The following is a 55,127-nucleotide window of genomic DNA, read 5'->3' as shown; positions in this document are numbered from 1 at the left end:
GGCCATCGGCCGGCTTGTGGCCACCCTGCAGCTCCGGCGGCTGGCCTCGGGCCTCGTTGAGGTCAAGGGTGAGCTCGAGGGCGAGGTGGTGCAGACCTGCGTCGTGACGCTGGAGCCGGTCCCGGCTCAGATCCGCGAGAGCTTCCGCCTCACCTTCGGCGATGCGGAACCGGAACCGCTGCTCAGCGAAATCGACATCAGCTTCGACGATTCGGACCCGCCGGAGCCGATCGAGGACGGCAAGATCGATCTGGGCGCCCTGGTGGCCGAGCAGCTCTCCTTGGCGCTCGATCCCTATCCGCGCAAGGAGGGGGCGGCGATCCCTCAGGAATTTACCCCTAAGGAAGCCGACATAACCGATCTGGCCGAGGCGGCTGGCAAGCGTAAGCCGTTCCTGGGTCTCGATAAACTCAAGAAATAGCCGGCGCGGGCCGCAGCGGGCGGCAAACCGCCGGCTGCGGCAAGACGCTTGCTATCCCGCCGGATTTTGGATATCTACCCGCCCATTGGCGGCCTCCGAACAGCTCGGGCGTGCCGCCGCTATTTTTTTGTGAAGAGAGTGGATCATGGCAGTCCCCAAGAAGAAAACCAGCAAGTCGCGCCGTGACATGCGCCGCAGCCATCATGCGCTGACGGTGAGCGCGTCTGCTGAATGCCCGAATTGCGGCGAGCTGAAGCGCCCGCATCACGTTTGCGGCTCCTGCGGCCATTATGACGGCCGTGAGGTCGTGGCGCAGGGCACCGAGGCAGACGCAGCGTAACTCCAAACCCGCTGCTATGATGGCCGGGAAGGAGTGACGGGTGGGCACCAGCCTGGCTATATCTTTGGATGCGATGGGCGGCGACAACGCGCCTGACATGGTGGTCAGGGGTGCGGATATTGCGCGCCAGCGCTTTCCCAATGTCCATTTCCTGATGTTTGGCGACGAGGCCAGGCTCAAGCCGATGCTTGATGCGCTGCCGGAGCTCGCCAAGGTCAGCACCATCCGCCATACCGATTCCGTCGTCTCCATGGACGACAAGCCGAGCCAGGCGCTGCGCGCCGGCCGCCAGTCTTCCATGCGCCTTGCCATCGATGCCGTGCATAGCGGCGAAGCCGGGGCCTGCGTCTCGGCCGGCAATACCGGCGCGCTGATGGCGATGGCGAAGTTCGTCTTGAAAACCATGCCGGGCATCGACCGGCCGGCGATCGCCTCCTTCTTTCCGACCATGCGTTCGGAAAGCGTCATGCTCGATCTCGGCGCCAATGTGCAATGCGACGCCAACAACCTGGTGCAGTTCGCCGTCATGGGCAACGTCTTCGCGCGCCTGGTGCTGGGCGTGCAGCAGCCGAGCATGGGCATCCTCAATGTCGGCGCCGAGGAGCTTAAGGGCCACGATGCGGTGAAGGTCGCCGCGGCGATCCTGCGCGACGTGCCGCTGCCCGGCAAGTTCATCGGCTTCGTCGAGGGCGACGACATCGCCAAGGGCACCGTCGATGTCATCGTGACCGACGGCTTCACCGGCAACATCGCGCTTAAGACCATCGAAGGCACCGTGAAGCTCTACGGCCACTGGCTGAAGCAGACCTTCTCGGCCTCGCTCTGGTCCAAGATCGCCTATCTCTTCGCGCGGCCGGCCCTCAACGGCCTCCGGGCCCAGGTCGACCCCCGGCGCTATAACGGGGCGATTCTCATGGGCCTCAACGGTATTTGTGTCAAAAGCCATGGCGGGACCGATTCCTATGGTTTTGCCAACGCCATCGGGGTTGCGGTAAACATGGTGCAGAACGACGCCATGGAACGCATGAAGCAGGATTTCGCCCAGCTCATGGCGGTCCCGGGCGTGGAAGCCGTCGCCGCGGCACTCTGACGGCGAACTTCTTCACTTTATTCAAAGATTCCAATGGCCCGCAGATCCCTTCTTCTCTCCGCCGGCAGCTATCTCCCGAAGGAGATTCTGACCAATGTCGACCTCGCCAGCCGCGTCGACACCACGGATGAGTGGATTTCGCAGCGCACCGGCATCAAACAGCGCCACATCGCGGCGCCGGACGAGCTGACCTCCGACCTCGCCGTCCATGCGGCCGAGCAGGCGCTCCACCATGCGGGCCTGCGCGGGGCCGATATCGACATGCTGCTGGTCGCCACGACCACCCCGGACCACACCTTTCCGGCGACCGCCACCAAGGTGCAGCAGCGCATCGGCATGAAGGGCGGCTTTGCCATGGACGTGCAGGCCGTGTGCTCGGGCTTCGTCTTCGCGCTGGCGACCGCCGACAATTTCATCCGCTGCGGCCAGGCGCATCGCGCGCTGGTGATCGGTGCCGAGACCTTCTCGCGCATTCTCGACTGGAAGGACCGCAACACCTGCGTCCTCTTCGGCGATGGTGCCGGGGCCGTGGTGCTGGAAGCGGGCGAGGGCGAGGGCACAGCGAAGGATCGCGGTGTGCTGTGCACGCATCTCTTCTCGGACGGGACCTATTACGACAAGCTCTATGTCGATGGCGGACCGTCGACGACGCAGACCGCCGGCTTCGTCCACATGGAAGGCAAGGAAGTCTTCCGCCACGCCGTGGTCAATCTGGCGGCGGCGGTCGATGCGGCGATCGCCTCGGCCGGCATCACCGCCGACGATGTCGACTGGCTGGTGCCGCATCAGGCGAATCGGCGCATCATCGACAGCATGGGCCACAAGCTCAAACTGCCCCCCGAAAAAGTGGTCGTCACCATCGACCGCCATGCCAACACCTCGGCGGCCTCGATCCCGCTGGCGCTCGCCGAAGCGGTCAATGACGGGCGCATCCAGCGCGGCCAATTGGTCCTCATGGAAGCTATGGGTGGTGGCTTCACCTGGGGTTCGGCCCTGATTCGCTACTGAATCTTCGGTGATATTGCTGAACCAATCCCCACACATATGATTGCGGATCAATGACGCTCTCTAATTGACTGATTTCAGAGTAAACGATACGCTCATTCATCAAGAGCCGATTGAGAAAGGCAGGGGGAGATGAAGGGCAATACGATCACGCGCGCACATCTGGCCGAAGCCGTCTATCAAGAGGTGGGCCTGTCGCGTAACGAATCCGCCGAACTGGTCGACACCGTCCTCGACGAAGTCTCGCATGCGCTGGTGCGCGGCGAGAGCGTCAAGATCTCATCCTTCGGCAGCTTCCTCGTGCGCCTGAAGGGCGAGCGGGTCGGCCGCAATCCCAAGACCGGCGAAGAGGTTCCGATCAAGCCGCGGCGCGTGCTCGTCTTCCGCGCCTCGCATGTCTTGAAGGACCGGGTCAACAAGGGCGCTGAGCAGAAAGCATGAGCTCCTCGGCAGAACGGCTTCCCGCCGCCGAGAGTGGTGCGGGTCCAGACAAGCACGATCAGGCCGCAGCACAACGCCGCGCCAATGCGCGCCGGGTCGAGAAGGCCGCCGGCGCTTTCCGCACGATCAGCGAAGTGGCCGACGATCTCGAAGTGCCGCAGCATGTGCTGCGCTTCTGGGAAACCAAATTCCCCCAGATCAAGCCGATGAAGCGGGGCGGTGGCCGCCGCTATTACCGGCCCGAAGACGTCGATTTGCTGCGCGCCATCCGCGGCCTGCTCTATGACCAGGGCTATACTATCAAGGGCGTGCAGAAGCTGATCCGCGAAGGCGCCTTGCGCCTCGGCGCCGATCTGGCTGAAGTCGAGGCCCTGGGGCTCTCGCCCGAGGCGCTCGGCAACGGCCATGCCCAGACGGGCGTGGAATCCGGCCACCCGGCCGACGCCGCCGCCGACCCGACCTTGGCCGCCAAGATCGGCCAGGCCCAGGCCATGCTGGACCTGCCCCTTTTCAAGGCCGCCTCCCTCGACGAACGCCAGATCCGCGAAGTGAAGGCGATCACCAGCGAACTCGAAGACCTGCGCGACCGCCTCAAGAAGGTCCTGGGCTGACGCGCAGCCGCCGAGATCCAGACCCTCCAGGTCGACCATTGAAAAGCCCGGCCCCTGATTTATTTCTGGGCCGGGCTTTTCTGTTTTGGGGGGGCGCTGCCCGCCAAACCTGTCCGTCATGGTCCGCGTAGGCGGACCACCCACGAATTTGCCAACCAGCAACCGGGAAACGGCGAGAAACTCATGGGTGGTCCGCCTACGCGGACCATGACGATGCGGGAGTAATCCAGCCCCCGCCCCATTAACTATTCACCCCCAACCGCCTTCTTTGCATTGCGCGACCCGGTGGGGGCCGCTATATAAGCCTCGCCGTCGGCACCCCCTAGGGTCTTGAGGTCAGCCTCACCCCTCCGCCGTCTGGCCCGGGCCCCCGCATCTGCCGGGTGCGCCTGAAAGAGTGTCGGAGCGTGGCGCAGCCTGGTAGCGCACTAGACTGGGGGTCTAGGGGTCGCAGGTTCAAATCCTGTCGCTCCGACCAATCTTTTCAATGGGTTAGCAGAAAATCCTCTCCCGAAAAAAATGAACTTTCAGTTCAATTGAACTATAAGTGCTCAAACGACCCGCTGTAGTGCCCAGACGCTCGCTTGTGTCTGATCAGGCAATGCACTCGGAGCGACACAGCGCTTATTGGAAACTGGATAGGCGTCAACGGCGACACTGACCGCTGAGCACCGCTTCGCTCTCGGCTAACAAAAAAGAATCGCGCGCAGCTTGGATCTGGAAACTCAGAGCAGGTTTCGTTGGCCGTCTACGTTACGTATTTCGTTCCAGAACTGGATGGCCGTCGAATTGCGAGCTACGAACGCGAGCCAATAGAGGCGCTGGCCTTGTGTTCCTCGGACCAGTTCGATTCCTTCGGCGATCTGCATGCCGAGATCCTTTATCAAACTCTTCCAGTACCCGAGAAAGTTAGCTCGAAAGGTCGCTTGATGGGGGCTGGGGGAGACATGCTTTCTCCAATCAGGGGCAAAGCGATCGAGTTGCCGATTGTCTTCATTAGAGTACTCGACCGCATTCCTTTGAAGATCCATCAAGCTAATATGAATCAGCATGTCCATCCGTTTGAGGCTCGCCAATTGGCGAATGATGGAGAACGGGAGAGAATCCAAATCAAAAGGATCTAGATAGGCGAAATGAAGGCCGTGCGGGCTTAGTTGCTTTACAACATCTTCAACGACATGCTCCGCCTGTCCGACAAAATGGGTTACTGGCGCCCGCAACGCTCTAAGCCGGTTCGCACTCGTATTCGCATGACAATCGTCCGCATCTGACACAAGCACCCTTGTGAAGGGCGCACCACAATCTTCCGACTTCTTCCAACCTGCTACGCATCCGCCATCGATAAAATCAGACTGGCCTCTTATCTGGCATCTCCCCGGGCCGCTGAACAAGTCGATGAAAGTGGCTTCGCCAGAGTTACCGTCAAGCCACTTGCGGCGAACAAACCTACTTATGTCGATATACTTCGTAAGTCTTTCGTGCTTTTCCCGAGCCCATTCACCTACCATCGAGCATCGAAGGCCATCGGTCGGATCGATTACAAACTCCTGCTCTGCTGTCATGGCAATGGCTCGCTTAAGTTACTCGGCAACTTTGCGGTGGTGAGACAACTGTGACGGAATCTCATTCCACGTTTGCCCGTTCAGGAGTCTACCTGCGACGTGCTTCGGTGAGCGACGAAAACTAAACTCAGAAACTGTAACGGTGCGTCCAGCACTCTCTGCAACGCCTTCATTTACGGGAGCCCAGTTTCCCCACTGCTTGAAGAAGAATGGCGTGCGCGATAGCGAACATTGGTCCCTTAGCGATGTAACCCAAATAGGTAGCATGGGGCGTGCTCTCCTCCCGCTTTCGCCACCGGCTATTACCCAGTTAATCTTCTGCCTGCTGCTCTGATCGCCCAACCATTTCGCAACATCGAGTCGACCCAGCAATGGCTCGCATGAAATGAACCGCACAACAGCTGGATACGTGAGCAGAACTGGAATTCGCTTATCTGCCCACTTTTGGTTCTCCGCGCTGGTTCCAATCCATACATTGTGAGGCCACTTGTTCTGCCAAGGGACGGTTGCTCCAATTCGTTCGGGCCGCTTTGTCAGTAGCAGCCAATCTAGTTGTGGTGTTGCTTGAATAAGCGCCCACAACCTTTCTCGTTCAGGGCTTAGGTCAGCTCGCGCCTCAAAGACGTCCGCCATAGAGGCGCAGAACACTCGTCGCCTTTCGCCTGCCTGAGCTGCTTCACGGTTCCATCGGAGCGGCTCCTTCCAATGTGCATCGCTAAATCGGCGCCGGTCTGCTTTTGGCCCCCAGACATCGAGGGCGAAGCGCGAAGCCCATGCCTCTGCGTAGCAATTTTTACATGCAGGAGAAACGCGAACACAACCCCACCAAGGATTGAACGTGTGATGTGTCCATTCAATTGTCGAATTTGCGCCCATTGGGGAGCGAGCCTTTACCGTTAATTATCTATAATAACACGTTCACTAGACGTTCGCTCTAGTGCAAGTTGCCGCAGTATCACTTTCGTTACGCTATATGCATATGTACAATTAATTCGCTCGCATTGAACTAGAGACCCCTGGATGTCCGCAAAGCGCCTTTCATTGAGGAGCTCGCTGCATGGTCGGGCGAGACTTCCAAAAGTGGCAGTTGCCTCTTTAAGGGATTTTGCAAAGTATCGCGGAGGGTGAGGAGATACAGGAATCCAGGGGGCGCTAGTTCAATTGAACTAAGAGAATTTCGCTGGATTCGCGAAACCTAGCAAAACAGCTGATTTCGCTCTTCGCCTCATTCGCCAAAACGCCTCGGAAGACACTCTTAAGCCATTGTAATGGCGTTGCATGCCAGTTGCTGGGGGTCTAGGGGTCGCAGGTTCAAATCCTGTCGCTCCGACCATCACTTAGCTGAATTTTGGTGGTTCTAGAACGGTCCTCTATGACCGTTTTCGGGCGCCGAGGCGCGCCTATATTGCTGCAAAGCGTTAGCCGAGCTTAAGTTGATCTTCGTAAAACTGGATCAAGCGGTCCGCGCGTTCTATCCGCTGGCGATGCTCCTTTATCAGGTCCGCAGTGACGTCCTGCATTGGTTCGGTCCCTGCGCCTTCCCACATTGAGACGTCAGGTCGTTCGATATACTGCAGGAATCTCTGGGAGTGAGCCTTTTCTGACCGAAAAAGGTCCAAAGACTGCCGGATAGAGTCCGCGGAAATCTTCGCCATTCAAACCTCCCCAATCGCGACGCTAATCCTTGATGCCGACGTCCTGGCGCCGCGCTTCGATCAGCGCGTCGTACCTGTGCATTTGAATAGAGAGCAACGACCATGGCAGGCCAAGCGATAGAGCAAAGGCGAAACCGCCCAGTCCCAAAAACCCGTGTTCCAGCCACATTTTTAACGTCGGGCTGGTGTCCTTGATGACGATGGCAAATAGCGCGAGGGCGAGAGTCAAAAGGTAAACGACGAACAGGTATTTTTGCCGTGACAGTCGCGCGTGGAAGGCGTCACGGCGTGCTTCCAATCCCTGCCAAGCCATGCCGCTGAGATAACCCGGATCACCTAGAAGCGTGATAAGCGCAATTTGGAAGCCCGCTAGGATCGAAAAGATCGTGACGATGGTATTGATCGCGTCTTGATTACCGTGCACGAGAGGCTGGCCAAACACTGAAGCGGCCACACCGATACCCACGGCGACGGCGAATAGTGCCAATCTCATCCAAGCAATGTTCTTCACTGTTTGACCAGTCCTCCTTTTGTCAGGTCCGATATATACTGGCGCAGCGCTTGCCACGCTGCATCTCTTTGCACGGATTTGCCCTTTCGCGGAAGATTGCAACCTTTCTGCAGAGCGATTTCATCGCCTTTAATCTTGTTTTCCTTGCCCGTGATAATGATGAAATCGGAATCATCGCCCGCGAGCAAATCAAGAGCGAAGCTGTTTAGCTCTCTCGCTGCTAGCCCACCGCTCTTTCGGTTTAGTTTAACTTCGAGCGCAATGCTCAGGTCGGCCTCTTCCTGCATCGCGGCGTCGCTCTGGTCAGCCTTAACGAAGGCGCTTAAGGTACTTTTGATAGTCGAGACGATTTTCCCCTTTGGGCGCTTTCTATCGATGTGTGCGAGCGTCTGCTTGTGCAAAGACGCCCGAAACATGACAGACTTCACCCCTTCCTTCTGAATCAGCTTCGCCTTCTCAACATTCGCCACTGGCATCAAGAACACATCCGACGAGGCATTGGGTTGACCGCTCGCATTGAGCAACATGCGAAGGTAGGACTCAAGGGTGCCTTCGCGGCAGTTTGTGCAGCAAAGTGCGATATCGTTGTCCCTCACGATGGCAAACACTTCGCGGTCCATATATTCGGAGTCCTCGGGCGGCGGCGCGGTGTCGACCGACCCCTCTAAGGTACCGGCGGCGACATGTTTCACAACTGAAGCGGATTCGTTTCGAGTGTAGGTCACCACGTGGAGCACGACACCGCTCGGCTTATCCTTACGGGTGACCGTACCTTCAACCATATCACCATCAGCGAGCTTGAACGTCCGATCTTGAACGCTCTTGCGCGTGGTGACCGCCTTTATAAGGAGTTGCTCCAAGTTCTGCCCATCTTTGGTGGCAAAAGTTGCGCGACGATAAAGCAGTTGTTTCTGACGCGGCTTGTCCATCCATTCCCCCGATTCCGGTATCACACGATGCTAACAACGAATCGGGCTCGCCGTACAAGGGAAATCGATGTGCGCGGTTGCAATCTTAAGGCGTGGGTCGCGGATCTTCATCCTTCCGAATGCCCTAGTGAGGAGGGCTCGCATTCCCCTGTCAAAGGCATATTTGCGGTCGTGGGGAAGAATCGGGGTCAGAGTGAGATTTATCTGGTCGCAAAATCGCAGCCTGACCCCGTTTGTTTAAGAAAAGGGGCCCGCTCCGAGTAGCGCAGTTATTGCCGCGCCGGCACATAAATCTTCGCGTCGCCATAGAGGCGCTGGCGGTTCCATTCGTCGCGCGAACCGAGATATCTTTCCGTCGCGGCGAGGTCGATGCCGTTGCGGTCGTAGCAGACATTGCGGCCGCGCTCGCAGATGAGGCCTGGTGCCGGGGAAAAGCGGTTGGCCCCGAGATAGCCGGTCGTCTCGGCGCTGGGCTGGCCCCAGGGCGTTGCATAGCCATAGGGCGAGGGATTGCCATGGGCATAGGTGGCCAGATCGACGCCTTCGCCTGAGCTTATGGCGCGCAGTTGGACAGGTTTGGGCGGCGGCGTTGAGGTGCAGGCGGCGAGCGCCATCGAGGTCAGCGCAAGGCCGGCCAATAGAACGGCGCGGCGTTTCGGAACAGTTCGGGTGAGCGACCATCTGGGCATGGCATACCCCCGGGCGAATGTCTTCGCGGTACGGAGCTTACGCTTCCTAGTTCATTATCGCTCTCCGGGGCGGAAAGTTCCAGCTTGGCCGGGCGTGGCGCCGGCTCAGCCGGCCGCGCGCTTCTTCTCCTGGTGCCAGTCGAGGAAGCGCATGTCCATGGTCAGCACCGTGCCCAGCAATTCGTAGAAGCATTCGGCGGCGATCCCGCCGAGGTCGATGACGCTGTCGGCGAGTTCGTCGGCGATGCGCTCAAGGGCGCTGATGGTCTCGGCATGGTGCTTGGCGTGGGCGTCGCGCGCGGGGTAGGAGAGGAGGCCCAGATATTCCTCCTCGTGCCGGAAATGTCCGGCAAGCTCGTCCCTGAAATGCCTGAGATGGGTCAGCACCTCGCTGCTGTCGTGGCGCTCTTCAGCGCCGGCAATACGGTTGATGACCGTGACGAGGTCCTGATGCTCGGCATCCAGTTGGGTAACGCCTGTGAGCATGGATGGGGTAAGCGCGTACATGGCCGGGCCGCGATCCATTTCCTGCTTCTGCTCATTGAGGATTAGGGGGGCGAAGCAGGGGATGCAATCGGCGGTCAATTTTTTCGGGTTTTTTCGCTCAATGGTGCCGGTGCCTGGGGAAAATCGGGGCCAGAGGAAAATCCGCTTCTAATCATGTTCCTAATTTGTTCTTGACAAGAGTTTGGGAATTTGGTACTAAATGGGTTGCGCGCACATCACCTCAAGACGGTCACCCCGTTACCATCACTCCCGGCGCTCAGCCGGAATTGCTCGGTTGTCTTCGGCGCAAGCCCCGGTCGGGGCGCAGGCCGACCATATCGCCTCCCTTCCACCGGGGGCAGCCTGGGCCGGTGGCTGCAACCGGCCTCCCGGATCGGCTGGATGAGCGATCCCCCGCGAGTCCCGGGTCACAGGACGCTCCCCTCGGGCCGCAGATGGATAAGCAGCCCCCGCCGGACCCGATGCGGTGACCGGGTTCCCCTCCTGGGACGGCAGGCAGCCGCCCACGTCGCGGCCGACACGAAACGGCCGCTTGCTGCCCGAGCGATTCCTGGTGAGCGTCGCCCCGAACAGAAAGGAAGGCCTGACAAGAGAAGAGAGCCCGGAGAGAGAAGGGGATCATGTCAGTCAATTATCAGCTTCGTGTCAGGTTTCTAAGGCTAGCCTGCGCGCCTCAACAGACTCGAGGGAGGCACCCATGCACTTTTTGACATCGCGCAAGTCGCAGCTGCGACTGGCGGCGCTTGGCTTGATCCTGGCCGGCTGCGCCACCGGCCTCGGCGGCGACCGGGAGCACGCGATGGAGGAGATCGGCGGCGCGTTCAAGCCGCTCAACGCCATGGCGAAGGCCGGCACGTTCGATCAGGCCGAGGTGGCCGAGAACGCCAATCTCATCGCCAGCCAGCTGCAGCATTTCGGGACGCTCTTTCCCGACGGGTCCGAGAAGGCCGATGGCGCCGCCAATGCCAATATCTGGTCCGACCGCGCCGGTTTCGAGGCCGCGCGGACGAACGCGCTCTCTGCCGCAACGGAACTGGCGGCCGTCACCGATGCGGCGGCCTTCCCGGGGGCGGTGAAGAAGCTGGGCGATTCCTGCGGCGCCTGCCATTCCAAGTACCGCGCGGAATATTGATCCGCAAAGATGGTTAATTTCGATGGCGGGCGCGGCGCGCCGGCAATCAAGGTCTAGTCGCGTTTGCCCTGCCATCACCGTATCTACAGCGTGCTCTAACGGGTATTTCGATCAAATGTGCGGGAAAAGCCCAGTTCGCACATTTTGGTGTATCGAGCGGGAAGATTCGCCGGTTCATTTCCTGGACGGGAAGTGCGATAAATAACTCGGACAGAAACAGTTTAGGCGAATGCGGCCTTTAGGGGCTGGGCGGCTTGGCCTTCGCTGAAGCGAGAATTGAGATGATTGACGCTCCTGAGCACTTGCAACCGATTGTACCTAACACTGATGGCGACGCCGGCAACGGCGACGCCATCAGCCTTTCTCTTGCTGACTTGCTGCCCGACAGCGGCGGCGCCATCGTGATCGAAGGCGATGGTGGCGATCTCAGCATCCGAATCATGACCGATGAGGCGGTGGTCGATGCCGGTGTGGTCGAAACCCTGGTGACGGCGACGGGCGAAGACGTGTCCGGCCATGCCTTCTTCTCTTTCAGCAATGGCACCACGCTTTACGCGCCGCGCGAAATGGATCTGTTGATCGTCAACATCGACGTTTGACTGGCTGCTCTGCGCCGCAGATTTTCCCAGACGCTACATTGATTGATGAAGGGCCGGCGAGATTGATCGCCGGCCCTTTTCGCATCAGGCGCTAGAAGCTGCCGCCGCCATTGTCGTTTTCATGCTCGTGGTCATGCTCATGATCATTGTCGCGATCCTTGTTCTTGTCACGGTCCGGCGGCAGGCATGAATCGTCGTCCGGGTCAAAGCAACTGACCTTCCGTTTCCTCTGCGGCTTCTGCGGCTGGCTGGGCGCCGGCAGCGGCGTCATGTTGAGGGGCGGCGCCTTGCCGAGGTCGAAGCCGATTTCCGGGCCCGGAACCTCGGTCGCCGTCATCAGCGCCGCGAACCTGTCTTCTCCCCAGCGGCTGCTGTCGCCGAGGGGGGCTTGCGTCACGCTGATGCCGCGCTGGCTGGTGAGGGCGACGCCGCTGGCGCCGGAGACCTCGTTCTTGCGCACGCCGACCCGCCCGGAGACGACCATCACCTCGGTTTTCTCGGTGTCGGAGAGAATGCCCCATTGGGTCCCGCGCACGGCGGTGATGGCCTTCGGGGTGCGGATCTCGAAACGTGATTTCGGCGTGGCCTTCGCGGCTTCCGCCAGCAGGGCACCTTGCGAAAGATCGAGCGCCACATCACGGTCGGTCCCGATGCCGCCGCTGATGACCTGATCGATCGCCATCCTGGTGTCGGAGCCCAGATTGATGACCGAGCCGTCGATCAATTGCAGCCGCACGCGACCCGTGGCGTCGGTCGCCACCGTGTCGCCGGATTCAAGGGCTGCACCGAGCACCAGCGGTGCGGTGGCATCATCGCGCAGGAGCGTGGCCGAGCCACTGAGCTTCGTCACCTGGGCGACCGGATCGGCCCAGGCAAAAGCCGTGGAGGCCCACAGGGCGAAAACTCCCCAAGAGAGTCCGCGCAAGCTGAACATGTCCATGTCCCATCAGCAGTTGCAACAAAGGTAATGCTCGCTACCCAGCACGTCTATACGTGCCGGCCACCCAAATGGGTGCCTTGTAGCGGCGATCACACCTTTGTCGGGCCGATCGGCGGAATGTTCACTTGCCCGCTCACACTCCCGGGTGATGTGCGTGCGGGCCTTCCGGAATCAGGGTGGGCTCAGATGTCGAGGTTCTCAGATGTCGAGATTCTGGGCGAAGCGGGCGTTTTCCTGGATGAACTGGAAGCGCATTTCCGGCTTGCGGCCCATCAGGCGCTCCACGAGGTCGGCGGTCTCGCGCGCCTCTTCGCGTTCTTCCTCATTGTACTTGTGCGGGATGCGCACCTTGAGGAGCGAGCGATGGCGCGGGTCCATCGTGGTCTCCTTGAGCTGTGCCGCCGGCATTTCGCCAAGGCCCTTGAAGCGGCTGATCTCGACCTTGCCGCGGCCGGAGAACTCGCCCTTCAGCAGCGCGTCCTTATGCGCATCGTCGCGGGCATAGGCGACCTTGCCACCCTGCGCCAGGCGATAGAGCGGCGGCTGGGCGAGATAGAGATGGCCGTTCTCGATGAGCTGCGGCATTTCGCGGTAGAAGAAGGTCATCAGCAGCGACGCGATATGCGCGCCATCGACGTCGGCGTCCGTCATGATGACGACCTTCTCGTAGCGCAAACGCTCTTCGCTGTATTTGTCGCGGCTGCCGCAGCCCAGCGCCTGGATGAGATCGACCAGTTCCTGGTTGGCGGCGAGCTTGTCTGTGGTGGCGGAGGCGACGTTGAGGATCTTGCCGCGCAGCGGCAACACGGCCTGGGTCTCGCGGTTGCGCGCCTGCTTGGCCGAGCCGCCGGCGCTGTCGCCTTCGACCAGGAAAATCTCGGTGCCGGCCATCGCGTCCTTGGTGCAATCGGTGAGCTTGCCGGGCAGGCGCAACTTCCGGGTCGCGGTCTTGCGCGACAGTTCCTTGTCCTGCTTTTTGCGCAGGCGGTCCTCGGCCTTCTCGATGACGCGGTCGAGGAGGTCCTTGGCGCGACCGGGATCGTTCGACAGCCAGTGGTCGAAATGATCCTTGATCATGTTGTCGACCAGGCGCGTCGCTTCCGGCGAGGAGAGCTTTTCCTTGGTCTGGCCCTGGAATTGCGGATCGCGGATGAAGACCGACAGCAGCATCGCCGCATTGCCGCAGATATCGTCGGAGGTGACGAGGCTGGTCTTGCGGTTGCCGATCAGATCGCCATAGGCCTTCAGCGAGCGGGTGAGGCCGGTGCGCAGGCCGCTTTCATGCGTGCCGCCTTCGGGAGTCGGCACCGTGTTGCAATAGGAACTCATGAAGCCGTCCTCATCGACCGGCCAGGCGATCGCCCACTCCAGGCGCCCCTGTTCGTCGGTGAAGTCGGCCTGGCCCGCGAAGGGGGCGGCGGTGATGGTTTTGCGTGTGCCCAGCGTCATGCCGAGATAGTCGAGCAGGCCGCCCGGGAAATGGAGGACGGCCTGGGCCGGCGTCTCATCGCCTTCGTGAATGAGGGTGGGGTCGCAGTTCCAGCGGATCTCGACGCCGCGATAGAGATAGGCCTTCGAGCGGCACATGCGATAGAGGCGGCTCGGCTTGAAGTGGAGCTGCTTGCCGAAAATCTCCGGATCGGGATGGAAGCGGACCGAGGTGCCGCGGCGGTTGACGTTGCCCTGGTTGGTGAGTTTTGTGACCGGCTTGCCGCGCTTGTAGCTCTGCACCCAGAGCTGCTTGTCCTTGGCCACCTCGACGATGAGATCGTCGGAGAGCGCGTTCACCACCGAGCTGCCGACGCCATGGAGACCGCCGGAGGTCTGATAGACCTTGCCGGAGAATTTGCCGCCCGAATGGAGCGTCGTCAGAATGACTTCGAGCGCGGACTTGTCCTTGAACTTCGGATGCGGGTCGATCGGGATGCCGCGACCGTTGTCGCGCACGGTAACATAGCCGTCCTTGTCGAGTTCGATCTCGATCCGGCTGGCGTGACCTGCGACGGCCTCGTCCATCGAATTGTCGAGCACTTCGGCGACCAGGTGATGGAGCGCGCGTTCGTCGGTGCCGCCGATATACATGCCGGGGCGCCGGCGGACGGGCTCAAGACCCTCCAGAACCTCGATATCCTTGGCGGAATAGTCGCCGCCCTTCTTGGGCGTGCCTTCGAAAAGATCGCTCATGGTACTCCAAACCGTACTCGACTCGTTCGCGCAGCCGGGCGCGTTCGGCGCAGTGATACAGAGCCAAGGGCCGCCACCGCAAGGTTTTGGTCAAGTCCTTAATTTATAATGATATTTATCAGTCGTTTGGCTGATTGCTGCCGGGGTGGCGGCAGGAAAGGGCGCGGTGCAGGACGTCGGGGGCCACTTCGACCCCCATCAGATTGGCCCGCCAGAGATCGGCCCCGTCGAGATTGGCACCCGACAAATTCGACCCTTTGAGGTTGGCGTCGGAGAGGTCGGCACCGCTGAGGTCGGCGTCTTTGAGGTAAGCCCCGGCGAGATTGCAGCCGGCGAGGTTGGCGCCCTGCAGCTTGCTTTCGGACAGATCGGCGCCGGAAAAGTCGCAGCCGGCGAGATTGGCCATGGAAAGGTCGAGGCGCGGCAGCTTGAGGCCGGATAAGTTGCGGCCGGTGAAATCGGCCCGCTCGCCGCCATCGCCGCGCAGCCAATCATGATGGGCGCGCAGGATGTCGAGCAGCATGCGCAGGTTGCGCGATTTGGCCGCCCGTTCCGCCGCGTCGATCTCGGCCTTTTCAACCAGATTGACATGAGGCGGCAGGCTGGGGGCCAGCAGTTTCAGCCGCAGTTGGCGCTCGGCATCGGCCTCGTCCTCGGCCAGGATCTCGCCGCGGAGGGTCGGCAGGCCTTTGCGTTGCTGAATCCGATAGACGAAAACCTTGGGCTGGGAATCGCCGTCTTGCGGCTGGTTCTCGTCCGACACGGTCATGATGCGGGGATGCTCCCAGCTGCCTTCAATACGGGCCTTGCTCCAGAACGGCGACTCAAGGCACCTCGGCAAACTATACCAAGCCATTCTTGCGCAAACCCTAATGAAGAATGGTTAACGCGAAATGTCTGGAGACGTTCTGGCGCTGGCGCGGGCCTGCCATGCCCGGTATAGATTTTCATCCTTTCCTATTATGCCCACGGAATCATGAGCACGAATTCCTTTCTCCCCTATGGCCGGCAAAGCATCGATGCCGACGATCTGGCTGCCGTGGCCAAGGCGTTGCAGGCCGATTACCTCACGACCGGGCCAGGTGTCGGGCGCTTCGAGCACGCCTTTGCCGATACGGTTGGCGCCCGATACGCCGTGGCAAGCAATAGCGGGACAGCGGCGCTGCATCTGGCGTGTATCGCGCTCGGCCTGCAGAAGGGCGATGCGGTGATCGTGCCGACCCTGACCTTCCTGGCGACCGCCAATGCGGCGCGCTTCTGCGGTGCCGACGTCATCTTCGCCGATGTCGATGCCGATAGCGGGCGCCTGACGCCGGCCACGCTGGAAGCGGCGCTGGCGCGGGCGGGCTCGGCGAAGGTGAAGGCGGTTCTGCCGGTGCATCTCAACGGTCACTGTGCCGATCTCGCGACGATCCGTGCCATCACCGAGACGCGCGGCATCAAGGTGATCGAGGATGCCTGCCACGCTTTGGGCGGGGTGCATCAGTCGGGCAACAACAGCGTGGCGAAGGTGGGGGCCTGCGCGCTGTCGGAGCTTGCCTGCTTCTCGCTGCATCCAGTGAAGACGATGACGACGGGCGAGGGCGGCGTCACAACCACCAACGATCCCAAGCATTACAAGATCATGCAGCTCTATCGCAGCCATGGCATGGTGCGCGAGCCGGCCGATTTCCGGCATCGCGATCTCGGCTTCGCCGCCGATGGCCAGCCGAACCCCTGGTATTACGAGATGCAGGCGCTGGGCTGGAACTATCGCATCACCGATTTCGCCTGCGCGCTGGGCGAGAGCCAATTGGCCAAGCTTGGTCGTTTCATCGATCGCCGGCGCCAATTGACGGCGCTCTATGACGCGCAGCTGCCGGAACTGGCGCCGCGCCTCAAGATCGTGCCGAAACAGCCTGGCGACAATGCAGCGCTCCATCTTTATGCCGTGCTGATCGATTTCGCCGCGATCGGAAAATCGCGTGCGCAGGTGGTGGCGGAGCTCAAGGCGAAGGGTGTCGGGACCCAGGTTCATTACCTGCCGGTGCACCAGCAGCCTTATTACCGTGACCTCTATGGTAATCAGGATCTGCCGGGTGCCGATTCCTATTACGCAAGGCAACTCTCTATTCCGCTTTATCCCGATATGACGGATGCCGATGTGAGCCGTGTAGTCGATGCCTTGCGGGGTGTGCTCGGCTGACCTAACGTGGGCTCAATGCCACGCAAATGAAGGGGAAGGCCATGTTGAAGGAATTCAGGGACTTTGCCGTTCGCGGCAATGTGGTGGATCTGGCCGTCGGTATCATCATCGGCGCGGCTTTCACCGGCATCGTCAATTCGCTGGTGAAGGACATCATCATGCCGCCCATCGGCTTCATCATGGGCGGGATCGATTTCTCCGACTTCTTCATCGCGCTGAGCACCGAGCATTTCGACACGCTGAAAGCCGCGCAAGATGCCGGTGTGGTGACGATCAACTACGGCCTGTTCCTCAACGCCTGCATCAACTTCCTGATCGTGGCCTTCGCCATATTCATGCTGGTCAAGCAGATCAACCGTTTCAAGAAGGCGGAAGAGGCGGCACCCCCGCCCGCACCCAGCGAGAGCGAGAAGCTGCTCGCTGAAATCCGCGACCTGTTGAAGACTAGCCGCTGATTGGAAGGCTAGTCACTGATTGGAAGGCTGGCCGCTGACTATTTGCGGCAGCCCAGGCTGTTGAAATCGGCCTCCGGCGCGCGGTTCGGATCATCCTGCTTCAGGCTGGCATGCCCGGCATTGTCGGCAATGAGTTGCTGAACAAGCGCCCGGTCGACGGCGTGGTCGAGATGGCTGCTGGGATCGGCGGCAATCGCATCGAGCACGCGCAGATAGCTCACTTCGCCGCCATGCATGCCATCGACGAATTCGCACGGATCGGTGCCGATGCTCGCCGGGTCGTGAAAATCGAAAGTCAGCGCCGGCAAGGTGCCGAGATGCCGCTGCAGTTCCTTGACGAGATTGGGTTCCGGCTGTTCGGCCAGCCAATCATAGATCGGCTTGGCCACTGGCGGTATGACCACGATGACCTCGGTGCCGGCTTCCTGCAAGCGCCCAACCAACGCCTCCAGACGTTGCCAGGTTTGCTCGGAGAACGCATTCGAGGGCGCACGATCGTTCCGCTTTGACTTGCGTGCGATGTCCTTCAGCGTCTCCTTGAAGCCGATATCGCTGCCGCCGGCCTGTTCGGAAAGGCCGCTGCCATAGTCGTAATGGCCGAAGGCATTCCAGCCGGCATATTTGAAACGGGCCGGCAACCCGATGCCGGGCTTGAGGGCGCCGGGGTCGAACAGCAGAGTCGACAGCTCGGCAAAAGATAGCGTGCCGTCCCAAAGCCAGACGGCGGGTTGCGTCAACTCGTGAAGTGTCAGCGGCGTCTCCGGCGACGCATCGCTCGGCGCGTCGGGCCGTCGCGTTTCACTGAACCACCACCAGTCGAGGGTGATGATCATCTGTTTCGGATGATAGGCCTTGAGAACGGCATCGACGAAGATTTCACCGGATTCAAGATCGCGCATGGCGCCGCCGGCATTGAAGGCGGCCTCGCGCCATGGTGCCGCCACGAATTGCATGGCGCGTGATGATCCGAGGAGGACAATGTCCGATTGGCGCAGGATCGCCCGCTCGATCTTGTACGGACGCGGCCGATAGAAGAGAGCGGAACTGTAGCGAATGTCTTGTTCCTGCTGCAGGTGTGCCGCGGTGATCGGATCGATCGTTTCGCCGGCGCGCCATAGAATGAGAAAGGACAGGCCCAGAGCGGCGAATGCGATCGCCATCGGCAGCGCGAATAGAAGGGCATAGCGAAGATTACGGGGCATCGTCATCGCGCCTAGAATTGGAAGTAGAGGAATTCGGACTGCCAGCCAAGAATGGCGACGGCACCAGCCGTTGTCACCAGGCCGGCGATCAACGCCCAAACCGTGACCGGACGCCATTCGAGGCGGCCCTCCAGTCGGCCGAGATGGCGCTTGGCCAGCGTTTCCAGCTTCAGCGTGGGTGCATAGCGGCGGAATATCTCGGTGCTGTTCGGCGCCAACGTGGCCAAGAGCCCAGCGATAAGGATGACCGGCCAACCGTCGAGGGGCAGATCCGGCAGATTGGGTGTTTTGAGGCCCAGGCCATTGGCGCCGACCAGGGAGGACAGCACGCTGTGCGCCGTGTCGACGTCAGGTGCGCGAAAATAGACCCAGGCCGCCATGACGGCCAGCATGGTGATGAACCAGCCGACCGGGCGGGGCAGCATGAAGCCGCGGCGCTTTGCAAACAGGGACCAGAGCCGTTGTGCGGCAAGGAAAATGCCGTGCAGCGCGCCCCAGATGATGAAGGTCCACCCGGCTCCGTGCCACAGGCCACCCAGCAACATGGTCAGGAAGAGATTGAGCATCTGCCGTGCCGGGCCGCGGCGATTGCCGCCCATGGGGATGTAGAGATAGTCGCGCAGGAAGCGCGATAGCGTCATATGCCAGCGGCGCCAGAAATCGGCGATGTTTACGGATTTGTAGGGCGAATAGAAGTTGGCCGGGAAGCGCACGTTGAACATACGTGCCAGCCCGATCGCCATGTCGGAATAGCCCGAGAAATCGAAATAGAGCTGCAGGCTGTAGGCGAGCGCGCCCATCCAGGCTTCCACCAACGTCAGATCGGCACCACCATAGGCGGCGTTGAAGGCCGGGTTGGCGACCTGTGCCAATGTATCGGCGATCACCGTCTTCTTGAAAAGCCCAAGGCCGAAGAGCGATACGCCAACGAGGAGGTTGATGCCGCGGGGCGTCAGAAAGCCGGGGCGGCGGATCTGCGGTATCGCCTCGTTATGATGCACGATCGGCCCCGCGATCATCTGCGGGAAGAAGGTCACGAACAGGCAGAAATCGACGAAGCGATAGTGCTTGGCCGAGCGGCGATAGGCGTCGACCAGATAGGCGATCTGCTGGAAGGTATGAAAGGAAATGCCCAGCGGCAGGATGATGAGGCCGAGGCTGAGCTGGGTGCCGCTCAGTTCGTTGACGACGCCGAGGAAGAAATTGGCATATTTGAAATAGCCCAGGACAATCAGGATCAGCGCGATCGCCCCAGTTAGAATGAGCCGACGATGCCGGTCCTGGAGGTCGGTTCGCTCCAACTGCCGCCCGACGAGGAAGCTGAACGCGATCTCAGCGAGGATCAGCAGAATGTAGATCCAGTTCCACCAGGCGTAGAAGAACACGGATGCGAGCGTGAGGAACCCGATGGCGACATCGCGTGCGGCAAAGCGGCCCAACAGGAAGAAGAGGGCAAGCGTCACCGGCAGGAACGCGAACATGAATGGGTAGGAATTGAAGAGCATGCGTCAGCGATCCTTGTCGCAGCTGTCGTGTCGGAAGAGTGCTTCGGCGGGGGCGTCCGCGGGCAGCAGTTCTGCCAAGCGCACATGTTCGGCATTGGAGCCGATCAGGCTTGTCACCATGTCGCGGTCGATGGCCTGGCTGAAATAGGTGCCGCCGAAATTGCTGATGGCATCGAGGGTGCGCAGAAAGGCTACTTCGCCCGCGGCTATGTCGCTGACGAACTCGCATTCGGTGGCGCCCAATGCGACCGCGTCCTGGAAATCGAAAACGCGTTGGCCGAGGGAGCGAATGGCATCGCTCCACAACGGGATTAGGCGGTTCTCGGGGTCCTTGGCCAGCGCGCTGCGCATGGGTGGCGCGATTGGCGGCAGCATGAAGAGCACTTCGATCGATTGGCCGCTCAGCTCGGCAATGAGGGCATTGAGCTGCGCCATGGATTTGCTGGACGGTCCAATGCGGACGTCATCGACGCCGGTCGGCATATACGCGCCGCCGCTCGGATGCCGCCCATTGTCATAGCGTCCATAGGCGTCCCAGCCTTCGCCGTTCAGGACTGCGAGGGCGCCGATGCTGGCGGTGTCGCCTCCTGACGGCAACAGGGCGGCGGCAATCGCGCGCGGAGAGATCTTTCCGGTGATCAGCCAGAGGAATGGGTCCAGCAGCTGCGCCGCATAGCCTGGCGAAGACGCGGGCGATGACGAGGGCGGCTGGGGCGCTGATTCCATGCTCGGGTTGAACCACCAGTAATCCAGCCCGATGAGAATTGATTTGGGTGGGTGTGCGGCGACAGCCTGACGGACAAAGGCCGTGAGTTGGCCGAGCGAACTCGCGGCGCCGGCGGCATTGTAGACCGAGCCCGAAAACGCTTCACCGGGAAGCGCCGCGAGGCGCCGGGAGCCGACAATCAGGACTTCGGGCTGGCGCAGGGTGTAGCGCTCGAGCTTGTAGGCAAAGATGCTGTCATCGGTTACCGGCCCGTAAAGCCCGCCATGGCGCTCCTGCAGCTGTGCCGCCAGTTCCGGCGATGTCGTCTCGCGCGCCAGCACCAGGACGATCGCGCTGCCGAGGCAATAGAGGGCGACGAGGACCAGGGCGACGCTGGAAAGGATCACCGTATTGCGCAAATGCCGGCCGGACTTGTGTCGCCAGACACCGCGCCGAGGTGAACCGATGGCACGATTGGAACGCATGTTGCGAAGGGTCACCATTAGCTGAGTTGAGGCAGGAGAATCGGTCGGTTGCGCATTGCCAAGGCCGGGGCCGGGTTATATCAATTGGCGGGCCTGCTGTCATGCGCCGCAGTACGATCAAGTCCCTTATTCTTCAAAAGGTTAACCATGGCCCGATTCACTTTCTCCTGCATCGATGCACATACCTGTGGCAATCCTGTGCGGGTCGTCTCGGGCGGTGGTCCGCAGCTCGAGGGCGACAGCATGAGCGCGCGGCGGCAGCATTTCCTCAAGGAGTATGACTGGATCCGCAAGGGGCTGATGTTCGAGCCGCGCGGGCACGACATGATGTCGGGCAGCATCCTCTATCCGCCGACCCGGCCGGATTGCGATGTTGCCATCCTGTTCATCGAGACGTCGGGCTGCCTGCCGATGTGCGGCCACGGGACGATCGGGACGGTGACGGTCGCCATCGAGAACGGCCTGGTGCGGCCGAAGAAGCCGGGCGAACTCAGGCTCGACACGCCGGCGGGCCTGGTCGTCGCCACCTACAACCAGGTCGGCGAATATGTCGAATCCGTCCGCCTGACCAACGTGCCTGGCTTCCTGCACTCGGAAGGGCTCGACATCGATTGCCCTGACATCGGCCCGATCAAGGTCGACGTCGCCTATGGCGGCAATTTCTATTGCATCGTCGAGCCGCAGGCCGGCTATCGCGACATGGCGGATTTCTCGGCCGGCGACCTCATCGCCATGAGCCGCGAACTGCGCCGGCGCATGAATGAAAAATACACATTCCAGCACCCGGACAACCCGACCATCCAGGGCCTGTCGCACATCCTGTGGACCGGCAAGCCCACGGTCGACGGCGCCGATGCGCGCAATGCCGTCTTCTATGGCGACAAGGCGATCGATCGCTCGCCCTGCGGCACCGGTACCTCGGCGCGCATGGCGCAGCTGGCGGCCAAGGGCAAGCTGAAGGTCGGCGACAATTTCGTCCATGAAAGCATCATCGGGTCGCTGTTCAAGGGCCGGGTCGAACAGGCGGCCACCGTCGGCAACAAGCCGGCCATCGTGCCGTCGATCGAAGGCTGGGCGCGTGTCACCGGTTACAACACCATCTTCATCGACGACCGCGATCCTTATAAGCACGGGTTCCAGGTCATCTAACAAGAAGCATCAGAACCCGGCATTCGGGAACCCCGGTCTTTGATAACAGGGAGCAGGACATGGTCAAAACCTTCAAGGAATTCCCGACGCTCAGCGTGCTTGATCATCCGTTGATCCAGCACAAGCTCTCGATGATGCGCGACAAGGCGACGCCGACGACCCTGTTCCGCCAGTTGCTGAAGGAGATCGCGCTCTTGATGGGCTATGAGCTCACGCGCGATCTGCCGATGACGACGCAGGAGATCGAGACGCCGCTCACCAAGATGGATGCACCGGTGATCATGGGCAAGAAGATCGCCGTGGTGCCGATCCTGCGTGCCGGCCTCGGCATGGCCGATGGGCTAATGGAACTGGTTCCGGCGGCGCGCATGGGGCATATCGGCCTCTACCGCGATCATGAAACCAAGCGGCCGGTCGAATATTTCGTGAAGCTGCCGGAGCCGGAAGGGCGCATCTTCATCCTGGTCGATCCGATGCTGGCCACGGGCCACTCGGCCGCGGCCGCGATCGATACGCTCAACAAGCGCGGCATTTCCGACGACAATATCCGCCTGATGTCGCTGGTGGCGGCCCCTGAGGGCGTGCGCGTCGTTCATGCGGCCCATCCCACCGTGCCGATCTTCGTGGCGGCACTGGATTCTCATCTCAACGAGAACGCCTATATCGTGCCGGGCTTGGGTGATGCCGGCGACCGCCTCTTCGGCACGAAATAGGGAAGGGCGCTGTCATGGCCAAAGCCGATCTCATCCTGGCCATCGACCAGGGCACCACCAGTACAAGGGCGATCGCCTTTTCCCTGCGCGGCGAACCGCAGGCGACCGCCCAGAAGGAACTGCCGCAGATCTATCCGGCCGATGGCTGGGTCGAGCACGATCCGGAGGAAATCTGGCGCGCGACCGTGGAAGTGACGAAGGCTGTCATCGCCAAGGTCGGGGCCGAACGCGTCGCTGCCATCGGCATCACCAACCAGCGCGAGACGACGGTGGTGTGGAACCGCAAGACCGGCAAGCCGGTCCATAATGCGATCGTCTGGCAGGATCGGCGCGGCGCGCCCTTGTGCAAGCAGCTCATTGCCGATGGGCGCGAAGCGATGATCCAGGCGAGGACCGGCCTGCTCATCGACAGCTATTTCTCGGCCACCAAGATCGCCTGGATTCTGGAGAATGTCGCCGGTGCCCGCGCGGCCGCCGAGAAAGGTGAGCTTGCCTTCGGCACGATCGATACTTTCCTGCTCTGGCGCCTCACGGGCGGCAAGGCGCATGCGACCGACGCCACCAATGCCTCGCGCACCATGCTGTGCGACATCCATAAGCTTCAATGGGACGATGAATTGCTGGCGCTGTTCAAGATCCCGCGCGCGATGCTGCCGGAGATCCGCGAGAACGCTGCACCTTTCGGCATGACCGATCCGCGTGAACTTGGCGTCAGCCTGCCGGTCGCGGGGATGGCCGGCGATCAGCAGGCGGCCCTCATCGGCCAGGCCTGTTTCACGCCCGGCATGATCAAGAGCACCTATGGCACCGGCTGCTTTGCGCTGATGAACACCGGTGGTAAGGCCGTGCTGTCGAAGAACCGCCTGCTCACCACGGTGGGCTATCGCCTGAAGGGCGAGACGGCCTATGCGGTGGAAGGATCGATCTTCATCGCCGGTGCCGCCGTGCAATGGTTGCGCGACGGGTTGAAGCTGATCCAGCAGGCCGGCGAGACCGAGCGCCTCGCGCGTTCGGTGCGCGGTACCGGTGGCGTCTATCTGGTGCCGGCGTTCACGGGCCTGGGCGCCCCCTATTGGGATCCGATGGCGCGCGGCGCATTACTGGGGCTTACGCGCGATACCGGCATCGCCGAAATCGTGCGCGCGGCGCTGGAGGCCGTCTGCTACCAGACGCGCGACCTGATGAGCGCCATGATCTCCGACACCGGCACCGACGTGCAATCGCTCCGCGTCGATGGCGGCATGGTGCGCAACGATTGGGTCATGCAGTTCCTGGCCGATCTCCTCAACGTGCCGATCGGCCGCCCGGTCGTGGTGGAGACGACGGCGCTCGGCGCCGCCATCGCCGCCGGGCTTGGCGTCGGCCTCATTCCCGATCTCAAGGCGGCCGCCGCCAACTGGCAGCAGGAGCGCGAGTTCCGCCCGGAAATGGCTGCCGATGAGCGCGAACGACTCTACGCCGGATGGAAGACCGCGATCGGGCGGATTCGGTCCTGATGTCGCTTTTCTTCGCCACCTTGAAGGGGGAACGGATGTTGGGTCGTGTCGGGCGTAACGTCCTCAGTGCGGCTCTCCTGATCATCGTCGGGGCCTGCGCGTCATCCGAACCGGCGTCAAAGGGGCCGGTGGTGACCAGCGAGGACCTGTGGCGACTGAGTGGGACGAGGGAGGCGCTGGTCGAATTGCACCATGCGCTCTCCGACGCGTGCCAGGCAAAGCTCGAAACACCGGACGACCTGCTGACATTGCCGGCCGGTCAAGCGGTCTGCGTGCGCTCGCGCCTGGTCGAAGCCTTCGATGCGGACGCGGGCGCCAGCCCCTGCAGCCAGGGTCGGGACCTGCGGCAGTTCGTCAGTTGCATCCTGGAAGGACAGTTTGTCGGCAATGTCATCGAGAACAGCGGCTCGGCAGCCTTGCCGGCTGACGTGCAATGGGGCAGCCGTGACGCGCGTGGGCAGCAGGCCAGCAAACTCATCAGCGACCGGATCCATGCCTCATGTCTGACGCCGAGCAAATCGGCCATGCAGGAATGCGTCGAAACCTCGATGTTCCGCTATTTCGAGGTCAAGCCGGAGGCAATCGATTTCTGCCCGGCCAAGGAGCAGCGCGACATGTGCATCTATTGGGCCGGCTTTGCCCATTCGATCCGCCTGAAGCTTGATCGCGTGCACTCTTGATGAAGGTTGCGCATTTGAGCAACCAGGGCGCGACAAAAATGATAATTGCCGTCTAAAAAGAGCATCGATAGTATTCCCCCGATACTGAAAACTGGGGGTGGAATATGCGTGCAGGTGCCGCGTTAGGGGCGTCCTGACTACTCTTGCTGGCCTTGGCTGTCGCGGCCTGCCAACCGGCTTCTCCCAAATCAACGACCACTGCCCAGCCGGGGAAATGCGCGGCATCTGCATTGGCAAAGCTGGCGTGGCGCATTTCGTCCAAAACCGGCTGGCATTGATATTCTAGGCTGCGGCGCTGGAACCCTTCAGCCAGCCCGCAAGATCGCCCAGCGCGCGTGCGCTGAGGCGCGGCTTGCGCCCCGCCTTCCACTCACGGAGTTGCGCCTTGTTGAGGCCATCGGGCGCCTCGATCTCCGGGAAGAGACCGAAATTGACGTTCATGGGCTGGAAGGTCTTGGCGTCCGCCTGGCCGGTGATGTGGCCGATGAGAGCGCCCAGGGCTGTGGTGAGCGGCGGTGGCGGCAGGTCGCGGCCCAGTCGCTCCGCCGCGGCGAAGCAGCCGGCGAGCAGACCAATGGCGGCACTTTCGACATAGCCTTCGACGCCGGTAACCTGGCCAGCAAAACGCAGGCGCGGCAGGACCTTGAGACGCAGCGAGCCATCCAGCAGCTTGGGGCTGTTGATGAAGGTGTTGCGGTGGAGGCCACCCAGCCGCGCGAACTCGGCATTCTCCAGCCCCGGGATCATGCGGAAGACGCGAACCTGTTCGGCATATTTCAGCTTCGTCTGGAAACCGACCATGTTGTAGAGGGTGCCCAGCGCATTGTCCTGCCGGAGTTGTACCACGGCATAGGGGCGCCGCTGTTCCCTGGGATCAAAGAGGCCGATGGGCTTCATCGGGCCGAAGCGCAGGGTGTTGGGACCACGCGCCGCCATGATCTCGATCGGCAGGCAGCCTTCGAAATAGGGCGTTCCTTCCCATTCCTTGAACTCGGTCTTCTCGCCGGCAAGGATCGCCTCGATGAAGGCCAGGTATTGCGGCTTGTCGAGCGGGCAGTTGATGTAGTCGGCGCCGTCGCCTTCGGGCCCGACCTTGTCATAGCGCGATTGGAACCAGGCCTTCTCGAGATCGATGCTGTCCTTGTGCACGATCGGCGCGATGGCGTCGAAGAAGCTAAGCGATGCTTCGCCGGTCAGTTCCAGGATGGCCTCGGCCAAAGGCGGCGAGGTGAGGGGGCCAGTGGCGATGATGACGCTGTCCCAATCGGCCGGCGGCAGGCCGCCGATTTCGCCGCGCTCAAAGGTGACGAGGGGGTGCGAGGCGAGGGCCGCCGTCACCCGTTCGGCAAAGCCGTCGCGGTCGACAGCCAAGGCGCCGCCCGCAGGCAGCTTGCTGGCATCGGCCGATTGCAGGATGAGCGAGCCGGCGCGGCGCATTTCCTCGTGCAAGAGGCCCACCGCGTTGTTCTCGGCATCGTCGGCGCGGAAGGAGTTGGAGCAGACCAGCTCGGCGCATTTGTCGGTCTGGTGCGCATCCGTGCCGCGCAGCGGCCGCATTTCATGGAGAATGACCGGCACGCCGGCCGAGACGAGTTGCCAGGCGGCCTCGGAGCCGGCGAGGCCGGCGCCGATGACATGGATGGGTTTGGTTTTGTTTGCATTCATGAGCCGGGTCATAGCGCTCATTCGCGCCATCGGCAAGGCCGGGACCAAAGGTTGACATTGAGCCCGGCTGACGGAACGATAAAGCACGTATCATCAAGGAGATAGAGATGCTGAATTTTCTAAATCCACCCTCGGCGCCGCCACCCTTCAGCCGCTATTCGCAGATGGTTTCGGCGCCGGAGAATTATCGCTGGCTCTATATCAGCGGGCAGGTCGGCTGCGACCGCGAGCACAAGACGGCGCAAGGCTTCGCGGCGCAGGCGGAACTCGCCTGGCGCAACCTCGCCGCGTGCCTGGAAGCCGATGGCATGACAGTGCAGGATCTGGTCAAGGTGAACGTCATGCTCACCCGTGCCGGCGATGTGCCGGCCTCGCGCATCGCCCGGGATAAAATCCTCGGTGGTGCCCAGCCCGCCTCGACTCTCATCGTCGTCTCGTCGCTCGCCAATCCCGAATGGTTGATCGAGGTGGAGGGTATTGCAGCCAGGGCAGCGTAGCCGGGGCCGGCCGAGTGCCGCACCATGATCCTTCTATCCCTTTGGGGAGAAGATCATGGTGGAGAGCGGACCGGACAAGCGGCGCCACCCGCGCCGAAAGATGCTGAAGGGCGCCAAGGCGGTCTTCAATGGCGGCGCCAGTCTCTATGATTGCCAGGTGCGCGACTGGTCGGAGTCCGGCGCGCGGCTGGTCTTTGCCGAGCTGACCCCGCTGCCGCATCTTTTCACCCTGCGCCTTGCCGATGGCAGCGAGTATCCGTGCGAAGTCGTGCGTGCCGACGGGGGCGTGGTCGGCGTGCGCTTTGCCGGATCGGTCTAAGCGCGGACATTTGGGCAGCTTCAGACACCCCTCACCCCAACCCCTCTCCTCCGTCGGCGAAGGCCGACATTCGTCGGCTGAGGGGCGAGGGGCTTTTTACCAAGCTTGCTCGAAACTCCCTCGCCCCACGCAGTGGGGAGAGGGTCGGGGTGAGGGGCCTTAGACGTCAGACCGGCTGTTCGAGCCCCTGGTCCTTCAGCATCTGTGCGTAGGCCGGGCGCGCCAGCGCTGCTCGTACCAGCTTGTTGAGATGCGGATAGCTGTGCCCGGGCTTCGCGAAATTGCGTGACCAGCGGATCAGCATGGCGAGGTAATAGTCGCAGGCATAGAAGGCAGCACCGCAAAGATGCGGCCCCTTTGCGGCGAGTTCATTGTCGAGGAAGTCGAACATCTTGCCCAGGCGTTCTTCGGCCTTGGCATGCAACTTGGCCTGCTCGGCCTCGCCATCGACGAAATAATGGGGATACCAATATTGCATCAGTGCTTCCTGCGGCGTGTTCGTCAGATAGGCCATCCATTGCAGGAAAAGACCGCGATCGTCATGGCCAAGGGCCGGGGCCAGTTTCGTGGCCGGATAGTGCTCCGCCAGGAACTGGCAGATGGCAGCACTCTCATACATCACCTTGCCGTCGTCATAGATGAGCGTCGGCACGCGGCCATGCGGATTAAGTGTTAGATAATCTTCAGATTTCTGTTCGTTTTTCTCACGGTCGAGTTTGATGAACTCGGCCTTCACGCCAGCTTCGATGAGAACGGCATAAGGTGCCATCGCGGCGCTGCCGGCGATGTAATAGAGCTTGTATGACATGCTTTGCTCGCCTTGCTGATGCAGGTGGCAAGGCGAATAATCGAGGCGGCCTTGTTTGGCAAGTGCCGCCTATAGTGCCAGAGGACCGATGTCAGTCAGAGCGGCCCCGATCAGACCGGTCCCGATCAGACTGGCCCCGATCAGACCGGCTGGTCGATGCCCTCGTCCGTCAGCATCTGCGCGTAAGCGGGGCGGGCCATCGCCGCGCGCACCAGCTTGCTGAGATTCGGATAGGTGTGGCCGGGCTTGGGCATCCGCCTCGTCCAGCGGATCAGCATGGCGAGGAAATAGTCGCAGGCGTACCAGGTCGAACCGCAGAGATAGGGACCCTTCGTGGCGAGTTCGCCGTCGAGGAAGGTCCACATCTTCGCCAGCCGTTCCTCGGCCTTCGCTTTCATCTTCGCCTGCGCGTCGGCACCATCAACATAGTTCTCGCTATGCCACCACTGCATCGACGCTTCCTGCGGCGTGTTGGTGAGATAGGCCATCCATTGCAGATAGAGCCCGCGATCGGCATGGTCGATGGCGGGGGCGAGCTTCGCCTCCGGATGGCGCTCGGTCAGGAATGCGCAGATGGCGGCACTTTCATACATCACCTTGCCGTCGTCATAGATCAGCGTCGGCACCCGGCCATGCGGGTTGAGCTTCATGTACGCTGCACTCTTCTGCTCGTTCTTCGCGTCATCGACTAGAACGAATTCCGCCTCGACGCCCATCTCGATCATCATCGCATGCGCTGCCATCGCGGCACTGCCCGGGCTGTAGAAGAGTTTGTACATGCGGCGCCTCAAACTGCTTGGTTGGTGCTTTAAACGACCTCTGAGCCTGCCCGCTTCAGCCCCGCTTTGTCTCGCAAGAGCGACACGAACGATTGTAGGGACAAATACCGAAGGGGAGGACGTATCAACAACAATTGCTCGTCAGTAGCCCAGCGAGCAGTCTCGTTGTACCAAGCTCTCTTCTTCAGAGCTATATCGGGACGTTTCCTACAAGCCAATGCGATGCGATCACCCGCCGCAAACACCGCTTCTATATCCCGCCACAATAGCGTGCCGCTCCACAAATCGGGCATTTGCAGGCCATCGCGATCGATGAGAAGAGGTGATCTGGCAGCAAGCCAGCTCCAAAAAGCCATACCCACCAACGACAAACATAGTCCGACCAAGCACCAAAGAAAAATCAATCCTGCTTGGTCCAAATCCGTGTTCGTCCAAATGATCAGTTCGGGGACCACGGCGAGAAAGGAGATCGTTAGAATTGCGTCGGGCCGCCGATTGAATGGAATTGACATGCCGGTGGCCCCGCTCAGCAGAAGCTTATCGCTGTCTCGATGGCCAAACCGAATTGAATAGATTGCGAAGGGAATGCCAAGGATGCCGAGCGACAGCAGCAGAGTTGCTGCCGCCGAAAGAAGCACACTACCTGTGGTCTCGACGAAAGAGTGGAACGCTGCAAAGATGATGATGCCACCAAAAAAGAGAGCCCCAGCCATCCTCAGCGCGAATTGCCATGTGGGAAGCTTGGATTCGCGGTCCAGCTTAATTGGCATCAAATGTCCTATCCCCTTGCTGCCTTCTTCTTCATGCGCTTGCTCAGATACGGCGCCAGATACTGACCCGTATAGCTGCCGGGCGTGTCGGCGACGTCTTCCGGCGTGCCTTCGGCGACGATGCGGCCGCCTTTGTCGCCGCCTTCGGGGCCTAAGTCGATGATCCAGTCGGCGACCTTGATGACTTCGAGATTGTGCTCGATGACGACGATGGTGTTGCCCTGGTCCACAAGATGCTGCAGCACTTCGAGGAGCTTGCGCACATCCTCGAAATGAAGGCCTGTGGTGGGCTCGTCGAGGATGTAGAGCGTGCGGCCGGTGGCTCGCCTAGAGAGTTCCTTGGCGAGCTTCACGCGCTGCGCCTCGCCGCCGGAGAGCGTGGTTGCCGCCTGGCCGATATGGACATAGCCGAGGCCCACCTGGTTGAGCATGGCGAGCTTGTCGCGGATGGCGGGGACGGCCTTGAAGAACTCGACGCCTTCCTCGACCGTCATGTCGAGCACGTCGGCGACCGACTTGCCCTTGAAATGGACTTCCAGCGTTTCGCGGTTGTAGCGCTTGCCCTTGCACTGGTCGCATTGCACATAGACGTCGGGCAGGAAGTGCATCTCGATCTTGATGACGCCGTCGCCCTCGCAGGCTTCGCAGCGACCGCCCTTAACGTTGAAGGAGAAGCGCCCGGCCTTGTAGCCGCGCGCCTGGGCATCGGGGAGGCCCGCGAACCATTCGCGGATCGGCGTGAAGGCGCCGGTATAGGTGGCGGGGTTGGAGCGCGGGGTGCGGCCGATGGGCGATTGGTCGATGTCGATGACCTTGTCGAGGAACTCGATGCCCTCGATGCGGTCATGCTCGCCCGGATGCGTGCGCGCGTCATGGAGGCGCTTGGCGAGCGCGTTATAGAGCGTTTCGATGATGAGGGTCGACTTGCCGCCGCCCGAGACGCCGGTGACGCAGGTCATGGTGCCCAGCGGAATGTCGACGCTGATATTTTTCAAGTTGTTGTGCTTGGCGCCGACGATGCGGATCTTGGCCTGTTTGCCGGCCCCCTTGCGGCGCTCGCTCGGGATCTCGATCTTGCGGCTGCCGTTCAAATATTGCGCGGTGAGGCTGTTGCCCTTCATCACCTCGGCGGGCGTCCCTTGCGCGACGACCTTGCCGCCATGGATGCCGGCCGCCGGGCCCATGTCGATGAGATAATCGGCATTGCGGATGGCATCCTCGTCATGTTCGACGACGAGGACCGTGTTGCCGAGATCGCGCAGCCGTTTGAGAGTCGCCAGCAGCCGGTCATTGTCGCGCTGATGGAGGCCGATCGACGGTTCGTCCAGCACATAGAGCACGCCGGTAAGGCCCGAACCGATCTGTGAGGCGAGACGAATGCGCTGGCTCTCGCCGCCCGACAAGGTTGCCGAGGCGCGGCTGAGCGTCAGATATTCGAGGCCCACCGAGTTGAGGAAGCCCAGGCGCTCGTTGATCTCTTTCAAGATGCGATAGGCGATGTCGTTCTGCTTCTTGGTGAGCTTCTTGGCAAGGCCACCGAACCAATCGGCTGCCTGCAGGATGGAGAAGTCTGAAATATCGGCGATGTTCTTCTTGTCGATCTTGACGGCCAAGGCTTCCGGCTTCAGGCGCCGGCCTTCGCAGGATTCGCAGGGGCTGGTCGATTGATAGCGGCCGAGTTCGTCGCGCACCCAATTGCTGTCCGTTTCGCGGAAACGGCGCTCCATATTGGTGATGACGCCCTCGAACGGGCGCGTCGTCTTATAGGAGCGCGTGCCGTCATCGAAGGACATGGTGACGACTTCCTCGCCCGAACCGAACAGGATGATGTCACGGATCTTTTTCGGCAGGTCTTTCCAGGCCGTGCCCAGGGCAAACTTGTAATGCTTGGCGAGGCTTTCCAGCGCCTGGTTGTAATATTGGGAGGTCGAATTGGCCCAGGGTGCCACGGCGCCATCGCGCAAGCTCTTGCTCGTATCGGGCACCACCATCTCGGGGTCGAAATAGAGCTTCTCGCCAAGGCCGTCGCAGACCGGGCAGGCGCCGAACGGGTTGTTGAAGGAGAAGAGGCGCGGTTCGATCTCATCGATGGTGAAGCCCGAGACCGGGCAGGCGAAGCGCGAGGAGAAGAGAATGCGCTCATCTGGTTTGTCGGCGTAATCGGCAAAGAGCAGACCGTCGGCCAAGCCCAGCGCCGTCTCGACGCTGCCGGCCAGGCGCGTCTCCAGACCCGGCTTCACGGCGATGCGGTCGACCACCACCTCGATATCGTGCTTCAGCTTCTTGTTGAGGTTCGGCACTTCGCTGATTTCATAGATCTTGCCGTCGACGCGCATGCGCTGGAAGCCGCGCTTCTGCAGGTCCTGGAATTCCTTCTTGTATTCGCCCTTGCGGCCACGCGCGATGGGTGCGAGCAGCAGCAGGCGCGTGCCTTCGGGCAGGCCCATGATGCGGTCGACCATCTGGGTGATGGTCTGGCTTTCGATGGGCAGGCCGGTTGCGGGCGAATAGGGGATGCCGATGCGCGCGAACAGCAGGCGCATGTAATCGTAGATCTCGGTCACCGTGCCGACGGTCGAGCGCGGATTCTTCGAGGTCGTCTTCTGCTCGATGGAGATGGCAGGGCTGAGGCCCTCGATCGAATCCACATCCGGCTTCTGCATCAGTTCCAGGAACTGGCGGGCATAGGCGGAAAGGCTTTCGACATAGCGCCGCTGGCCTTCCGCATAGATCGTGTCGAAGGCCAAAGACGATTTCCCCGACCCCGACAGGCCGGTGATCACCACGAGGGAGTCCCGCGGCAGGTCGACATCGACGTTCTTGAGATTGTGCTCGCGCGCGCCGCGGACGGAAATCTTGTGACCAGTCAATTGGTTAGCCATAAGGTCGATCTTTTCGGGAGCTGGAATCGGGAGCGGCCGGCGGCCGCCTTTGGGGCGCATCATAGCGGCCTTCGCACCCGCTTAATACCCCTTTTGTTCTTCTCTTCGGAGTGCTAGGAAAATGCCCGGCGAAGCGCTATACGGGCGCTCCAGTTCAATCGGATTCCAGCAGGGGGCAGCGTCATGGCGGGCAGCGTCAACAAGGTCATTCTCATCGGCAATCTGGGGCGCGACCCCGAGATCCGCTCGACCCAGGACGGCACGAAGGTCGCCAACCTGTCCATCGCCACCTCGGAATCCTGGCGCGACAAGAGTTCCGGCGAGCGCCGCGAAAAGACCGAGTGGCACCGTGTCGTCATCTTCAACGAGCGCCTGGTCGATGTGGCCGAGCGTTTCCTGAAGAAGGGCTCCAAGGTCTATCTCGAAGGCCAGTTGCAGACCCGCAAATGGACCGACCAGTCGGGCGCCGAGAAATACACCACCGAAGTCGTCCTGCAGCGCTTCCGCGGCGAACTCACCATGCTTGACGGCAAGGGTGAGGGCGGCGGCATGTCCGACAATGGCGATGCCGGCTATGGTGGCGGCAGCGGCGGCGGCTATGGCGGCGGCTCGTCCGGCGGTGGCGGCGGCTTCGGCGGTGGCTCGTCGGGTGGCGGCGGTGGCCGCGGCGGCGATCTCGACGACGACATTCCGTTCTGAGCTTGGCCGGTACCGGTCCGAAAATTCAGATCAGGCCAGCAGGGCCGGCGGACATGCCGGCCCTGTTTGCTATGCGCGGCCTAGTCACCTTGCCGCAGCGTCCAGATCCCTGAGCCGGGCCAGCGCTCCCTTGCCCGCGACGACACCGCTCGCCAAACAGGCGGTGAGGAGATAGCCGCCGGTGGGCGCTTCCCAATCCAGCATCTCGCCGGCGCAGAAAATGCCGGGGAGGGATTTCAACATGAGGTCCGGTGTCAACGCTTCCAGCCGCACGCCGCCGGCGGAGCTGATCGCCTCGGCCAAGGGCCGTGCGGCCTTGAGCCGGAGCGGCAGAGCCTTGATGGCAGCGGCGAGCTTCAGGGAATCGTTGAGGTCGGAGGGCGTCAGAACTTCGCGCAGCAGCCCGGCCTTAGCACCAGAGAGGCCGAGGCTTGATTTCAAATGCGATGACAGGGAGCGCGATCCGCGCTGCGTCAATGCGGCGGCGATGCGTGCCGGATCATGGTTGGGCAGCAGATCGAGATGGAGGATCGCGGCACCTTCGGCCGCAAGCGCATCGCGCAAGGCGGCGGAATGGGCATAGACCAGGCCGCCTTCGATCCCGCTTGCCGTGATGACGGCTTCGCCCTGCCGGCTTTCCCCTCGGAATTCGGTGGCGACGTTCTTCAGGGCCGCGCCGGCAAAGCGTTCGCGGAAATGATCGCTCCAGCCGATATCGAAGCCGCAATTGGCCGGCAGCAGAGGTGCGACATCGACTTGCCGCTGCGCCAGGATCTGCTGCCAGGCGCCGTCCGAGCCGAGCTGCGGCCAGCTGCCGCCGCCCAAAGCGAGGATGATGGTATCGGCTTCAATCTCGGTGGGGCCCTTGGGCGTCGCGAAGGCGAGCTTGCCGCCGGACCAGCCCAGCCAGCGATGGCGCACATGGATGCGCAGGCCGGCCTGCCGCAATCGGTGCAGCCAGGCGCGCAGCAGCGGGGCTGCTTTCATCTCCGCCGGAAACACGCGGCCTGACGTGCCGACGAATGTCTCGACACCCAGCGCATGGATCCAGGCGCGCAACTCGGCCGGACCGAAGGCCTCGAGCCATCCGGCGACATGCTTCTGCCGGACGCCATAGCGTTTGACGAAGGCGGCCGGCGGTTCCGAATGGGTGATGTTGAGGCCGCCCTTGCCGGCCATCAGGAATTTGCGGCCGACCGACGGCATGGCATCGTAGAGATCGACGGCAATGCCGCCTTGCAGCAGGATTTCGGCCGCCATCAGGCCGGCCGGCCCGCCGCCGATGACGCTTGCATGCCTAGTCATTGCTGCGCCGGAAGGGCGAGAGCGTCTGCAGCCCCTCGATCTCGTTATGCATCACGCGCCGCTCGCGGTCGAGATAGTCGGCCACGGCATCGCGGAAATTGGCATCGGCGATCCAATGCGCCGAATGCGTTTCGACCGGCAGATAGCCGCGCTGGATCTTGTGCTCGCCTTGCGCTCCCGCCTCGACACGGGCGAGCTTGTGCTGGATCGCGTAATCGATGGCCTGGTAGTAGCAGCATTCGAAATGCAGGTTGGGCACGTCCTCGATGCAGCCCCAATTGCGGCCATAGAGAGCGTCGGTGCCGCGCAGGTTCAGTGCGCCCGCGATGGGTGTTCCGTCGCGAAAAGCCATCACCAGCACGATCCGATCGCGCATGGTTTCATGAAGAGCCGTGAAGAAGGCGCGGGTGAGGTAGGGCCGGCCCCATTTGCGCCCGCCTGTGTCCATGTAGAACGCGAAGAAAGCATCCCAATGCGCCGACTCAAGCGCGTCGCCGGACAGGGTGCGGATGTCGAGGCCGGTGGCGGCGACGCTGGCGCGTTCCTTGCGGATCGCCTTGCGCTTGCGGGACGACAGCGTGCCCAGGAAATCGTCGAAGCTCGCATAGCCGGCATTGGTCCAATGATATTGGCAACCGAGGCGATTCAGATAGCCGTGCTCGACCAGATCGCGCGCCTCGTCGCCCAGGCAGAATGTGATGTGGAGGGAGGAGAGCCCCGATTTCTCCGCCGTGCTGGTGAGGGCGCCGATGAGGGCGCTGCGCAGTTCCGGTGCAGTATCGCCCCCCTTCACCAGCAGGCGCGGGCCGGGCACGGGCGAGAAGGGGACCGCCACCTGCAGCTTGGGATAATAGCGCCCGCCGGCACGCTCATAGGCTTCGGCCCAGCCATGGTCGAAGACATATTCGCCCTGGGAATGACCCTTCACATAGAGCGGTGCGGCGGCGTGGATGGCGCCTTGCTCATCCTCCAGCACGATATGCTGCGGCAGCCAGCCGGTGCCGCGACCGACCGAGCCCGATATTTCCAGCGCATTGAGAAACGCATGGCTGACGAAAGGATTGTCCGCGCCGGCACAGGAATCCCAGGCGGATGCCGTGATCTTCTCGATCCGGTCGACCACGCGGGCGGTGAGGGTGAGGTCAGTCATGCGCTGGCTTCTCACCCTCGACCGCAAACGTGGATCGATAACTCTTAAGCAATCTCGACGATCGCATCGACCTCGACCGCCACATTGAGCGGCAGGGTGTTGACGCCGACGGCGGAGCGGGCGTGCTTACCGGCCTCGCCAAACACTTCCACCATCATATCGGAAACGCCATTGGCGACCTTGGGCTGCTCGGTGAAGCTGTCGAGGCAATTGACGAAGACGCCGAGCTTGGCAATGCGCTTCACGCGGTCGAGATCGCCCAGGGCGTTCTTCAGTTGCGCGATGATGTTGAGGCCGCAGATGCGCGCGGCCTGCGCCGCCTGCTCGGTCGAGAATTCCTGGCCGACCTTGCCGATGAACTTGAACTCGCCGTTCCAGACCGTGACCTGGCCGGAGACATAGGCGGTGTTGCCGGCGATGACGACCGGCACATAGTTGGCGACGGGGACGGCCGCCTTGGGCAGTTCGATCTTCAGTTCGGCCAAGCGGGCGTCGATTTTGCCAGCCATGTTTCTCTCTCCTTGAGCGTGTTTGGGGTGTTCTGTCGGGGGCGATCCTAGCGGGTCGACAGTCCGCAATCCAGTGTGCTGGGGCGATTGGCAGGCCGGCACTTTCCCGGCTATAAGATCAACCCTGAAATTAATCAGCTATTCGGCGCGCAATCTTGAGCGACACCCACCCAGCAGAGCAGAGCGACGAGGCGGCCCAGAGCGGGCAGGCGGGTGGCGACCAGCTCGCGGCACCGCCGCCGGTCTTCACCTTGGCCGCGGCCGAAGCGCTGGCGCGCGACTATTTCGGCCTTGAGGGCACGGCCGCACAGCTGACCAGCGAGCGCGACGCCAATTTCCGCATTCGCCATGCGGGCGGCAGCCATGTGCTCAAGATCGCCAATCCCGCCGAGGCGCTGGAAGTCACCAATCTGCAGACCATGGCCCTGTTGCATATCGCCAAGGTCGATCCGGGCATGCCCGTGCAGCGGGTTCTGCCCAGCATCCATGGCCGCCATGAGGAATTTCTGCGCGGTGCCGACGGCCGGCCGATGGTCTTGCGCCTTTTCACCTATCTGGAAGGCGAGCCGCTGCATCTCGCCCCCCGCAGTGCCGCCCAGCGGCGCAGCATCGGGGCTAATCTGGCGCGCCTCGGCCTCGCTTTGCGGAATTTCACGCACCCGGCCGCGGGGCACGAACTGGTCTGGGACATCAAGCATGCCGGCCGCCTGTGGCAATATCTGCCCTATATCGAGGGAACGGAACGGCGCGGGCTGGTCGAGCGCATCCTCAAGGCCTTTGCCGATTTCGTGCAGCCGGTCCTGCCGACCCTGCGCGCGCAGTTCGTGCATAGCGACCTCAACCCCCACAATGTGCTGGTCGAAAAGAGCGATCCGGACATTGTCGCCGGCATCCTCGATTTCGGCGACATGGTGATGACGCCGCTCATCAACGATGTCGCCATTGCCGCTGCCTATCAATTGTCGCTGGAAGGCAACCCGCTGGCCGAGGCCGGCGACCTCATCGGCGCCTATCACGCGGCCTCGCCCCTGCTGCCGATTGAGATCGATCTGCTCTACGACCTCATCGGCGCCCGCATGGCGACGACGGCCTGCGTCACCGCCTGGCGCGCCGCGCGTTACCCTGAAAACCGCGACTATATTCTGCGCAATGCGCCGCGCGCCTGGGCCGGCCTCCAGGCCTTTGCCGCCCTGCCGCGCGAAGAAGCCCAGGAATATCTGCGCCGCATCTGCGGCGTTTGAGGTTAGGCATGATCGAGCAGACAACCCCTCACCCCGACCCTCTCCCCGCTATCGCGGGGCGAGGGAGGTTCGGGTCAGCCCGGCTTCAAGCCCCTCGCCCCTCCGGGGAGAGGGGTTGGGGTGAGGGGGCTTCGGAGCAGATGACGGAATTCAGGAGATAGTCAGATGGCGATGGTGAATCAATATGTCCCGGGCCGCGAAGGCGATATCAGCGCGGCCGACGCTGCGCTCATCAAGCGCCGCGCTGAATTGCTGGGCCCGGCCTATCGCCTGTTCTATGAAAAGCCGCTGCATATCGTGCGCGGCGAGGGTGTTTGGCTCTATGATCCGGAGGGCAACGCCTATCTCGACGTCTACAACAACGTGGCCTCGGTCGGCCATTGCCATCCGCATGTCGTGGCGGCGCTCACCAAGCAGGCCGGCATCCTCAATACCCATACGCGCTATCTGCACGAAACCATCGTCGACTACGCGGCCCGCCTGCTGGCTAAATTCCCGCCGGCCTTGAAGCATGTGATGTTCACCTGCACCGGATCGGAAGCGAACGACCTCGCCCTCCGCATCGCCAAATCCTACACCAAGGGAACCGGCGTCATCGTCACCAAGCTTGCCTATCACGGCCTCACGGTCGCGATCGCGGAACTCTCGCCGTCGCTGGGTGACTATGTCGAGCGCGGACCGAATGTGAAGCTGGTCCCGGCGCCGGATACCTATCGCATCGACGGTGACGTCGGCGCCGCCTTCGCCGCTGGCGTCAAGCAGGCCTTGGCCGAGATGCAGGCGCAGGGGATCAAGCCCTGCGCCCTGCTGGTCGACGGCATTTTCTCCAGCGACGGTGTCTTCCCGGGCAAGCCCGGCTTCCTCAGGCAAGCGGTCGACGCCGTGCGCGCGGCCGGCGGCATCTATATTGCCGACGAAGTCCAGCCGGGCTTCGGCCGGGTGGGGCCGGAATTCTGGGGCTTTGCGCGCCACGGGCTGGTGCCGGATATCGTCACGGTCGGCAAGCCCATGGGCAACGGCCATCCCATGGCCGGCGCCATCATGCAACCGCAGATCGTCGAGGAGTTCGGCAAGCGCTCGCGCTATTTCAACACGTTCGGCGGCAACCCGGTTTCCTGCGCCGTGGGCCTCGCCGTGCTCGACGTCATCGACCAGGAGAACCTCGCCCAGAATGCCGGCAAGGTCGGCACCTATATGCGCGAGGGCCTGGAAAAGCTCGCCGCCCGCCACGACATCATCGGCGATGTGCGCGGCGCCGGGCTGTTCCTCGGTGTCGAATTCGTGAAGGACCGCAAGAGCAAGCTACCGGCCGCGGAGGAAACCACCCGCGTCGTCAACGACCTGCGCCGCCGCAAGGTGCTGATCAGCGCCACCGGTCCCGGTGCCAACATCCTCAAGATCCGCCCGCCGCTGGTCTTCACCCGGGAACATGCGGACATTTTCCTGGACGCTGTGGGACAGGCCGTGGCGGCACTCTAAGACGACAGGCCGGGCATGAAAGATTATGCGGATGAGATCTTTCGGACCCTGAAATACCTGCAGCGGCAGCCGGGGCTGGAAGCGCTGCAGCAGCTCTACCCTGAGGAATGGCGCACGGTCGAAATCGAACTCGCCGCGGCCATTCGCGACAAGGACAAGGCGAAGCTCGACCGCCTCATGCGCCCGCTTGAGGGCTTGCCGAAGCCAAAGGAACGGCGCAACCCCATCACCAAGCAGGAATCCCGCGACCTGCAGGGCAAGCTCATTCGCCAGCGCATGTCGGCCATCGCCATCGAGCGCTATCTGAAAACCTCTCTGTCCGACCCCAAGGCGCCGCATCTCAAATGGCGCGATCGGCTGATCTTCCGTGTGCTGTTCTTCGCCAAGGGCCGGCAAAGGAAGCTCGTGACGCCTTGGCTCTTTCGTCTGCTATGGCAGCTCGTGCGCCAGCGCAACCTGCTGATGCCCATGGCGGAGGCGCGTGGCATCTATAATTTCTACAGCAGCGGCTTTCTGAAGGCACTGGCAACCGAGATTGCGGGCAAATCCTGCCTGGAGATTGCGGCCGGCGACGGCTATCTGTCGCGCCAGCTCACCCGCCGCGGTGTCCGGATTGTCGCCACTGACGATGGCAGCTGGTCAGGTAAAATTGATGGTATCGGCGATGTCGAACGCCTCGCCGCTGATGCGGCCATTGCCAAATACCATCCGGAAATCGTCATCTGTTCCTGGCCGCCCGCCAACAATGCTTTCGAGCAACACGTCTTCGCCGATCCCGGCGTAGAGCGCTACATCATGATCGGCAGCGAGCATCGGCGCCTTTGCGGCAACTGGCCGCTCTATCAGGCGCAGCAGGCCTTCATGCAAACCAGACATGACGGCCTCAGCGCGCATCTCTATCCGCGGGACTTCGGCGGCGCCGTATTCATTTTCGATCGCCGCAAGCTGGCCGGATGAAGAGTTTGCGCGGTATCTTGTGCCGCCCCACGATCTCGCCCGTATCGACAAAACCGAACTTCCTGTAGAACGCGATCGCCCGCTCGTTGAAATGAATGACGCCGAGCTTGACCGGCAGGGCCGGGCCAATCCACTGCATGGCAGCGTTCATCAGGGCGACCGCAACCCCCGTGCCGCGGTGGGAATGCGCCACGATCAGCCAATCGATTTCAGGAAGTACCAGGTCGCTGCGGTCGGCAATGACAAAGCCAGCCAATGCATCGCCGTCTTTGGCGGCAAAAATGACGCGCACCGGATTGTCTATGGCGCTGAGGCAGGATCTGCTGGCAATTTCGATAATCCAGGCGTTCTCCGCCAATTGCGCGTCTGTGAGGTCCGGCCGGTAGAATGCGTCGCTGATGAAACGTGACTCATAGTTTGCAGTAAGCGGGTTGCTAACCCCTTGAGACATAAGACCCGTCAACCGCGGTTGACTCATCATTTGCAGCAGAATGACTCAACTGCTTGCAGTAGACATTTGGGTGCCTCTCCGAGAACATAATCGCATGAGTCGGGTGTCGTTGGCGAGGATGCAGAAAATTGGTACGGTTTGAAGGAACAGTATCCAGGGAGTGGTTTGAATTTGATTGCAGGCGGCCAAGGAATGCAGAACTGGATTGTCTATCTAATAGGGCCACCCGGCGTGGGAAAGCAGACGGTTGCCGAGGCGATCGCGGCGACTATCGAGTGCCAGGTGGTTGACAACCATACCTGGCTCAATCCGATACTTCGGCTGGTGCCACAGGACGGCGCGACGCCGCTACCACCTAAAATTTGGTCACTTTCAGCTAAGATCAGGCGTGCGATTTTGGAGGCTGTTTCAGAACTGTCGCCGCCGCATTGGAACTTTGTCTTCACGCTTGCGGCGGGAGACCCCAACGAGCGAGACGAAGATAGCTCCAGGGTTCAGGAAATCGTTGAAGTGGCACGTCGCAGAAATGCCCGTGCAATGGCAGTCTGCCTCACATGCGCACCTGAGGAGCTGGCGAGGCGAGTGTCCGCGCCCGAACGTCACTTGAAGATGAAGGATACAGACCCGGCGCGAGCGAGGTTCTTGGCTTCACAGCCCACATTCAATCCGCGGTGGGCTTACACGTTAGAGATCGATACGACTAACTTAGTCCCAGCCCAAATCGGTGGCCGAATTGTCGAGAAGATGAAATCTATAGAAGCGACAGCGTAGCCGCAGAACGGGCCGGAGTCTCCGCTGCCAAGATAGAGTTTCCGGTTGAAGGCGAGCCGGAGGAAGGCATCACTCCTGGCTTGTGGATCTGCTAGGGCTAAGTGCTCAAATTTGCTTGCTGTGCCTCGTCAGTCGAGCGGTCGACCAAGCGTCAGCAACGACGCCGATCAACAGCCGATCAACGGTCGCTAAAGCGTTGTCTCGCCGCCTCGGTCATAGGTGTATAAAGGGCGACACGGGTGCCCTCAGGGTCAGCAAATTGGACTGTGCGATTGCCCCATGGCAAATCCTTGGGCTCATGCACGACCTCAACATGGCCTTTCAAGCGTGCGAATTCTGCATCGACATCAGATACCTTGAACTCAAGAATGGCGGTCCTATTAGCACCGGGCTCCGCACTGCCTTCCTTGAATAGGGCGACGGTCTCGGCGCTTCCAATTGACAAGACAGCGCCGGGCGTGACGATTTCGGCAAATACGGGAGCAAGCCAGTCGGCGCGGTAGCCCGTCACCCGCTCGTAGAAGGCAACCATGCTTTTGATGTCAGCGGCGACGAGGCGGGTGGATGCAAATTTCATGATCTTTCCTTGAGCGACAACAATCTTCCGCGCTTTTGTGGCTCATGCCTGCTGACAGCGTTGTGGCAGCAGTATTCAGCAGCCTGCAGGGCGATGCCCGTCCTGCAGGCTGACTTGATCGAATTTGGCAGCTATCCGGTCTATTACAACCCGATAGAACTGGCAGGCGACTTTGGCTCCGGTCGGCACGACGACGACGCGATTGTCGAGATCGGCTGAATGAACTGGGTCGGTCGTTTTAAGCCGAAGATGGCCACCCACTTGGTCGACAAGATCAAATCTATAGAGGCGGCAGCTAAGCCGCTCCAAAAGCTAGTCATGTAGGGTCTTTTGTGGAACACCTACATGTCACTAAATGAGGTCGTCACGTCCCCACGGCCTCTGAGGCTTGCAGTGCCCTTGGAATGAGAGAAGTAGCGACAATGGACATCGCGGAAACCTATAGGGCGTATATCGCCTGCCTAAACAAGCAAGACTGGGGGAATCTCGGAGGCTTTGTTGGAGATGAGGTGCGTCACAATGGCAACTTGCTTGGCCTGAGCGGATATCGGCGCATGCTGGAAGCAGACTTCGAGCAAATACCTGATCTCCATTTCAGCATTCAGATGCTCGTCACCGATCCACCCCGTATCGCAGCCCGCTTGTGGTTCGATGTCAGCCCCATAGGGCAATTCCTTGGTCTGCCCGTGAACGGTAGCAATGTCACCTTTGCGGAAAACGGCTTCTATGAATTCCGGGAAGATCGAATCCACGAAGTATGGTCGGTCATCGACAAAAGCGCCATTGAGGCACAACTTAATTGAGTTAATGGGACGGAGTTAGGTCCCTTGCCCGAGCGGGAAGTTGAAAGTGAAAGCCGTCCCAGCAGAGGAACTCTCGAAACCTCCGGTGCCGCCAAGTTGCGTAACTTCCTTCAACCAAGCCCCAACTCCAAAAAACTCAAGTTCGGAGGAGATCTCATTATTGCTTCTACCGCCATCGTGAGGGGCGCGACCATCGTGAGCTTCAATGTCGCTGATTATCAGGCTATCCATCAGCACTTTGACTTGCCAGGCCTCTATCATCCTGGCCGACAGGAGTGGATGATCGAATACAATCCAGATAAGGGATACACTTCACGCTAACTCGCCGCGTCATCTCAGGGAGATGTCTGCAGGGGCACAAATCGCATAGGGCGATGGAGCAGAGGAGGGTTTGGTGGCTGCTGTCCGCTCGGTGCTATCTTGGTGAGATAACCCCCCGTAACATGCGCGATCCATCCGGTGCAGGCTTTGTCCGAAGACGCCGGAAAAGTCTACGCTGATCTCCGACCAGATTTGGTCTCGTCGTTCGAAATAGTCTGGGCGCAAACAACCCGGTTTCGTCCCAACTCTTTCGCTTGGTACAGAGCTTCATCAGCCGCTTTGATGATGGAGGCCATATCGCTTGCGGTGCCTGGCGCAATGGTGGCCACCCCGATACTTACTGTGACGACCTGAGGCAAATTCCCTTGGTGTTCGATCGCCCGTTGCTGAAGGTTGTGTCGAAGCTGCTCCGCGATAGCTTCAGCATCTCGTTGCTCTGTTCCGGAGAGTATCGCTGCGAACTCCTCACCGCCATATCGAGCGACGCGATCAGTTGTACGCTTAACCGATTCCTTGAGGCATTGCGCGACCTGCCGCAAGCATTCGTCGCCAGCGAGATGCCCGTAGGTGTCATTGTAGATTTTGAACTTGTCTACATCAATGAGCAGGATGCTGGTGGGACCAAGCCCTCTTGCGCAACGTCCCAGCTCTTCAGCGAGGAATTGATCCATTGCACGGCGATTCAACAAGCCCGTTAGTCCATCAGATTGGGCCAACTCTTCAAGCTGAGCGTTTACAGATTTCAGTTCATGCTCAAGCTTCTTCTGGTCGGTAACATCAGTGTAGACAGCAAAGTATCCGCCCGGCGTCGGGTTAATGCGGGCTTCGATCCATCGTCCGTCACTCAAATCGAATTGTGTTTGTGTGATTTCACGAATAGGGACTTCGGATAGCTCCACAATACGCTCAAGTTCTTCCCTCGAAGAAACGCGCTTCTCGCCGCGCTCCAATGAAGCGCGTATGATGTCTCGAAATCTTGCCCCTGGCTGTCGCACGTCGCGGGTCATTGGAAAAAGTTCAAGATATCGGTCGTTGCTGAACAGCAGCTTGTAGGAACTGTCGAACATCGCGACCCCGGCAAGCATGTTCGAGAATGTGAGCTGCAACCGCTCCTGGCTGATAGCGAGTTCCTGCTCCAGGCGCTTTCGAACCGAAATGTCGCGATTATGTGTGATCAACCCCTGAAATTTGCCACGCTGATCGTGTACAGGAACCTTGAGGGTCGAGAGCCAAGCGGTCGATCCATCCTTATGGACGACATACTGTTCGATCGTACGCGGGGTACGAGCCTCAACGAGCTCAGTCTCGTAGGCTCTAAATTCCGCTGCAGTGGCTTCGGGGTAGAAGTCGTAATCCGATTTTCCTATCAGACTCTCCGAACTTGCGGCACGCATCAACTTTGCGGTGGCTGGATTGGCGGCAATGAACTTTCCGTTTTCGTCTTTGACGTTCAAGCAATCTGGCAGTGCCGCCATAATGGCGCTGTAGATCGTGTTGGTGCGCGCCATTCCTTGCCGCCGAACTTCCTTGGCCATGGCCAAGGCCGACAGCAAGCAAGTTGCGAAGCGGAACAGGGTCGGGTGGAGCAGCACTTCCGCCGTAGGGCGAATTTCGACAAATGCGGCGTACAAGGCGCCGCCCAGGACTGTAAATGCGACAGCGAGGACGAGAGCGTCCTTTCGTTGCGGCTCCCTGGTTCTCATGCGAACGTGAACGACTGACCCGATGACGACTGCCGATACCATCAGGAAGAGCGCCAGGGTTGTATCCGGGCCTCCGATGTAGAGGCGATAAGCCGCAGCCAATAGCCCGCAAGTTATCCCGGCAAGAGGTCCGCCAATGAACGACGAAGAAACGATCAAGACGTTCCGCAGATCGAGTAGCGCGCCGCGGGAGTGAGATTCGAGAGCGATTGCCATGCAAACAATCGCACCGAAGCCGAACAACACACCGAACAGGCATTTTCTCAATGGGGTCGAGCAATCAACCAGTGGCGGGATGTGGCTCCACAATGCGATGAAGAGCGCTACTACGCCTGAACTGACCAAAAGGCTATGCCACGGTTCGTCCATGCTTACCCTCAACGAGTCCGGCACGGGTCGTCATAGTCACGTCGGCCCTGGCGGATTGCCCAAGGATGCGACGAGTTCCTTGACGTTACCTTAACGCCCCATGAATATCCTCCCAATTCCCCCCCCTGAACGGCGGAAATTGGCTGATTGGCTATCCTCGAATTTGGTCAATCTGCTGCACGGATTTAGGTCTGAGCCCGCCGCGATTGCGTGAACGGTGCAAGAGGCTCGCAGAGGGCGACCCACCCATCAGCGGCCGGACTTGGACCTCTTCGCGTCAAGCCAGTTCAGAAACTCCATATCTTTGGTGACGACGGCCGTGAGCAGCTCCGTATAACATCGCGCAGCTATACCAGCAGGAGTTATGCCTAGATTTTCACGCAGAGAATCGAGGGCGATGATCACGTTGGAATGGTGCCTTACATGCGCATCGCTCTCTGGGTATTTAAGCATGCGCAAATAATGTTCCTCATTGGCGAAGTGGTCAGCGAGTTCACTACGAAAGGCGTGGAGGCTCACCAAAAGTGCGCCCTGATCGCCATCTTGTTCGGCGACCCCGATCCGGTTAATGGCGCTAACGAGATCCTGATGCTCCGCGTCCAGGCTATCGACTCCGGTACGCATAGAGGGTAGCAAGACGAATGAGGTGACAGTCATCGGTGCTGCTGTTTCTCAGAATTCTGCCGAAGCGGCGGTATCTTGGTCCGCCGGGCGGCTTCACAGACATTTTGCGCGCGTAGAACGACCCAGTAAAGCCTAAGCAATACACTCCAACGTCCGCAATTAATCCGTCTTTACTCAGATGGGCGGCGGAGAATTTTCCACACGCCGTGCCTTTAGCTTCGCCGCAGAAAATCAGCGCCATTAAGGCGCGGAATAACCATCGGCCCGGATGCGCTATCCGAGCGATATTTTCATCGTCAATGACTGCGTGATCCGACCTCGACCTGTGCCGAATGCATTCGTAGAAATTCAATGCATTGTCCCAAGTATGACCACGCCGGAGGCGACAAAGAGCGAAGCGGCGATACGACGAAATCCAAACCCTTCCTTCAAGATAAAGGTGCCAATCAACGTGCCAAATACGACACTTGTCTCGCGCAATGCGGTAATTGGTCCAATTGGCAACTGATTCACGGCCAGGAGATAGACGAGAAAGCCCAGCGTAGAAATGATACCCGCCATAATCGACGTTGCACCATGTCGGTAGAGAAAGGCAGAAATACCTCGCCTTCTAAACAACAAGACGTAGCCAAATATTCCTCCAGCATTGATGATCTGCGCGACTGCCAGAAACCCCAGCACTGAACCTGACACACGGACGCCGACGCCTCCTAGAAAGCTGTAGCTCGCGATCGTCACGCTTGTCGCCAGCGCCAGCCCAACCGCACTCGGCTTCGCGCCCATTCCGAATGTAAGGGCCAGAATACCGAGCGAAATTAGACCTACCGCAATCAAAGTACCCACCGTCAGCGTTTCGCCGATGGCGACGAAGGCCACGGCGGTAGTGATCACGGGAACTGCCCCGCGTGCAAGCGGATAGACAACGCCTAAGTCGCCAACAGCGTAGGATCGGACCACCAACGCGTAATAGCCATAATGGGCGATGGACGTTAGCACGAGCCACTTAATGCTCTCAATCGAAGGCCAGTCGACAAATGGTAGTGCTGCAATTCCGAGGATAGCCCCGACGGTGGGGATTGCTGCCATGCTGAGTAGGCGATCTGATGACGCCTTAACCATCGCGTTCCAGACGGGATGCGCGATTGCCGACAGAAGGACAAAGCCATAGAGGATTTCCGCACGCATGTTTCCATCTTCAAGAAATCTTCACGCGGATGGGAATTTCACAGAATCAAAACACTGTGAGAAATGTAGCCTGTTGGAACAAGGGTTATGCAGGTTATTTGCGCGATAATGGCGGAAATTAGTCCATCCGACGACCAATCTAGCGCTCCTTCACTCCTGCTCGTGTTCAACGACCCCGACCAGCGATCTGGTTCAGGCAGGAAACCTCCCTGCGATGATGAAAAGTGGCCTTCAGGGAGTCGGAACTGAGGGTGGGACTGATACCCAAACCGTCGAAGAGATACTGCCGCAATTCGACGGGTTGGGTATCAGTGTTTCTTGCGAGGCGGTCAGCGAGAGAGGGCGAGTAACCCATGACTTCGTTTTTGGAAACCTTGTGCCAGATAGGTAGTAAGTTCTGGTCGCCGGAAACGGTCTTTGTCACAAGCCCATCCAGCTCGTACTCAGGTTATCCCCGACCAAAAAAGGCTTGCGACAAGACAACGACACCAAAGCGGCTGCGGGCGATTCCCCCGTCTATTTTACGCCGCAAGCTGTCGCCAGTTCTAAGCTCGAACTCATCATACCAAACTGCCAATCCGGCTCCCTCCCGACCTCTCCTAACGAACCCGCCGACGTGAGGGGCTTTATCCACATTGATAATCTCTGGCTGCGTTTCAGTACACTGTCCTTGCTCAAGTGCGACCCACAATAACCTCGACATTTTCGTCGATATCATTTGCAGATGGCGACGTTTTTCGTTGCTATCTGCAAATGATATCGACTTAAAGAGGTCGGCATACTTCTGAACGAGGCTAGAGCCTCGCCCTAGCGGTCTCGTTGACGAACACCGGGCGACCGAGGACACTTCGTCAGTTTTCTTCGATAGCCGATGTCACGATTCAGGCTCAGCTAGAAAGTCCAAGCGCTTGCATTTGCCTCAGCGCTATCGATTGATCCAGGGATCGATTTGATCAAAGCCTGATACGCTTCTGGATTGCGACGGTGAGTATCATCGATAACTGCTTTTTCCTCCGCCGTAATCTCTCCAAGAAAGCGAAAATTGCGGATAACCCCTTCAGTCATCTCGGCTAGATTGACGGATTGGCCTCTTGGCAAAAGATTCAGTAGGTCCGCTTGATCGTAGTTGCGGCCGTTCTCAATATTGGCTTTGAACTCTGCGTAATTGAGCTGGCCTTTGTCAGACTTCCAAAGCTTTGCCGTAGCCAAAGAACGGACAAGAGCTTGATCCATCTGGCGACTACCAATCTTATGAAGATCATAGAGGTCGCGAACCTGAGCCCGTTGATGGCCAGCACGAATTTTTTCCGCGATCACTTCCTCGTCTTGCAAGCAGAGAACTTCACACGGGGTAAACTCTGTAATCGCTTTTAGGTAAGGGTCAGGGAGAATTTGCGCCTTCTTGACGGGTGGTAAAATGGTTCGCTCCCTGAAACTCACTTGGATCTTGATGAGCTGTCCATTTGGATTGGCTGGATATGAACATTTGGGCGTAACTGCGCAGCCGTCCTCAGTTTCATACCAGTCGCGCTTGTCATTGACCTCGAAGCTGATGTCATGAAAGGGGTCAATGAAGCTTTCGCGGAGCGCGAGAGATAGGTCGTCTCGATCAACGTCGGGAAGTGCCGTGAAGTCCAAGTCGGTCGAGAGACGACCTGCAGGACCAAACACCATCTTCCTCAACATCGTGCCGCCTTTGAAGGCGAGATATTTTGCGATTCCTCTCTCTTCAAATAACTGGAGAAGATATGTCAGCAAAACGTCGGTTGCGACATTCTCGAAGCTTCGTGCCCCAGTGTGTCCAGGTAGTTTTCGCAGGTTGGTTTCGGTGATCATGCTGGCATCCTCCGTGTGGCAGTTCCAAATGGAAGATTGCCTAGCAGTTGGCTCTGAGTGATGTTGACGTTGAGATTCCAATCCGGGATGTAGCCGATGTCGCCCTCGCGCCGCTCCAGGGCGCCAATCCTCGACCGAGCAGACTTGGGGATGTCTTCGCGAAGTTTATCGCGGATGGTAGAAAGCTCTGTGACTTCCGCTACGTCTAGGAAGAAGCCTAGTCTTTGGAGCAGGGAGACCGACTCCATCCGGCGTGCGTCCCGGAGTAATTTATCGAAGTCCAAATGCGGCGCCGCCGTGAATACGATCCGCACAGCTTCCGAGGGACCGCCACAAAGGTCGAGGCGGTCAACGCAGTCCAATACGGTCTTCTCCCGGTCAGATACGCGCAGTGTCCGGCCGAAAGAGACGACCTCCTGCATGCCGAAAAACTTGCGAGGATGGAGGCGGTGGAATTCGATCTTAGTGTCGTTGATGAGCCGATCAGGAAGCTGCCGGGTTGTTGCCACATGAATGATCATCGGCACTTGGGTGGTAAAGCTGTGGTGAGCGGCAGCAGACCACCAGCCGATATAGGAGGGCGTTTCCGCCATGGAGGCCAGGGCGAGGGTGTTGTAGTCGCCAATGTTCTCGGCTCCATAGTTCGGAGGCACGATGGCATAGCGACGGCCACCTAAGCGCGTAAGCCAGCCTTTTGCGATCAGCCGTTTCACGGCAGAGCGGGCTTGAATCTGGTTGCCGACGATCGAGGTGATCTCGCGAGCGTCCGTAACCGAAGCGCCGTTTTCAACGAGCGTCAGCACGATAGAAGCTTCAAGCGGCCCCAGAGATCGGACGTTAAAATTGTTCGACATTGGCTTCTCATACATACCATTTCATATATAGAATACACTATGGTTTGCAAGAAGCCAGTGTAAGTTATAAATCGATAAGATCGTGAAAAAGACTATTCCATATATAAAATACACATATTAAAGTGAGTTATATCAAGAAAAATATATTTATATCAGTCGTTTATGGCAAGAGTACACGAAGGGTTAAAAATATCGGAGCGTCGATAGAATCTAGCGCCAACGTCTTTGGCATTGATTGCGGGAGAGATCGAGGCTGCGTCGAGCCTGCGGCGAAGATCGCCCAGATACACCCTCAGCTCGGCGCCGAGCCGCGTCAGGCCAATGAAGTCCCGGTTGAAGGCGTCAAGATCATCCTGGCGGATGATCCGCTGGGGACATCTGTTGACTGGATTGATGACGGTCTCGGACGAAAGATGCCCGTGGTCAATGAGGGCCAACAGGACGGCGGTAGATACACCTAGCAACTTCTCTGCCTGCCGGAGAGTCACGCCACCATGGTCTTCGCCCTTCACGAGACGGCGGACCTCATCATAGTCAACCAGCACCGATAGATAGCCTTCCACGCCCGGTAGACGGCCCTTCCAGGCCAGCCTCTCGCCTTGGATGAGTTTCACGATCTCACCTGCCGAGCAGCAGGCACGCTTGGCGGCGGTCGGGATCGTTGCTCTGGTGCCAGTACATGCTGCGACCGCCTCGGAGCCGTCCAGAAGCCGGGCTAAAAATGCATCCAGCATCCGGCGGGAGTAGGCGCCAGCCCGTCCGTTTCCGGTCTCCATAGATAGCGACGGCTGGAGAATTCCCGCTTTATCTAGGGCGATCAGTTGGGCCCTTGGGATATTGAGATAGGGGCCGACCTCCTTAAGCTTCAGGGCGTCGGAAAGGCTGTTCAGTAATGAAGTGGACTCAGCGACTGGAAAAAGCACTCGATCATCAGGAAGCCGCAAATCGGCCTTTGAGACCAGACCAGCGGCATGCACCTGTTTTCGAAGCCGCTTGGGGTGGAGGCCTGTTTCAAGGGAGGCGGACCGGATGGAGTGGATGACGCGGGCCTTCACAGGATGGCCCAGCAGCAATTCGCCGGGTCCAACGGGAAAATTGGCAATCGTGAAGTCCCGGATCATCTGACGAAGAGGTTCATAGACCGGGTCCTCAGTCTCGTGAGCCAGCCACTCATATAGACGGCCGTACGTGTATCTCGGTCCCCAGGTGCGGCGTGCCGCAAGAAATGTCGATTTTAGGCCTTCGAGATAACGATTGACGCCATCGATTCCATCCTTGGCAAAGGCATATCCGGCTTGACCAGCCTGACACCACTCGTCGTCTGTGAGATCGTCCAGCATTACATTTGGGCCATGGCGTGATACGGCTCCAATGACCTCGCAGGCCCTGACAGCGGCATAAAGAGGAAATGTATCGAGCCACTCCGATTTTGGTTTGCGCCCGCTCAGCCTGGCGGAGACGTATTCTTCAAGATCGCTGGTCTGCCTAGCTTTAGTCTTGATCTTGAAAATCTGCTCCTTAAGAAAAGTCTCCACTCGAACCGAGAAATCATGAACGTCGTGTTTGGGGTCCCTGGGGATCTTGCAAAGGACTCGATTGTGCTTGGCGCAGGTGCGGATCGGCGCGAGCAACCAGCTCGCGCGACAATAGGCAAGCCCCTCGGGAGGACCGTCTGCAGCAATATCTTCCAGCAAGCAGTCTGGGCAGACGCACAAATGCTCGCGCCTCAAGGTGTGCCTGGCGAGTGTCTGACCCTGGAGATAGACCCCGTCGTCGTTTCGATGAATGGAGTTTGCACGCAGGGTCTCAGTGCCTACGCTGAACCATTGCTTTGTTGCCGCGAACGCCGCCTCGCGTCCTTTCACTACGTCCCCATACCCGATACGGAGATGCTCCAGGAACAGCCTCAGCGATGGGCAGCCATTGAGTGCTGCCATCCGCGAAAGGAAGGTCGGCAGCGGTTCTTCTGGTTGTGGCGGCAGACGGAGTAGGGTGGTCATTTCCGGCTGCGCTTCTTTCGCCCAGTCTTCCCTTTAGGCTCATCCTCCTCGTCGTCTTCGGATAAAGCCTCCAGAGGATCAATCTGATGCCAGTTGGGCGCCAAGAAGATGTTCTGCTCGGGCGTACACCCGGTAATCTGGAAGTAAGTTTCACCGAAGTGTTCGCGGGTGGCACGCTCTTCTCGTGCGTAAATGATTTCCTCGGCACCGCCCTGAAGATAGCGGCCGATCCGACCGAGAAAATTTGAGGCGGCATGGCACAGGCGCGGATAGAATTCGTCCTGCTCCAGATCGGAAATATCGAAGCCGAGCCGTGTCTCCAAGATACCCTTCGTCATGAAGCGCACGAATTTTCCATCGGCCGGGAGTTGAAGCGGATTCACCAGATGGATGCGCGATCGAAGCGGGAGCTGCGGGTCCGATTGTCGAAACTGCGTAAGCTCTGGCAAGCCCGACAATACCAGCCGCATCGGCCATTCTGGATTCTGCATGAGATTTTTAAGGGTGTCAGCCAACTTTTGCTGTTCGGCCGGGTTACTGAAGTGGACAGCATGCTGAGCCTCGTCGACATGCAGAATGAGGCAGCGCCGAAGTTTGAGCTGCTGTTTGACAATCCGCCAAGCGACGTTTTCCTGAATATTTCGATTGGTGGGATAGCCAACGGCGTCGAGAATCTCAAAAGCCAACTGCTTCAGAGTACAGGGAGATGGAGCAATGACGCTGACGAGCGGCATCATCTTACCCATCTCTGAATCGTATTGGGCGAGGCTGGGTCGCTTTTCAAAGAGGTAGCGAATGGCGTGGCTCTTGCCTGCCCCACTTTCGCCCACAATGACGAGCGCGCGTCCCTCGAAGCGCTTGCCGGGAACGTTAGGACGCGAAACTATCGCGCCGTCTAACAGACGGTCGAATTGCCCGGCGAGCTGCTTATCTCGCCCCGAAGTGATGTACGTTTCCCAGAGCGTCGCCAACTTGTCGGCGACCTCAGGGTTGTCTGAGAAATGGTCCGATGCAATGGTCTCAATGGACCACTCCGGAGCATCGCTAGTCGAAATCTCAATCCGGTCTTCCATAGGGGCCTCCTGATTAGTCCACGGACCAATCGTCTTCGTCGCCTGCGGTCGGAATGACCGAAGTGCGTTTAGGGATACGGGGATTGGGAACAGCGTTCGATCGGGTCGTCTCTGGCGATACAGGACCCTCGGGCACCGTCACAGCAGCAGATGGCGGAGGTGGATCATCGCCGACTTCATATTCGATGGGAGCCTGCGCGGTAGCAGGGCGACTCTCGGCAATACGAAAGGTCTTGAAGAGGTCCCGTTCCAGAGCCTTGAGTTCCTTCATGCTCATCAGAGGCGAGTCGAGACCAGCAGCCGTGACTGCGTTGTCGCCCATGGCACTGAGATCCTGGATCGCCCGAGACATGATCGGCCAGGATTTCTCGGCGTCATCTAGGTTTTGCCGCTGCTCTTGGCGCCGTGCGGCCACCCAGAGCGGGAGCGCCGTACCCGCCATCGGTTTAATCGCTGGGACAGAAATCCAACCCTTGGCACCTTCGACTGAAATCTCCCCCATATCGGCCTGATCGACTTTCACATGGACTTGCTTTTGGCCAACCTCCCGGCGGATCATTTGGAGAGCTTCCGACTGGTAGTACATGCCCATGAAGAAAATGCCCTTACCGCTGATTCGCTTGTGGATGGAGGTCCCAAAGATGAGCCGCATATCGTCGATAACGGGAGCTGGCTCGATGCCGTACTGGCGCGTCAGGCTGAGCCAGGCGTTGTAAGGGGTTTTCTTGTTGAGACCTTCATGAGGAGCGTTGTGATAGATATCGTTAATCCACCGGACGATCGCCTTATTCAGTTCGGCGAACTCCAAACTGGCGTCTTTCTCGGAGTTGTATCGACCCCGCTGACCAACATTGGAGAAGGTGCGCCCCGTGAAATTGAAGAGAAGTCCTTGATCGATGGTTCGGAACGAGCGCTCGATGGTGCCGCGAAGTTCTGGAATGCCAGCAGGAGCGGTTTCGTCGTGAGCGCCAATAGCGTTAATGACACGGCGAACTTCGTCAGCAGTGTAAATCACGCCGCCATCGTGAACGATGCGGTCGGGTCGACCGTGCATGCTCCAGGGCGTGCCGCATCCAAACCGAACGGCAAGCTCGTTCTTGTCTGAAACGACCATCTGCAGGCAACGGATGACATCCGCAGCGGTGGCACTACCTGGCACCAGATATGCGGCGACAGCGCATCGTGTTGCAACATCCAATACGGAGATGAGGGAGCATCGGATTCGGGCGATTGCGTCTCGTTCCTTGTCTGTGAGCATCAGCCAATCAGGTGAGCGGCGCAGAAGGACGTGGAGATGTGTTTTCCATTCATCGGTCTCCAAGCGTTCGAAAGGCCTGACGACCTCCAGACCTCCGCGCGAGAAGATGAACTTCTTCTTGGCTGCGTCGATACCCTGTCGCGCCGCCGTGGCGTAGATTGGGTCGAGGCGTCGAGCTGCTCGATAGACGGCCTGGATGTCAGGCACTTCCAAATCGAGGCCGGGGCGTTCTGCGTTCCGTTTGTCGATCTCGATTTTAACCTGGTGAAAGGCCTTCCTGACGTTGGGAAGGCGACGATCGAGAAGAAGACCCACCTTTTCGTCGATGATTTCCTTCACCTCGTGGTGATGGCGGTCGCTCGTGTTTCCGCTCCGGCTGTTACCGGGCAGAAGTGACAGCGGGTTGAATCCGGATTTTACGTACTTGTTGATCCAACGAGTGAGCGTCGTGTCACAAGGAGGATTACGAATCTCGACACTTTGCCCAGCTCGACCGGAACCCTTTTGGTGCCGCTTCTGCGTGGCGATTTCCCCAGAAATGATGGCGATGGCCTGCAGCATCGGCTTCTTGGATCGGCTCACCCAGGCAAGCTCGGCTTCCATCTGAAGGAATCGGTCGCAGTATTCCTTCCGCCAGATGATGGTGTCTTTCTCCGTATCGGTGAGATCTTCCCAAGCACGATCATGTGTCGTCGATCTGACAAGCGCGGCCTGCGGGCTATAGAACTGGCGGTCGACTTTCAGTTCACGCGCCTTTAGAAGCATGTCGACCTGGGAATGCGTGAAGGTCTCGAAGAGATCACTGCCATCCATTCGTTTCAGGTGATGGCAATAATGATCCGAGTCACAGCAGCGATAGGCGACGTTGTTGATCGTCAGCCGATCAGAACTATTGAAGCGATAGATCGGCGTGACTGGAGTGAACACTGTCATGCGACTTTTCGCTTCGCTGTGCGCACGACGTAATTTTCCGGCGAAATCCGCCCGCCGTTCGCCAGTGCTAGATAGCCGTTGTCGATAAGACTGACCACGTGTCGAAAGATGCCATCG

57 protein-coding genes and 1 tRNA gene (2 of these 58 cut by a window edge) are annotated in these 55,127 nt (G+C 60.0%); 25 read left to right on the top strand and 33 right to left on the bottom strand.

The features are described from left to right. The 7 genes from ACE3OA_RS17255 to ACE3OA_RS17225 all read left to right on the top strand — a co-directional run. On the top strand, nucleotides 1-421 hold the 3' portion of the coding sequence (locus ACE3OA_RS17255; RefSeq protein WP_374312985.1) for a DUF177 domain-containing protein. It extends 80 nt beyond the left edge of the window; 421 of the gene's 501 nt are visible here — the last part of the coding sequence; its start codon lies off the left edge, out of view; it ends in the stop codon at nucleotides 419-421. A 145-nt stretch (nucleotides 422-566) separates the two neighbouring features. Beyond that, the gene (gene rpmF / locus ACE3OA_RS17250; RefSeq protein ID WP_374312983.1) at nucleotides 567-761 is read left to right on the top strand and encodes a 50S ribosomal protein L32; all 195 of its coding nucleotides are present in this window, start codon (nucleotides 567-569) and stop codon (nucleotides 759-761) included. A gap of 40 nt (nucleotides 762-801) precedes the next feature. Continuing rightward, entirely contained in the window at nucleotides 802-1,851 is a 1,050-nt protein-coding gene (plsX, locus tag ACE3OA_RS17245; protein WP_374312980.1) for a phosphate acyltransferase PlsX, read from the top strand. 33 nt (nucleotides 1,852-1,884) lie between these two features. Further along, entirely contained in the window at nucleotides 1,885-2,859 is a 975-nt protein-coding gene (locus tag ACE3OA_RS17240; protein WP_374312978.1) for a beta-ketoacyl-ACP synthase III, read from the top strand. 129 nt (nucleotides 2,860-2,988) lie between these two features. Beyond that, entirely contained in the window at nucleotides 2,989-3,297 is a 309-nt protein-coding gene (locus ACE3OA_RS17235; RefSeq protein WP_320501562.1) for an integration host factor subunit alpha, read from the top strand. Next, a complete protein-coding gene (locus tag ACE3OA_RS17230) occupies nucleotides 3,294-3,908 on the top strand; it encodes a MerR family transcriptional regulator (RefSeq protein ID WP_374312976.1) in 615 nt (204 codons plus the stop codon). Before ACE3OA_RS17235 ends, ACE3OA_RS17230 begins: the two co-directional genes overlap by 4 nt. A gap of 401 nt (nucleotides 3,909-4,309) precedes the next feature. Further along, nucleotides 4,310-4,386, top strand: a tRNA-Pro gene (locus ACE3OA_RS17225). Between the two features lie 247 nt (nucleotides 4,387-4,633). Here ACE3OA_RS17225 and tcmP read toward each other — a convergent pair. The 7 genes from tcmP to ACE3OA_RS17190 all read right to left on the bottom strand — a co-directional run bounded on the left by tcmP (nucleotide 4,634) and on the right by ACE3OA_RS17190 (nucleotide 9,779). Beyond that, complete coding sequence (tcmP, locus tag ACE3OA_RS17220) at nucleotides 4,634-5,470, bottom strand: three-Cys-motif partner protein TcmP (protein ID WP_374312974.1); 837 nt, start codon at nucleotides 5,468-5,470, stop codon at nucleotides 4,634-4,636. Nucleotides 5,471-5,488: 18 nt separating this feature from the next. Then, a complete protein-coding gene (locus ACE3OA_RS17215; RefSeq protein ID WP_374312972.1) occupies nucleotides 5,489-6,346 on the bottom strand; it encodes a DUF5131 family protein in 858 nt (285 codons plus the stop codon). A 542-nt stretch (nucleotides 6,347-6,888) separates the two neighbouring features. Beyond that, complete coding sequence (locus ACE3OA_RS17210) at nucleotides 6,889-7,125, bottom strand: hypothetical protein (RefSeq protein WP_374312970.1); 237 nt, start codon at nucleotides 7,123-7,125, stop codon at nucleotides 6,889-6,891. 22 nt (nucleotides 7,126-7,147) lie between these two features. Then, nucleotides 7,148-7,636, bottom strand: a complete 489-nt coding sequence (locus ACE3OA_RS17205; RefSeq protein ID WP_374312968.1) for a hypothetical protein — start codon at nucleotides 7,634-7,636, stop codon at nucleotides 7,148-7,150. Next, nucleotides 7,633-8,565, bottom strand: a complete 933-nt coding sequence (locus ACE3OA_RS17200; protein ID WP_374312965.1) for a hypothetical protein — start codon at nucleotides 8,563-8,565, stop codon at nucleotides 7,633-7,635. The genes ACE3OA_RS17205 and ACE3OA_RS17200 overlap by 4 nt, the downstream gene beginning before the upstream one ends. Nucleotides 8,566-8,834: 269 nt before the next feature. Then, complete coding sequence (locus tag ACE3OA_RS17195; RefSeq protein ID WP_374312963.1) at nucleotides 8,835-9,254, bottom strand: YcgJ family protein; 420 nt, start codon at nucleotides 9,252-9,254, stop codon at nucleotides 8,835-8,837. 105 nt (nucleotides 9,255-9,359) lie between these two features. Further along, the gene (locus ACE3OA_RS17190; RefSeq protein WP_374312961.1) at nucleotides 9,360-9,779 is read right to left on the bottom strand and encodes a bacteriohemerythrin; all 420 of its coding nucleotides are present in this window, start codon (nucleotides 9,777-9,779) and stop codon (nucleotides 9,360-9,362) included. A 679-nt stretch (nucleotides 9,780-10,458) separates the two neighbouring features. Here ACE3OA_RS17190 and ACE3OA_RS17185 point away from each other — a divergent pair. Then, entirely contained in the window at nucleotides 10,459-10,893 is a 435-nt protein-coding gene (locus ACE3OA_RS17185; RefSeq protein WP_374312959.1) for a cytochrome c, read from the top strand. 254 nt (nucleotides 10,894-11,147) lie between these two features. Next, nucleotides 11,148-11,492, top strand: coding sequence for a hypothetical protein (locus ACE3OA_RS17180; RefSeq protein WP_374312957.1), 345 nt, complete (start codon nucleotides 11,148-11,150; stop codon nucleotides 11,490-11,492). 91 nt (nucleotides 11,493-11,583) lie between these two features. On the opposite strand, the gene ACE3OA_RS17175 is transcribed toward ACE3OA_RS17180, so the two are convergent. The 3 genes from ACE3OA_RS17175 to ACE3OA_RS17165 form a co-directional block, all read right to left on the bottom strand. Further along, nucleotides 11,584-12,426: a FecR domain-containing protein gene (locus tag ACE3OA_RS17175; protein ID WP_374312954.1), complete on the bottom strand. Its 843-nt coding sequence runs from the start codon at nucleotides 12,424-12,426 to the stop codon at nucleotides 11,584-11,586. Between the two features lie 204 nt (nucleotides 12,427-12,630). Then, nucleotides 12,631-14,616, bottom strand: coding sequence for a DNA topoisomerase IV subunit B (gene parE, locus ACE3OA_RS17170; RefSeq protein ID WP_374312952.1), 1,986 nt, complete (start codon nucleotides 14,614-14,616; stop codon nucleotides 12,631-12,633). Nucleotides 14,617-14,734: 118 nt separating this feature from the next. Continuing rightward, nucleotides 14,735-15,385, bottom strand: a complete 651-nt coding sequence (locus tag ACE3OA_RS17165; protein WP_374312950.1) for a pentapeptide repeat-containing protein — start codon at nucleotides 15,383-15,385, stop codon at nucleotides 14,735-14,737. Between the two features lie 207 nt (nucleotides 15,386-15,592). Here ACE3OA_RS17165 and pseC point away from each other — a divergent pair, with 207 nt between their 5' ends. Both pseC and mscL read left to right on the top strand, forming a co-directional pair. After that, a complete protein-coding gene (pseC, locus tag ACE3OA_RS17160; RefSeq protein ID WP_374312948.1) occupies nucleotides 15,593-16,801 on the top strand; it encodes a UDP-4-amino-4,6-dideoxy-N-acetyl-beta-L-altrosamine transaminase in 1,209 nt (402 codons plus the stop codon). Between the two features lie 41 nt (nucleotides 16,802-16,842). Then, entirely contained in the window at nucleotides 16,843-17,256 is a 414-nt protein-coding gene (gene mscL, locus ACE3OA_RS17155; RefSeq protein ID WP_374312946.1) for a large conductance mechanosensitive channel protein MscL, read from the top strand. A 38-nt stretch (nucleotides 17,257-17,294) separates the two neighbouring features. Here the strand turns inward: mscL and ACE3OA_RS17150 are convergent, their stop codons facing one another. The 3 genes from ACE3OA_RS17150 to ACE3OA_RS17140 are packed head-to-tail and all read right to left on the bottom strand — an operon-like array spanning nucleotide 17,295 to nucleotide 21,154. Then, the gene (locus ACE3OA_RS17150; protein WP_374312944.1) at nucleotides 17,295-18,458 is read right to left on the bottom strand and encodes a hypothetical protein; all 1,164 of its coding nucleotides are present in this window, start codon (nucleotides 18,456-18,458) and stop codon (nucleotides 17,295-17,297) included. An 11-nt stretch (nucleotides 18,459-18,469) separates the two neighbouring features. After that, complete coding sequence (locus ACE3OA_RS17145; protein WP_374312942.1) at nucleotides 18,470-19,963, bottom strand: MBOAT family protein; 1,494 nt, start codon at nucleotides 19,961-19,963, stop codon at nucleotides 18,470-18,472. Between the two features lie 3 nt (nucleotides 19,964-19,966). Continuing rightward, entirely contained in the window at nucleotides 19,967-21,154 is a 1,188-nt protein-coding gene (locus ACE3OA_RS17140) for a hypothetical protein (protein ID WP_374312940.1), read from the bottom strand. Nucleotides 21,155-21,301: 147 nt separating this feature from the next. Between ACE3OA_RS17140 and ACE3OA_RS17135 the strand changes: the two genes are divergently transcribed. Genes ACE3OA_RS17135 through ACE3OA_RS17120 form a run of 4 tightly spaced genes read left to right on the top strand, consistent with a single transcriptional unit; the run spans nucleotide 21,302 to nucleotide 25,192 of the window. After that, nucleotides 21,302-22,303: a 4-hydroxyproline epimerase gene (locus ACE3OA_RS17135; RefSeq protein ID WP_374312938.1), complete on the top strand. Its 1,002-nt coding sequence runs from the start codon at nucleotides 21,302-21,304 to the stop codon at nucleotides 22,301-22,303. A 59-nt stretch (nucleotides 22,304-22,362) separates the two neighbouring features. Further along, on the top strand, nucleotides 22,363-23,016 hold the full coding sequence (gene upp / locus ACE3OA_RS17130) for a uracil phosphoribosyltransferase (protein WP_374312936.1): 654 nt from the start codon (nucleotides 22,363-22,365) through the stop codon (nucleotides 23,014-23,016). A 14-nt stretch (nucleotides 23,017-23,030) separates the two neighbouring features. Continuing rightward, nucleotides 23,031-24,512, top strand: a complete 1,482-nt coding sequence (gene glpK / locus ACE3OA_RS17125) for a glycerol kinase GlpK (RefSeq protein ID WP_374312934.1) — start codon at nucleotides 23,031-23,033, stop codon at nucleotides 24,510-24,512. Then, the gene (locus ACE3OA_RS17120) at nucleotides 24,512-25,192 is read left to right on the top strand and encodes a hypothetical protein (protein WP_374312932.1); all 681 of its coding nucleotides are present in this window, start codon (nucleotides 24,512-24,514) and stop codon (nucleotides 25,190-25,192) included. The genes glpK and ACE3OA_RS17120 overlap by 1 nt, the downstream gene beginning before the upstream one ends. A gap of 282 nt (nucleotides 25,193-25,474) precedes the next feature. Here the strand turns inward: ACE3OA_RS17120 and trmFO are convergent, their stop codons facing one another. Continuing rightward, nucleotides 25,475-26,857, bottom strand: coding sequence for a methylenetetrahydrofolate--tRNA-(uracil(54)-C(5))-methyltransferase (FADH(2)-oxidizing) TrmFO (trmFO, locus tag ACE3OA_RS17115; RefSeq protein ID WP_374312930.1), 1,383 nt, complete (start codon nucleotides 26,855-26,857; stop codon nucleotides 25,475-25,477). 107 nt (nucleotides 26,858-26,964) lie between these two features. Between trmFO and ACE3OA_RS17110 the strand changes: the two genes are divergently transcribed. Then, a complete protein-coding gene (locus ACE3OA_RS17110) occupies nucleotides 26,965-27,354 on the top strand; it encodes a RidA family protein (protein ID WP_374312926.1) in 390 nt (129 codons plus the stop codon). A 55-nt stretch (nucleotides 27,355-27,409) separates the two neighbouring features. Next, nucleotides 27,410-27,673, top strand: a complete 264-nt coding sequence (locus tag ACE3OA_RS17105; protein ID WP_374312924.1) for a PilZ domain-containing protein — start codon at nucleotides 27,410-27,412, stop codon at nucleotides 27,671-27,673. A gap of 166 nt (nucleotides 27,674-27,839) precedes the next feature. On the opposite strand, the gene ACE3OA_RS17100 is transcribed toward ACE3OA_RS17105, so the two are convergent. The 4 genes from ACE3OA_RS17100 to uvrA form a co-directional block, all read right to left on the bottom strand. Then, complete coding sequence (locus tag ACE3OA_RS17100; protein WP_374312922.1) at nucleotides 27,840-28,481, bottom strand: glutathione S-transferase family protein; 642 nt, start codon at nucleotides 28,479-28,481, stop codon at nucleotides 27,840-27,842. A gap of 140 nt (nucleotides 28,482-28,621) precedes the next feature. Further along, on the bottom strand, nucleotides 28,622-29,260 hold the full coding sequence (locus ACE3OA_RS17095) for a glutathione S-transferase family protein (RefSeq protein WP_374312920.1): 639 nt from the start codon (nucleotides 29,258-29,260) through the stop codon (nucleotides 28,622-28,624). A 29-nt stretch (nucleotides 29,261-29,289) separates the two neighbouring features. Continuing rightward, complete coding sequence (locus tag ACE3OA_RS17090) at nucleotides 29,290-30,030, bottom strand: hypothetical protein (protein WP_374312918.1); 741 nt, start codon at nucleotides 30,028-30,030, stop codon at nucleotides 29,290-29,292. Nucleotides 30,031-30,038: 8 nt separating this feature from the next. Beyond that, nucleotides 30,039-32,912: an excinuclease ABC subunit UvrA gene (gene uvrA, locus ACE3OA_RS17085; protein ID WP_374312916.1), complete on the bottom strand. Its 2,874-nt coding sequence runs from the start codon at nucleotides 32,910-32,912 to the stop codon at nucleotides 30,039-30,041. 183 nt (nucleotides 32,913-33,095) lie between these two features. Here uvrA and ACE3OA_RS17080 point away from each other — a divergent pair, with 183 nt between their 5' ends. Beyond that, nucleotides 33,096-33,611: a single-stranded DNA-binding protein gene (locus tag ACE3OA_RS17080; RefSeq protein WP_374312914.1), complete on the top strand. Its 516-nt coding sequence runs from the start codon at nucleotides 33,096-33,098 to the stop codon at nucleotides 33,609-33,611. An 84-nt stretch (nucleotides 33,612-33,695) separates the two neighbouring features. On the opposite strand, the gene ACE3OA_RS17075 is transcribed toward ACE3OA_RS17080, so the two are convergent. From ACE3OA_RS17075 to ACE3OA_RS17065, 3 genes are read right to left on the bottom strand one after another with little or no spacing between them, the layout of a single operon-like run. After that, the gene (locus ACE3OA_RS17075) at nucleotides 33,696-34,916 is read right to left on the bottom strand and encodes a TIGR03862 family flavoprotein (protein ID WP_374312912.1); all 1,221 of its coding nucleotides are present in this window, start codon (nucleotides 34,914-34,916) and stop codon (nucleotides 33,696-33,698) included. Then, on the bottom strand, nucleotides 34,909-36,066 hold the full coding sequence (locus ACE3OA_RS17070) for a GNAT family N-acetyltransferase (RefSeq protein ID WP_374312910.1): 1,158 nt from the start codon (nucleotides 36,064-36,066) through the stop codon (nucleotides 34,909-34,911). Before ACE3OA_RS17070 ends, ACE3OA_RS17075 begins: the two co-directional genes overlap by 8 nt. Nucleotides 36,067-36,110: 44 nt before the next feature. Continuing rightward, nucleotides 36,111-36,575 (bottom strand): RidA family protein, encoded by a 465-nt coding sequence (locus ACE3OA_RS17065; RefSeq protein WP_374312908.1) that lies wholly within the window; start codon nucleotides 36,573-36,575, stop codon nucleotides 36,111-36,113. 155 nt (nucleotides 36,576-36,730) lie between these two features. Between ACE3OA_RS17065 and ACE3OA_RS17060 the strand changes: the two genes are divergently transcribed. From ACE3OA_RS17060 to ACE3OA_RS17050, 3 genes are all read left to right on the top strand, one after another. After that, on the top strand, nucleotides 36,731-37,816 hold the full coding sequence (locus tag ACE3OA_RS17060) for a phosphotransferase (RefSeq protein ID WP_374312906.1): 1,086 nt from the start codon (nucleotides 36,731-36,733) through the stop codon (nucleotides 37,814-37,816). Nucleotides 37,817-37,981: 165 nt separating this feature from the next. Then, nucleotides 37,982-39,295 (top strand): aspartate aminotransferase family protein, encoded by a 1,314-nt coding sequence (locus ACE3OA_RS17055; RefSeq protein ID WP_374312904.1) that lies wholly within the window; start codon nucleotides 37,982-37,984, stop codon nucleotides 39,293-39,295. A 15-nt stretch (nucleotides 39,296-39,310) separates the two neighbouring features. Beyond that, complete coding sequence (locus ACE3OA_RS17050) at nucleotides 39,311-40,252, top strand: hypothetical protein (RefSeq protein ID WP_374312902.1); 942 nt, start codon at nucleotides 39,311-39,313, stop codon at nucleotides 40,250-40,252. On the opposite strand, the gene ACE3OA_RS17045 is transcribed toward ACE3OA_RS17050, so the two are convergent. Next, complete coding sequence (locus ACE3OA_RS17045) at nucleotides 40,221-40,703, bottom strand: GNAT family N-acetyltransferase (protein WP_374312900.1); 483 nt, start codon at nucleotides 40,701-40,703, stop codon at nucleotides 40,221-40,223. The genes ACE3OA_RS17050 and ACE3OA_RS17045 overlap by 32 nt on opposite strands. Before the next feature lie 138 nt (nucleotides 40,704-40,841). Here ACE3OA_RS17045 and ACE3OA_RS17040 point away from each other — a divergent pair, with 138 nt between their 5' ends. Continuing rightward, nucleotides 40,842-41,474: an AAA family ATPase gene (locus ACE3OA_RS17040; protein WP_374312898.1), complete on the top strand. Its 633-nt coding sequence runs from the start codon at nucleotides 40,842-40,844 to the stop codon at nucleotides 41,472-41,474. Nucleotides 41,475-41,652: 178 nt separating this feature from the next. Here the strand turns inward: ACE3OA_RS17040 and ACE3OA_RS17035 are convergent, their stop codons facing one another. Continuing rightward, nucleotides 41,653-42,051, bottom strand: coding sequence for a VOC family protein (locus tag ACE3OA_RS17035; protein ID WP_374312896.1), 399 nt, complete (start codon nucleotides 42,049-42,051; stop codon nucleotides 41,653-41,655). 9 nt (nucleotides 42,052-42,060) lie between these two features. Between ACE3OA_RS17035 and ACE3OA_RS17030 the strand changes: the two genes are divergently transcribed. From ACE3OA_RS17030 to ACE3OA_RS17020, 3 genes are all read left to right on the top strand, one after another. Then, entirely contained in the window at nucleotides 42,061-42,270 is a 210-nt protein-coding gene (locus tag ACE3OA_RS17030) for a hypothetical protein (RefSeq protein WP_374312893.1), read from the top strand. A 203-nt stretch (nucleotides 42,271-42,473) separates the two neighbouring features. After that, a complete protein-coding gene (locus ACE3OA_RS17025) occupies nucleotides 42,474-42,854 on the top strand; it encodes an ester cyclase (protein ID WP_374312891.1) in 381 nt (126 codons plus the stop codon). A 24-nt stretch (nucleotides 42,855-42,878) separates the two neighbouring features. Then, entirely contained in the window at nucleotides 42,879-43,175 is a 297-nt protein-coding gene (locus ACE3OA_RS17020; protein ID WP_374312889.1) for a type II toxin-antitoxin system VapC family toxin, read from the top strand. A 170-nt stretch (nucleotides 43,176-43,345) separates the two neighbouring features. Here the strand turns inward: ACE3OA_RS17020 and ACE3OA_RS17015 are convergent, their stop codons facing one another. The 10 genes from ACE3OA_RS17015 to ACE3OA_RS16970 form a co-directional block, all read right to left on the bottom strand. Beyond that, the gene (locus tag ACE3OA_RS17015) at nucleotides 43,346-45,247 is read right to left on the bottom strand and encodes a diguanylate cyclase (protein WP_374312887.1); all 1,902 of its coding nucleotides are present in this window, start codon (nucleotides 45,245-45,247) and stop codon (nucleotides 43,346-43,348) included. A 249-nt stretch (nucleotides 45,248-45,496) separates the two neighbouring features. Further along, complete coding sequence (locus ACE3OA_RS17010) at nucleotides 45,497-45,904, bottom strand: bacteriohemerythrin (protein ID WP_374312885.1); 408 nt, start codon at nucleotides 45,902-45,904, stop codon at nucleotides 45,497-45,499. Nucleotides 45,905-46,219: 315 nt separating this feature from the next. Continuing rightward, on the bottom strand, nucleotides 46,220-47,056 hold the full coding sequence (locus ACE3OA_RS17005; RefSeq protein WP_374312882.1) for a hypothetical protein: 837 nt from the start codon (nucleotides 47,054-47,056) through the stop codon (nucleotides 46,220-46,222). 448 nt (nucleotides 47,057-47,504) lie between these two features. Next, nucleotides 47,505-47,759 (bottom strand): toll/interleukin-1 receptor domain-containing protein, encoded by a 255-nt coding sequence (locus tag ACE3OA_RS17000; RefSeq protein WP_374312879.1) that lies wholly within the window; start codon nucleotides 47,757-47,759, stop codon nucleotides 47,505-47,507. Nucleotides 47,760-47,947: 188 nt separating this feature from the next. Beyond that, complete coding sequence (locus tag ACE3OA_RS16995) at nucleotides 47,948-48,892, bottom strand: nucleotidyl transferase AbiEii/AbiGii toxin family protein (RefSeq protein ID WP_374312876.1); 945 nt, start codon at nucleotides 48,890-48,892, stop codon at nucleotides 47,948-47,950. Continuing rightward, nucleotides 48,889-49,746 (bottom strand): type IV toxin-antitoxin system AbiEi family antitoxin, encoded by an 858-nt coding sequence (locus tag ACE3OA_RS16990; RefSeq protein WP_374312874.1) that lies wholly within the window; start codon nucleotides 49,744-49,746, stop codon nucleotides 48,889-48,891. The genes ACE3OA_RS16995 and ACE3OA_RS16990 overlap by 4 nt, the downstream gene beginning before the upstream one ends. Nucleotides 49,747-49,898: 152 nt before the next feature. After that, nucleotides 49,899-51,746, bottom strand: coding sequence for a TniQ family protein (locus ACE3OA_RS16985; RefSeq protein WP_374312872.1), 1,848 nt, complete (start codon nucleotides 51,744-51,746; stop codon nucleotides 49,899-49,901). Further along, nucleotides 51,743-52,819 carry an ATP-binding protein gene (locus ACE3OA_RS16980; protein ID WP_374312870.1) on the bottom strand — a complete coding sequence of 359 codons (1,077 nt, stop codon included), beginning with the start codon at nucleotides 52,817-52,819 and terminating at the stop codon, nucleotides 51,743-51,745. The genes ACE3OA_RS16985 and ACE3OA_RS16980 overlap by 4 nt, the downstream gene beginning before the upstream one ends. A gap of 13 nt (nucleotides 52,820-52,832) precedes the next feature. Beyond that, nucleotides 52,833-55,010, bottom strand: coding sequence for a Mu transposase C-terminal domain-containing protein (locus tag ACE3OA_RS16975; protein WP_374312868.1), 2,178 nt, complete (start codon nucleotides 55,008-55,010; stop codon nucleotides 52,833-52,835). Continuing rightward, nucleotides 55,007-55,127 carry the 3' portion of a hypothetical protein gene (locus tag ACE3OA_RS16970; RefSeq protein WP_374312866.1) on the bottom strand. It continues 404 nt past the right edge of the window, so only the last 121 of its 525 coding nucleotides appear in the window; the start codon falls outside the window, past its right edge; the stop codon is at nucleotides 55,007-55,009. Before ACE3OA_RS16970 ends, ACE3OA_RS16975 begins: the two co-directional genes overlap by 4 nt.

It is taken from the genome of Dongia sp. (assembly GCF_041906375.1).
Lineage (GTDB): Bacteria > Pseudomonadota > Alphaproteobacteria > Dongiales > Dongiaceae > Dongia.
This window is presented reverse-complemented; position numbering and strand designations above follow the sequence as displayed.

Bases quoted from the DNA above. Each gene is read 5' to 3' on its own strand.
- rpmF (WP_374312983.1), top strand. From the start codon at position 567: ATGGCAGTCCCCAAGAAGAAAACCAGCAAGTCGCGCCGTGACATGCGC.
- ACE3OA_RS17240 (WP_374312978.1), top strand. From the start codon at position 1,885: ATGGCCCGCAGATCCCTTCTTCTCTCCGCCGGCAGCTATCTCCCGAAG.
- ACE3OA_RS17235 (WP_320501562.1), top strand. From the start codon at position 2,989: ATGAAGGGCAATACGATCACGCGCGCACATCTGGCCGAAGCCGTCTAT.
- ACE3OA_RS17230 (WP_374312976.1), top strand. From the start codon at position 3,294: ATGAGCTCCTCGGCAGAACGGCTTCCCGCCGCCGAGAGTGGTGCGGGT.
- tcmP (WP_374312974.1), bottom strand. From the start codon at position 5,470: ATGACAGCAGAGCAGGAGTTTGTAATCGATCCGACCGATGGCCTTCGA.
- ACE3OA_RS17215 (WP_374312972.1), bottom strand. From the start codon at position 6,346: ATGGGCGCAAATTCGACAATTGAATGGACACATCACACGTTCAATCCT.
- ACE3OA_RS17210 (WP_374312970.1), bottom strand. From the start codon at position 7,125: ATGGCGAAGATTTCCGCGGACTCTATCCGGCAGTCTTTGGACCTTTTT.
- ACE3OA_RS17200 (WP_374312965.1), bottom strand. From the start codon at position 8,565: ATGGACAAGCCGCGTCAGAAACAACTGCTTTATCGTCGCGCAACTTTT.
- ACE3OA_RS17195 (WP_374312963.1), bottom strand. From the start codon at position 9,254: ATGCCCAGATGGTCGCTCACCCGAACTGTTCCGAAACGCCGCGCCGTT.
- ACE3OA_RS17190 (WP_374312961.1), bottom strand. From the start codon at position 9,779: ATGGATCGCGGCCCGGCCATGTACGCGCTTACCCCATCCATGCTCACA.
- ACE3OA_RS17185 (WP_374312959.1), top strand. From the start codon at position 10,459: ATGCACTTTTTGACATCGCGCAAGTCGCAGCTGCGACTGGCGGCGCTT.
- ACE3OA_RS17175 (WP_374312954.1), bottom strand. From the start codon at position 12,426: ATGTTCAGCTTGCGCGGACTCTCTTGGGGAGTTTTCGCCCTGTGGGCC.
- parE (WP_374312952.1), bottom strand. From the start codon at position 14,616: ATGAGCGATCTTTTCGAAGGCACGCCCAAGAAGGGCGGCGACTATTCC.
- ACE3OA_RS17165 (WP_374312950.1), bottom strand. From the start codon at position 15,385: ATGACCGTGTCGGACGAGAACCAGCCGCAAGACGGCGATTCCCAGCCC.
- pseC (WP_374312948.1), top strand. From the start codon at position 15,593: ATGAGCACGAATTCCTTTCTCCCCTATGGCCGGCAAAGCATCGATGCC.
- mscL (WP_374312946.1), top strand. From the start codon at position 16,843: ATGTTGAAGGAATTCAGGGACTTTGCCGTTCGCGGCAATGTGGTGGAT.
- ACE3OA_RS17150 (WP_374312944.1), bottom strand. From the start codon at position 18,458: ATGCCCCGTAATCTTCGCTATGCCCTTCTATTCGCGCTGCCGATGGCG.
- ACE3OA_RS17145 (WP_374312942.1), bottom strand. From the start codon at position 19,963: ATGCTCTTCAATTCCTACCCATTCATGTTCGCGTTCCTGCCGGTGACG.
- ACE3OA_RS17140 (WP_374312940.1), bottom strand. From the start codon at position 21,154: ATGCGTTCCAATCGTGCCATCGGTTCACCTCGGCGCGGTGTCTGGCGA.
- ACE3OA_RS17135 (WP_374312938.1), top strand. From the start codon at position 21,302: ATGGCCCGATTCACTTTCTCCTGCATCGATGCACATACCTGTGGCAAT.
- upp (WP_374312936.1), top strand. From the start codon at position 22,363: ATGGTCAAAACCTTCAAGGAATTCCCGACGCTCAGCGTGCTTGATCAT.
- glpK (WP_374312934.1), top strand. From the start codon at position 23,031: ATGGCCAAAGCCGATCTCATCCTGGCCATCGACCAGGGCACCACCAGT.
- ACE3OA_RS17120 (WP_374312932.1), top strand. From the start codon at position 24,512: ATGTCGCTTTTCTTCGCCACCTTGAAGGGGGAACGGATGTTGGGTCGT.
- trmFO (WP_374312930.1), bottom strand. From the start codon at position 26,857: ATGAATGCAAACAAAACCAAACCCATCCATGTCATCGGCGCCGGCCTC.
- ACE3OA_RS17110 (WP_374312926.1), top strand. From the start codon at position 26,965: ATGCTGAATTTTCTAAATCCACCCTCGGCGCCGCCACCCTTCAGCCGC.
- ACE3OA_RS17105 (WP_374312924.1), top strand. From the start codon at position 27,410: ATGGTGGAGAGCGGACCGGACAAGCGGCGCCACCCGCGCCGAAAGATG.
- ACE3OA_RS17100 (WP_374312922.1), bottom strand. From the start codon at position 28,481: ATGTCATACAAGCTCTATTACATCGCCGGCAGCGCCGCGATGGCACCT.
- ACE3OA_RS17095 (WP_374312920.1), bottom strand. From the start codon at position 29,260: ATGTACAAACTCTTCTACAGCCCGGGCAGTGCCGCGATGGCAGCGCAT.
- ACE3OA_RS17090 (WP_374312918.1), bottom strand. From the start codon at position 30,030: ATGCCAATTAAGCTGGACCGCGAATCCAAGCTTCCCACATGGCAATTC.
- uvrA (WP_374312916.1), bottom strand. From the start codon at position 32,912: ATGGCTAACCAATTGACTGGTCACAAGATTTCCGTCCGCGGCGCGCGC.
- ACE3OA_RS17080 (WP_374312914.1), top strand. From the start codon at position 33,096: ATGGCGGGCAGCGTCAACAAGGTCATTCTCATCGGCAATCTGGGGCGC.
- ACE3OA_RS17075 (WP_374312912.1), bottom strand. From the start codon at position 34,916: ATGACTAGGCATGCAAGCGTCATCGGCGGCGGGCCGGCCGGCCTGATG.
- ACE3OA_RS17070 (WP_374312910.1), bottom strand. From the start codon at position 36,066: ATGACTGACCTCACCCTCACCGCCCGCGTGGTCGACCGGATCGAGAAG.
- ACE3OA_RS17065 (WP_374312908.1), bottom strand. From the start codon at position 36,575: ATGGCTGGCAAAATCGACGCCCGCTTGGCCGAACTGAAGATCGAACTG.
- ACE3OA_RS17055 (WP_374312904.1), top strand. From the start codon at position 37,982: ATGGCGATGGTGAATCAATATGTCCCGGGCCGCGAAGGCGATATCAGC.
- ACE3OA_RS17050 (WP_374312902.1), top strand. From the start codon at position 39,311: ATGAAAGATTATGCGGATGAGATCTTTCGGACCCTGAAATACCTGCAG.
- ACE3OA_RS17045 (WP_374312900.1), bottom strand. From the start codon at position 40,703: ATGTCTCAAGGGGTTAGCAACCCGCTTACTGCAAACTATGAGTCACGT.
- ACE3OA_RS17035 (WP_374312896.1), bottom strand. From the start codon at position 42,051: ATGAAATTTGCATCCACCCGCCTCGTCGCCGCTGACATCAAAAGCATG.
- ACE3OA_RS17025 (WP_374312891.1), top strand. From the start codon at position 42,474: ATGGACATCGCGGAAACCTATAGGGCGTATATCGCCTGCCTAAACAAG.
- ACE3OA_RS17015 (WP_374312887.1), bottom strand. From the start codon at position 45,247: ATGGACGAACCGTGGCATAGCCTTTTGGTCAGTTCAGGCGTAGTAGCG.
- ACE3OA_RS17010 (WP_374312885.1), bottom strand. From the start codon at position 45,904: ATGACTGTCACCTCATTCGTCTTGCTACCCTCTATGCGTACCGGAGTC.
- ACE3OA_RS17005 (WP_374312882.1), bottom strand. From the start codon at position 47,056: ATGCGTGCGGAAATCCTCTATGGCTTTGTCCTTCTGTCGGCAATCGCG.
- ACE3OA_RS17000 (WP_374312879.1), bottom strand. From the start codon at position 47,759: ATGTCGAGGTTATTGTGGGTCGCACTTGAGCAAGGACAGTGTACTGAA.
- ACE3OA_RS16995 (WP_374312876.1), bottom strand. From the start codon at position 48,892: ATGATCACCGAAACCAACCTGCGAAAACTACCTGGACACACTGGGGCA.
- ACE3OA_RS16990 (WP_374312874.1), bottom strand. From the start codon at position 49,746: ATGTCGAACAATTTTAACGTCCGATCTCTGGGGCCGCTTGAAGCTTCT.
- ACE3OA_RS16985 (WP_374312872.1), bottom strand. From the start codon at position 51,746: ATGACCACCCTACTCCGTCTGCCGCCACAACCAGAAGAACCGCTGCCG.
- ACE3OA_RS16980 (WP_374312870.1), bottom strand. From the start codon at position 52,819: ATGGAAGACCGGATTGAGATTTCGACTAGCGATGCTCCGGAGTGGTCC.
- ACE3OA_RS16975 (WP_374312868.1), bottom strand. From the start codon at position 55,010: ATGACAGTGTTCACTCCAGTCACGCCGATCTATCGCTTCAATAGTTCT.